At 46.9% G+C, this 57671-nt stretch carries 54 protein-coding genes and 1 tRNA gene (2 of these 55 cut by a window edge); 36 read left to right on the forward strand and 19 right to left on the reverse strand.

What is annotated here, in order from left to right; translation table 11 throughout:
• Positions 1–590, reverse strand: partial view of a PASTA domain-containing protein gene (locus tag BMZ56_RS20325; RefSeq protein ID WP_245893337.1) — the 5' portion only. The gene continues 175 nt to the left of window position 1, outside the view; 590 of the gene's 765 nt are visible here — the first part of the coding sequence; the start codon lies at positions 588–590; the stop codon falls past the left edge of the window.
• A gap of 387 nt (positions 591–977) precedes the next feature.
• Here BMZ56_RS20325 and BMZ56_RS20335 point away from each other — a divergent pair, with 387 nt between their 5' ends.
• On the forward strand, positions 978–2003 hold the full coding sequence (locus BMZ56_RS20335) for a D-alanine--D-alanine ligase (protein WP_090630071.1): 1026 nt from the start codon (positions 978–980) through the stop codon (positions 2001–2003).
• Here the strand turns inward: BMZ56_RS20335 and BMZ56_RS20340 are convergent.
• The 3 genes from BMZ56_RS20340 to BMZ56_RS20350 form a co-directional block, all read right to left on the reverse strand.
• A complete protein-coding gene (locus BMZ56_RS20340; protein ID WP_090630073.1) occupies positions 1969–7539 on the reverse strand; it encodes an alpha-2-macroglobulin family protein in 5571 nt (1856 codons plus the stop codon). The genes BMZ56_RS20335 and BMZ56_RS20340 overlap by 35 nt on opposite strands.
• Positions 7540–7622: 83 nt before the next feature.
• Positions 7623–8744 (reverse strand): MBL fold metallo-hydrolase, encoded by a 1122-nt coding sequence (locus BMZ56_RS20345; RefSeq protein ID WP_090630076.1) that lies wholly within the window; start codon positions 8742–8744, stop codon positions 7623–7625.
• A 106-nt stretch (positions 8745–8850) separates the two neighbouring features.
• Positions 8851–9678 carry an alpha/beta fold hydrolase gene (locus BMZ56_RS20350; protein ID WP_090630079.1) on the reverse strand — a complete coding sequence of 276 codons (828 nt, stop codon included), beginning with the start codon at positions 9676–9678 and terminating at the stop codon, positions 8851–8853.
• 156 nt (positions 9679–9834) lie between these two features.
• Between BMZ56_RS20350 and BMZ56_RS20355 the strand changes: the two genes are divergently transcribed.
• The 3 genes from BMZ56_RS20355 to obgE all read left to right on the forward strand — a co-directional run bounded on the left by BMZ56_RS20355 (position 9835) and on the right by obgE (position 11654).
• Positions 9835–9908 (forward strand) — tRNA-Arg (locus tag BMZ56_RS20355).
• A gap of 63 nt (positions 9909–9971) precedes the next feature.
• Positions 9972–10541: an adenylate kinase gene (locus BMZ56_RS20360; protein ID WP_090630082.1), complete on the forward strand. Its 570-nt coding sequence runs from the start codon at positions 9972–9974 to the stop codon at positions 10539–10541.
• 114 nt (positions 10542–10655) lie between these two features.
• The gene (gene obgE, locus BMZ56_RS20365) at positions 10656–11654 is read left to right on the forward strand and encodes a GTPase ObgE (protein WP_090630084.1); all 999 of its coding nucleotides are present in this window, start codon (positions 10656–10658) and stop codon (positions 11652–11654) included.
• A gap of 103 nt (positions 11655–11757) precedes the next feature.
• On the opposite strand, the gene panB is transcribed toward obgE, so the two are convergent.
• On the reverse strand, positions 11758–12573 hold the full coding sequence (gene panB, locus BMZ56_RS20370) for a 3-methyl-2-oxobutanoate hydroxymethyltransferase (protein ID WP_090630086.1): 816 nt from the start codon (positions 12571–12573) through the stop codon (positions 11758–11760).
• Positions 12574–12684: 111 nt separating this feature from the next.
• Between panB and BMZ56_RS20375 the strand changes: the two genes are divergently transcribed.
• The 7 genes from BMZ56_RS20375 (at position 12685) to BMZ56_RS20405 (ending at position 18837) form a co-directional block, all read left to right on the forward strand.
• Positions 12685–13509, forward strand: a complete 825-nt coding sequence (locus BMZ56_RS20375; protein WP_177195234.1) for a universal stress protein — start codon at positions 12685–12687, stop codon at positions 13507–13509.
• Positions 13510–13595: 86 nt separating this feature from the next.
• Entirely contained in the window at positions 13596–14480 is an 885-nt protein-coding gene (gene prpB / locus BMZ56_RS20380) for a methylisocitrate lyase (RefSeq protein WP_090630091.1), read from the forward strand.
• A gap of 86 nt (positions 14481–14566) precedes the next feature.
• Complete coding sequence (gene prpC, locus BMZ56_RS20385) at positions 14567–15724, forward strand: bifunctional 2-methylcitrate synthase/citrate synthase (protein ID WP_090630093.1); 1158 nt, start codon at positions 14567–14569, stop codon at positions 15722–15724.
• 88 nt (positions 15725–15812) lie between these two features.
• Positions 15813–17267 (forward strand): bifunctional 2-methylcitrate dehydratase/aconitate hydratase, encoded by a 1455-nt coding sequence (locus BMZ56_RS20390; protein ID WP_090630096.1) that lies wholly within the window; start codon positions 15813–15815, stop codon positions 17265–17267.
• A gap of 34 nt (positions 17268–17301) precedes the next feature.
• On the forward strand, positions 17302–17997 hold the full coding sequence (locus tag BMZ56_RS20395; RefSeq protein WP_090630099.1) for an RluA family pseudouridine synthase: 696 nt from the start codon (positions 17302–17304) through the stop codon (positions 17995–17997).
• A gap of 143 nt (positions 17998–18140) precedes the next feature.
• On the forward strand, positions 18141–18419 hold the full coding sequence (locus BMZ56_RS20400) for a hypothetical protein (protein ID WP_245893336.1): 279 nt from the start codon (positions 18141–18143) through the stop codon (positions 18417–18419).
• 10 nt (positions 18420–18429) lie between these two features.
• Positions 18430–18837 carry a DUF983 domain-containing protein gene (locus tag BMZ56_RS20405; RefSeq protein WP_090630101.1) on the forward strand — a complete coding sequence of 136 codons (408 nt, stop codon included), beginning with the start codon at positions 18430–18432 and terminating at the stop codon, positions 18835–18837.
• A gap of 10 nt (positions 18838–18847) precedes the next feature.
• On the opposite strand, the gene rfbC is transcribed toward BMZ56_RS20405, so the two are convergent.
• Both rfbC and BMZ56_RS20415 read right to left on the reverse strand, forming a co-directional pair.
• The gene (gene rfbC, locus BMZ56_RS20410; protein ID WP_090630105.1) at positions 18848–19396 is read right to left on the reverse strand and encodes a dTDP-4-dehydrorhamnose 3,5-epimerase; all 549 of its coding nucleotides are present in this window, start codon (positions 19394–19396) and stop codon (positions 18848–18850) included.
• 89 nt (positions 19397–19485) lie between these two features.
• Positions 19486–19785, reverse strand: coding sequence for a DUF4286 family protein (locus tag BMZ56_RS20415; protein WP_090630108.1), 300 nt, complete (start codon positions 19783–19785; stop codon positions 19486–19488).
• A gap of 186 nt (positions 19786–19971) precedes the next feature.
• Here BMZ56_RS20415 and BMZ56_RS20420 point away from each other — a divergent pair, with 186 nt between their 5' ends.
• From BMZ56_RS20420 to BMZ56_RS20460, 9 genes are all read left to right on the forward strand, one after another.
• The gene (locus BMZ56_RS20420) at positions 19972–21831 is read left to right on the forward strand and encodes a S9 family peptidase (protein ID WP_245893335.1); all 1860 of its coding nucleotides are present in this window, start codon (positions 19972–19974) and stop codon (positions 21829–21831) included.
• Positions 21828–23495 (forward strand): sensor histidine kinase, encoded by a 1668-nt coding sequence (locus BMZ56_RS20425; RefSeq protein ID WP_090630113.1) that lies wholly within the window; start codon positions 21828–21830, stop codon positions 23493–23495. Before BMZ56_RS20420 ends, BMZ56_RS20425 begins: the two co-directional genes overlap by 4 nt.
• Positions 23496–23534: 39 nt before the next feature.
• Positions 23535–24227, forward strand: coding sequence for a response regulator (locus BMZ56_RS20430; RefSeq protein ID WP_090630116.1), 693 nt, complete (start codon positions 23535–23537; stop codon positions 24225–24227).
• Between the two features lie 119 nt (positions 24228–24346).
• The gene (gene greA / locus BMZ56_RS20435) at positions 24347–24820 is read left to right on the forward strand and encodes a transcription elongation factor GreA (protein WP_090630118.1); all 474 of its coding nucleotides are present in this window, start codon (positions 24347–24349) and stop codon (positions 24818–24820) included.
• Between the two features lie 124 nt (positions 24821–24944).
• Entirely contained in the window at positions 24945–25358 is a 414-nt protein-coding gene (locus tag BMZ56_RS20440) for an HIT family protein (protein WP_090630447.1), read from the forward strand.
• A 53-nt stretch (positions 25359–25411) separates the two neighbouring features.
• On the forward strand, positions 25412–26068 hold the full coding sequence (locus BMZ56_RS20445; protein ID WP_090630120.1) for a DedA family protein: 657 nt from the start codon (positions 25412–25414) through the stop codon (positions 26066–26068).
• Between the two features lie 21 nt (positions 26069–26089).
• Positions 26090–26641, forward strand: a complete 552-nt coding sequence (locus BMZ56_RS20450) for an inorganic diphosphatase (protein WP_090630123.1) — start codon at positions 26090–26092, stop codon at positions 26639–26641.
• On the forward strand, positions 26641–27954 hold the full coding sequence (locus BMZ56_RS20455; protein ID WP_090630126.1) for a hemolysin family protein: 1314 nt from the start codon (positions 26641–26643) through the stop codon (positions 27952–27954). Before BMZ56_RS20450 ends, BMZ56_RS20455 begins: the two co-directional genes overlap by 1 nt.
• A 14-nt stretch (positions 27955–27968) precedes the next feature.
• Positions 27969–28682 carry a 16S rRNA (uracil(1498)-N(3))-methyltransferase gene (locus BMZ56_RS20460; RefSeq protein WP_090630128.1) on the forward strand — a complete coding sequence of 238 codons (714 nt, stop codon included), beginning with the start codon at positions 27969–27971 and terminating at the stop codon, positions 28680–28682.
• A 17-nt stretch (positions 28683–28699) separates the two neighbouring features.
• Here BMZ56_RS20460 and BMZ56_RS20465 read toward each other — a convergent pair whose 3' ends face one another.
• From BMZ56_RS20465 to BMZ56_RS20475, 3 genes are read right to left on the reverse strand one after another with little or no spacing between them, the layout of a single operon-like run.
• Entirely contained in the window at positions 28700–29179 is a 480-nt protein-coding gene (locus BMZ56_RS20465) for a hypothetical protein (protein WP_177195235.1), read from the reverse strand.
• Between the two features lie 8 nt (positions 29180–29187).
• On the reverse strand, positions 29188–30522 hold the full coding sequence (locus BMZ56_RS20470) for an ABC transporter permease (RefSeq protein ID WP_090630131.1): 1335 nt from the start codon (positions 30520–30522) through the stop codon (positions 29188–29190).
• On the reverse strand, positions 30519–31178 hold the full coding sequence (locus tag BMZ56_RS20475; RefSeq protein ID WP_245893332.1) for an ABC transporter ATP-binding protein: 660 nt from the start codon (positions 31176–31178) through the stop codon (positions 30519–30521). The genes BMZ56_RS20470 and BMZ56_RS20475 overlap by 4 nt, the downstream gene beginning before the upstream one ends.
• A 224-nt stretch (positions 31179–31402) precedes the next feature.
• Here BMZ56_RS20475 and BMZ56_RS20480 point away from each other — a divergent pair, with 224 nt between their 5' ends.
• Both BMZ56_RS20480 and BMZ56_RS20485 read left to right on the forward strand, forming a co-directional pair.
• Positions 31403–34147: a TonB-dependent receptor gene (locus BMZ56_RS20480; RefSeq protein WP_090630134.1), complete on the forward strand. Its 2745-nt coding sequence runs from the start codon at positions 31403–31405 to the stop codon at positions 34145–34147.
• A gap of 114 nt (positions 34148–34261) precedes the next feature.
• On the forward strand, positions 34262–35446 hold the full coding sequence (locus BMZ56_RS20485) for a beta-helix domain-containing protein (RefSeq protein ID WP_090630456.1): 1185 nt from the start codon (positions 34262–34264) through the stop codon (positions 35444–35446).
• 296 nt (positions 35447–35742) lie between these two features.
• Here the strand turns inward: BMZ56_RS20485 and BMZ56_RS20490 are convergent, their stop codons facing one another.
• Together BMZ56_RS20490 and BMZ56_RS20495 are read right to left on the reverse strand one after the other, a co-directional pair.
• Positions 35743–36573: a ferritin-like domain-containing protein gene (locus BMZ56_RS20490; RefSeq protein ID WP_090630137.1), complete on the reverse strand. Its 831-nt coding sequence runs from the start codon at positions 36571–36573 to the stop codon at positions 35743–35745.
• A gap of 11 nt (positions 36574–36584) precedes the next feature.
• Positions 36585–37298: a ferritin-like domain-containing protein gene (locus BMZ56_RS20495; protein ID WP_090630141.1), complete on the reverse strand. Its 714-nt coding sequence runs from the start codon at positions 37296–37298 to the stop codon at positions 36585–36587.
• Positions 37299–37547: 249 nt separating this feature from the next.
• On the opposite strand from BMZ56_RS20495, the gene BMZ56_RS20500 reads away from it, so the two are divergent.
• Both BMZ56_RS20500 and BMZ56_RS20505 read left to right on the forward strand, forming a co-directional pair.
• On the forward strand, positions 37548–38093 hold the full coding sequence (locus tag BMZ56_RS20500) for an RNA polymerase sigma factor (RefSeq protein WP_090630143.1): 546 nt from the start codon (positions 37548–37550) through the stop codon (positions 38091–38093).
• 2 nt (positions 38094–38095) lie between these two features.
• On the forward strand, positions 38096–38893 hold the full coding sequence (locus tag BMZ56_RS20505; protein WP_090630145.1) for an anti-sigma factor: 798 nt from the start codon (positions 38096–38098) through the stop codon (positions 38891–38893).
• Positions 38894–39084: 191 nt separating this feature from the next.
• Here the strand turns inward: BMZ56_RS20505 and BMZ56_RS20510 are convergent, their stop codons facing one another.
• On the reverse strand, positions 39085–39921 hold the full coding sequence (locus BMZ56_RS20510) for a sulfite exporter TauE/SafE family protein (RefSeq protein ID WP_090630147.1): 837 nt from the start codon (positions 39919–39921) through the stop codon (positions 39085–39087).
• A 261-nt stretch (positions 39922–40182) separates the two neighbouring features.
• Between BMZ56_RS20510 and BMZ56_RS20515 the strand changes: the two genes are divergently transcribed.
• The gene (locus BMZ56_RS20515) at positions 40183–40905 is read left to right on the forward strand and encodes an MIP family channel protein (RefSeq protein WP_090630151.1); all 723 of its coding nucleotides are present in this window, start codon (positions 40183–40185) and stop codon (positions 40903–40905) included.
• An 88-nt stretch (positions 40906–40993) separates the two neighbouring features.
• Here BMZ56_RS20515 and BMZ56_RS20520 read toward each other — a convergent pair whose 3' ends face one another.
• Positions 40994–42910, reverse strand: a complete 1917-nt coding sequence (locus BMZ56_RS20520) for a TonB-dependent receptor plug domain-containing protein (protein ID WP_090630154.1) — start codon at positions 42908–42910, stop codon at positions 40994–40996.
• 64 nt (positions 42911–42974) lie between these two features.
• On the opposite strand from BMZ56_RS20520, the gene BMZ56_RS20525 reads away from it, so the two are divergent.
• A complete protein-coding gene (locus BMZ56_RS20525) occupies positions 42975–44474 on the forward strand; it encodes an aminotransferase-like domain-containing protein (RefSeq protein WP_090630459.1) in 1500 nt (499 codons plus the stop codon).
• Here BMZ56_RS20525 and BMZ56_RS20530 read toward each other — a convergent pair.
• Positions 44471–45418: a zinc dependent phospholipase C family protein gene (locus BMZ56_RS20530; protein WP_177195236.1), complete on the reverse strand. Its 948-nt coding sequence runs from the start codon at positions 45416–45418 to the stop codon at positions 44471–44473. The genes BMZ56_RS20525 and BMZ56_RS20530 overlap by 4 nt on opposite strands.
• Positions 45419–45714: 296 nt before the next feature.
• On the opposite strand from BMZ56_RS20530, the gene BMZ56_RS20535 reads away from it, so the two are divergent.
• The 9 genes from BMZ56_RS20535 to BMZ56_RS20570 all read left to right on the forward strand — a co-directional run bounded on the left by BMZ56_RS20535 (position 45715) and on the right by BMZ56_RS20570 (position 53778).
• Positions 45715–46716, forward strand: coding sequence for a glycosyltransferase family protein (locus BMZ56_RS20535; RefSeq protein WP_090630156.1), 1002 nt, complete (start codon positions 45715–45717; stop codon positions 46714–46716).
• Between the two features lie 3 nt (positions 46717–46719).
• Complete coding sequence (locus BMZ56_RS20540) at positions 46720–48054, forward strand: GH1 family beta-glucosidase (RefSeq protein WP_090630159.1); 1335 nt, start codon at positions 46720–46722, stop codon at positions 48052–48054.
• Between the two features lie 121 nt (positions 48055–48175).
• The gene (locus BMZ56_RS20545; protein WP_143072981.1) at positions 48176–48652 is read left to right on the forward strand and encodes a lipocalin family protein; all 477 of its coding nucleotides are present in this window, start codon (positions 48176–48178) and stop codon (positions 48650–48652) included.
• Positions 48653–48859: 207 nt separating this feature from the next.
• The gene (locus BMZ56_RS20550) at positions 48860–49537 is read left to right on the forward strand and encodes a DedA family protein (protein WP_090630164.1); all 678 of its coding nucleotides are present in this window, start codon (positions 48860–48862) and stop codon (positions 49535–49537) included.
• 166 nt (positions 49538–49703) lie between these two features.
• Positions 49704–50918 carry an MFS transporter gene (locus BMZ56_RS20555; RefSeq protein WP_090630167.1) on the forward strand — a complete coding sequence of 405 codons (1215 nt, stop codon included), beginning with the start codon at positions 49704–49706 and terminating at the stop codon, positions 50916–50918.
• 166 nt (positions 50919–51084) lie between these two features.
• Positions 51085–51822 carry a BamJ family beta-barrel-assembly machinery protein gene (gene bamJ / locus BMZ56_RS20560; protein WP_090630463.1) on the forward strand — a complete coding sequence of 246 codons (738 nt, stop codon included), beginning with the start codon at positions 51085–51087 and terminating at the stop codon, positions 51820–51822.
• A 23-nt stretch (positions 51823–51845) separates the two neighbouring features.
• Entirely contained in the window at positions 51846–52742 is an 897-nt protein-coding gene (locus tag BMZ56_RS20565) for an aldo/keto reductase (protein WP_090630168.1), read from the forward strand.
• A gap of 26 nt (positions 52743–52768) precedes the next feature.
• The gene (locus tag BMZ56_RS25685) at positions 52769–52930 is read left to right on the forward strand and encodes a hypothetical protein (RefSeq protein ID WP_177195237.1); all 162 of its coding nucleotides are present in this window, start codon (positions 52769–52771) and stop codon (positions 52928–52930) included.
• Positions 52931–52932: 2 nt separating this feature from the next.
• Positions 52933–53778, forward strand: coding sequence for a sugar phosphate isomerase/epimerase family protein (locus BMZ56_RS20570; protein ID WP_245893330.1), 846 nt, complete (start codon positions 52933–52935; stop codon positions 53776–53778).
• A 40-nt stretch (positions 53779–53818) separates the two neighbouring features.
• On the opposite strand, the gene kdsB is transcribed toward BMZ56_RS20570, so the two are convergent.
• Genes kdsB through trpS form a run of 3 tightly spaced genes read right to left on the reverse strand, consistent with a single transcriptional unit; the run spans position 53819 to position 56205 of the window.
• Positions 53819–54571, reverse strand: a complete 753-nt coding sequence (kdsB, locus tag BMZ56_RS20575) for a 3-deoxy-manno-octulosonate cytidylyltransferase (RefSeq protein WP_090630173.1) — start codon at positions 54569–54571, stop codon at positions 53819–53821.
• 15 nt (positions 54572–54586) lie between these two features.
• A complete protein-coding gene (locus BMZ56_RS20580) occupies positions 54587–55201 on the reverse strand; it encodes a deoxynucleoside kinase (RefSeq protein ID WP_090630175.1) in 615 nt (204 codons plus the stop codon).
• A gap of 8 nt (positions 55202–55209) precedes the next feature.
• The gene (gene trpS / locus BMZ56_RS20585; protein ID WP_090630177.1) at positions 55210–56205 is read right to left on the reverse strand and encodes a tryptophan--tRNA ligase; all 996 of its coding nucleotides are present in this window, start codon (positions 56203–56205) and stop codon (positions 55210–55212) included.
• Positions 56206–56363: 158 nt separating this feature from the next.
• Here trpS and BMZ56_RS20590 point away from each other — a divergent pair, with 158 nt between their 5' ends.
• The gene (locus tag BMZ56_RS20590; RefSeq protein WP_090630180.1) at positions 56364–57464 is read left to right on the forward strand and encodes a fatty acid desaturase family protein; all 1101 of its coding nucleotides are present in this window, start codon (positions 56364–56366) and stop codon (positions 57462–57464) included.
• 9 nt (positions 57465–57473) lie between these two features.
• On the opposite strand, the gene mazG is transcribed toward BMZ56_RS20590, so the two are convergent.
• Positions 57474–57671, reverse strand: the 3' end of a protein-coding gene (gene mazG / locus BMZ56_RS20595; protein WP_090630185.1) for a nucleoside triphosphate pyrophosphohydrolase. Its footprint extends 606 nt past the window's final position; only the last 198 of its 804 coding nucleotides appear in the window; its start codon lies off the right edge, out of view; it ends in the stop codon at positions 57474–57476.

The raw sequence follows: 57671 nt of genomic DNA on the forward strand, positions 1-57671 counted from the left end.
GTCAGTCCAACTAAATCAGGCACCTGTACTTCACTAGCGCCTTTACCATTCCCCAATACCAGATCTATGGTTGACCCTTTGGGTATGGGGCGTCCTGCATTGAGCCGTTCGCCACCGAATTTAACATCCAGCACCACATCACGGGCTATATCCGGAATGTATGTAGTATCACCCAATTTGAGGCCATAGCTGTTTAAAACGGCGCGAGCCTCTACAAAAGTTTTCTCTACCAGCTCGGGAAATGCCACTTCAGGAGCCATACGTGTAATGATGGTGAGGTAAAGTGTTCGATTTTTCTTTACCTTGGTATTCGGATCAGGGTCCTGTTCGATTACCAAACCGGGTTTTTCATCTACCTGATAAACGGAATCCAAATCGTATTCGAAACCGGAGGCTTCCAATTTTTTGATGGCCTCATCTATCAAAATCCCCCTGAGTTCCGGTACTTGGACCGATTCATTATGGCGCGTATATTGACGAAGACCGAAAACTATGGCCAGGAAAAAAACGGTCAATCCAATCAATGCTCCGATAAGATTTTTTCGGAAAGTTTCAGTTCTCAGATATTGGAAAAATTTTACCATGTTCATCTTGTCGTATTGGCGGATACATGCAATTCAGCTGTTGTTTAGCAATATTAGCGCCATAGTTTTATACCTCCGTAACTTACCGGAAGTTAAGGCAACAAACTTAGATAAACTTGCTTTGATATGCAAGTCTGCGGATATGGAAACACAATGCCTTTGGGTTAGAAAAGGCAACTACCAAAACTAACTATCACACTGAAATAAAATGGTGTAAAATTTGATTTCACTTTTAGTTTATTCGGTTAACCACCGAGTAAACTCCGAATGAACTCCGAATAAAACCCAATGAATATCAAAGTTAAAAAGTGACTTGGGGTCAGTGAGGGGAGCGAAAGTATAAAGAGAAGGGGTATTGCATTTGTACCGTCGGTTGTCTATGTTTGCCGAATCATGAAAACAAAAATAGCCCTGATAATCGGCGGGTATACGGCAGAGTCCGAAGTTTCCTTTAAGAGTGCAGAATTCGTTTACGGACAATTGGATCAATCCAAATACGACATCTATAAAATCACCATTACTACCGATAGTTGGTTTCATGTCGGCGGGAATGGCATCAAGTACGTCATTGACCGCGATCATTTTACCTTACCTATGGATGAGCAGGTTATCCATTTCGATCTGGCCTTCATCATGGTGCACGGTTCACCGGGTGAGGACGGACGTCTTCAGGGGTATTTCGATATGGTGGGGTTGCCCTATACAACCTGTGATGCCCTTACCTCGGCATTGACCATGAACAAGGCGTATACCAAGGCTGTATTGGCAGGGATTCCTGAACTTTATCTAGCTAAGTCCGTACAATTGTTTGATGCCGAACGTGCGGAAGCGGTCGATAAAATACACCGAGAACTGTCACTTCCGTATTTTGTCAAACCCAATGCCGGAGGAAGCAGCATCGGCATGACTAAGGTAAATGCCGAGCACGAATTGGCCGACGCCATAGAAAAGGCATTTAATGCAGAAAATACAGGTAAACAGGTGATCGTCGAAGAATTTGTAAAGGGTCGCGAGTTTTCAGTGGGTGTGTATCACCGGGCAGATGGAATCTTTGTATTGCCAGCAACAGAGGTGATTACCGAGCGTGAATTTTTCGACTTCGAAGCCAAATATGTACCGGGGTTAACTCAGGAAATAACGCCCGCGGATCTGACGTCCGAGCAGCGGGCACGCGTAGAGCGATTGGTGAAAGCAATTTACATCCGATTGAACTGCAAGGGGATGGTACGCATCGATTTCTTCTTAGAAGAGGGGACAGACCGTTTCTATTTTATTGAAATAAATACGGTGCCCGGACAGACTGCCCAAAGTTTCATCCCCCAACAAGTACGTGCCGCCGGTATGACGGAAACGGCCTTTTATGGTGAACTCATTGAACAAGCGCTCACTCCACCACTTCCACCCATTGGCCTGCGGTAAGGGCTTGTATCCGGTTGTCGTACATCGCTTCCGCGCTGACTGCAGGTAAAAAGTAACGCCCGATATACGCTGCATTGAGTAATACACGGTAAGTCAGCGATTCATTTTGCCGGATATTGAAATGGGTGAGTACACGATCATCACGGATATCCTGATACGTAGCCGGTGATGAGCGAATGCCTGATTCACTGTCATTGAGTCGGGTATTGATGATTTCCCAACCCGAAGGGAATAGTTGGGCAAGTGCCATGTGCTCGTATGTACCCATGCTTCCGGTGTTCTTGAGTGTAACCTCCGCAACAAAATCAGTGCCCTGTGTCAACGTTTCCGGATTGATCTCTTCCCCTTCTCGATCCGTGTACCGCACATTCATGGTCAACAACTCAGGGTTATTCTTGAGGGGGGGATTTTCTCCTGCGGGTAATTGCCCTTCACGTACGATACGTACATACAACTTGTTGTTACCCGGGTTTTGCACACGTATCTGATTCTTTTTGTTATTGAAGTCAATCGGAATCCGATGTAAATACGTATTCGCGGAAATGGAGTTTGACTGACCATTGAGCGTATAGGTAAAGTTATTCTTGCCGGCACCCTGGCGACCGAACTTACCGATGGCCAATAATGCATACGCTGTAGTCTGGGTACTGTACCAACTGTTATTATCCAATCCTGCGGCCACGCCAAGCAACACCTTTTCTGCTTCCTGCCGGCGCCCCATTAAATCCAGCGTTTCCAGGATCATGGCTCGGTCGCGCAGTGCCGATCCAAAGGTATATCCAGCATGTTCATAGGGTTTGCTTTCTGTTGGTCGATTTTTAACCAGCTGATTGGCAACAATACCTTGTCCGGCAAGCTGGTAGGCAGCAGCGAGCCGCCATGCGGCTTCATCCGAAAGATAAGGAAATTCTTTGAGGCGATTCATTGCCCCCAATTCGGGTGCCTTCGCCAGTGCAAGCAGGTAAAGCCGATAGGCCTGTACGAGATCCCCGCCCCGCCAGTTATACTGGTCGGGTGCCCAATTTTGTGCGGTATTCCGTTGATAACGCAACCACGCCTCCAGGAAGCCGGTTGGTAACGTGTATCCTTTCGCTTGCGCTTCCAGCAGGAAGTGCCCCGCATAGTTGGTACTCCACTCATTGGCTTCGGTGGCACCCGGCCAATAGCCAAGCCCCCCGTTGGCCAATTGGTAATTACGAAGCCGGTTGATACCTGCTTTGATGTTTCTGTCCGTAGCCGCCTTTTCCTGCTCTTTCAGGTCAACCAGCCGATCGAGCATGAGCTGCGGAAACACGCTGGATGTCACCTGTTCCACACAGCCATATGGATAGCGAATCAGGTAGTTCAGCCGTTTACTCAGGTTAATGGGCGGCAAGGAAGATATTTCCACCAGGGCGGTGTTGGCATTTCCAGGGCCTAACGGTACAATTTGCCCTTGCCATTCCGAATTGGCATTGATTTCTTCTTTGTCAACCGAAGTAATGAATGGATTGGGGTTCCGGATGTCGATTTCAACTTCATATACCGCTGTTTCATTCCCGCTTTTGGCAACGGCACGCAGTTTGCCCACGCCGGTATTGCTGCCGGTTTTCACGGCGGCATAAGCCATTTGCTCGCCCTGTTGTGCGAAAGACAATGTCTGTTTGCCGTTTTGTATAGATAAGCCACCCGAAGCGGTCACTTCGAGACTTACCTGTTTGATGTTATTTTCCATGGCAAAGACCGTGAGGGGGAGCTTGAATGTTTCGCCGGGACCGATCACGCGGGGTAGGGTAGCCAACAGCATGAGTGGCTTTTTCACGGCAACCGCTTTCTCCGCAAAACCGTATGCACCATCCTGGCCGGCCACCACCATGGCACGCACCGACCCGATGTACTGAGGCAGGGTGAAGTCATGCTTGTTTTTACCACCTTTGCGGAGCGTGAAGGGACCAAGGAATTTGACTACAGGTTGAAAGCGATTAGCTTTGGCCGGGTTTACATTCCGGTCGATCTCCCCATCGCCACCAATGCTTAAAATACGCTCGAGGTCGCCTCCCCAGGCACCGAGTACCTGATCAAACAGGTCCCAGGATTTAACACCCAGTGCTTCGCGTGCATAGAAACTGGCGTGTGGATCGGGCGTTTTGAACCGTGTAAGATCAAGCAGCCCCTCGTCTACGATGGCGATGGTGTACGTCATCGCCTTGCCATTTGATTCGGATACGGTAATGCTCGATTTGGTCTCCGGACGCAAGGCTTCGGCCATAGTGATCTGAGGCGTTAAGATGGTTTTCGGATTTTCGACCAATAGTGGGATCACACCATACATCCGGATGGGAAGGTCATTGGCTGTCTGCTCGTGGGGTTGTAACAGGGTAACGTTTACGAATACGTTGGGTGCCATTTCTTCCGTCACCTTAAATTTGTAAACCGTTTGCCCCTGTTGGGTTTCGATCCACCAGCTTTGCAGCACCCGGCTGCCGTTTTCGATGCTGATGAGGCCGCGGCCATCCGCTGAAGAGGGGATGGTCAACGTCACTTCCTCTCCCGCCTGGTAGGTTTCTTTATCGGAAGTGAACGACAGCATGGATGCCTCCGTCGGATTGTTTTGCTGCTCGCGTTGGGCCCATCCGGGCCAGTCAATATATAATGTCTTTCCAGTGGAGTGACCGCTTTCGAGGTCAACCACCCGTATCAGGTAGCGCCCCCAATCGGGGTAGTTTACCCGGATATTCCATTTGCCGCTGCCGTTGTTGAGGTTGATTGTTTCCTTTTTGAGCAATTGATTGTATTGATCCTGTGTGAAATTTCCAAGGTATTCGTCCTCTTGGTTCCACCACCATTGCCAGCGGATTTTGTAGAATTCTACCTGTACGCGGCGGGTTCCAGCAATTTTTTTTCCATTTGCATCTACATCCACAATGTCAACCGTGTGGTCCTGATCGGTCAGCAACATGCCCGAAAGACGGTCGCCCTGCGGGGTACGCAGCCCCACATAACTCGTATACGGGCTATAGGGCATGCTGATGTTGTCGATGCTGAAATTACCGCCCGGTTCAAAGACACGGGTGGTAAAACTGGCACGGAGCATACCCGGAGCGCCGTTGGTGCCCGTAATGTCAGCCGGAAAAGCCGCATTGCCCTGCTCGTTGAGCGTGCCGTCAAAGAGTATCTGGCTTTCGGAAGCAAAGCTACGGGTCGGATCGTCAAACGTATACGATTTGTAATCGTTGAACGCTGTCTTTATCGGTGTGACGACGGCTTCTACACGTGCGTTGAGGTGCTGTACATCTGCACCGAAGAGCCATTTGGCCGAGAGTGCCACCGGTGTATTGCTATCTTTGGTGAGCACCTTTCGATTCCCGAAGTCCAACGTTATCTTGAGCCGGTTGGGCATCACGGTTTCTATTTTCAGGGTCTTCTGAAATACCGCTCCTCCTACACTCACTTTTACCAGCCAGTTGCCCGTTGGGGCGGTGGTTTCCGTTTTGGTCTTGAATGTATAAAAACCGTTGGTATGCTTGGACTCAACCATGCGTTTGGCCAACTGGCCTTTGGGATTGAACAGTTCGAAAGTAACGGGATGACCGGTAGGAAGATTGGCCGATTGGTTCTCCATGATGAAGCCGACGTAAACCGAGTCGCCGGGACGCCAAACACCGCGCTCTCCATAAATAAACCCTTTAATGCCTTTCTGTACCACATCTCCTCCCACATCGAATCGGCTTAGGGGTAGGGTAGAGCCATCATCCAATTTGAGGTATCCGCGTTCATCGTTTTTGGAGGCAATGAGCATAAATGGCTTACGCGGCGCTTCAATGCGGGCAAACCCTTCGTTATCGGTCGTGCCCGTTTGGATAACCTGCTGTTGATAGTCAAGCAATTTCACTTCCACACCTTGCATCGGCTCGGTAGTAAGAATATCGGTGGCAATAACGGTTACGCTGTTGTCGTTGCCACGCTTCGCGATAAGCCCGATATTGGAAGCCAGCATATCACGGCTGGCCCACCGATCGGTCGTATAGTAGGCACTGTGGCAGGGATTGTCCCGTTCGTTCCAATCGTAGTCATAGGGATAGTAGTTGTTATACCGGGACCAGAATTCGTCGTCTTCGTCGATGTCGTCTGAATAATAATAGTTGTTTTGTTCTGCTTCGGCATCGGCGATTTCTTCGGTATCTGCATCCCCGCAGGGATAGACGGAATAGCTGTGCCGGAAGCCTATCAACACGCGGTAAATCGCACCCGGTTCGGTTTTTAATAGGTTGTCTATATCCAGCGAGAATCGGTTTTTCTTACGCAAGTTCACGCTTTTATCCGCGTCGAGTGCGATGGTTTTCTGGACCACGGGCTTGGCAACACGGCGCAGTTCATACTTGCTGTCATACGTGTTTTGGAAATATTGGGGCACATTATTTTCGTAGATTTTCACGATGGTTACGTCTACGGCCCGAAGGTTTACCGCTTCAAACGGCATGGTGAGCCTCCCGGATCCCGGCAGGATGGTGCCCTTTCCGGGAATGCTGACCGACGGCAACCGGTTTTCAAAACTCACATTGGCTGAATAGATCGATGTGATTTTCTTGCCGCTGACATTTTCGATTCCCTCATTTACTGCAATTGCATAGTCGCCCTCGAGCCGGTCGGGTGCATATACCTTTATTTCGCTGCCATCGATAGTGTATCGTGCATCGGTCACGCCGCTGATTCCGATGAGACCGTTGAGTTGCTGGGCTACGAGGATAGGGTCGGAAAACTGGACCAGCACAAATTGTTCAGGTTCGTGTACGGCCCGGATGTCCAGCACCTTAAACACGTCTTTGGCCGGTACTTCAATGTTTTTTTGATCGCTTTTTTCTGATTTTATGGGGGCGCCGTCCCATTTTAGCAATACGTTATACGCCTCCTTGGTCTTTTCGAGTGAATCAATCGTAAAAGAGGAAACACGTGTTTGCGCATTGTGTTGCCATTTGATGTTCAATCGCGCATCACCGGCTGCCGTTGCCTCCAGGATTTTTTCAATGTGCTCCGATGCTTCACTGTCAGCAAAAGAAAGGCTTCCTGTCAATTTCATTAGATCGGGTGAGGAACTGGTTTGAGACTTCAGTCCTTCCAATTCAATGCTATAGGCCGGATCGATGATTTTAAAGTCGAAGATGAAATGGCTAAGATCGTCAGGCACATCAACGACTTTTCCAAGGTCAAACGTTACCCGGTATTCTCTTGAGGGATCGAATTGCTTTTCGGGAATAAACTCAACCGTGCGTGCATCTATCCAGCGTGTTTTGCCTTTAACCGCTGGGTGGATGGTGAAAAGTTTCCGCGCATCTTCCGCATTGGTTTCCTGAAAGGTGCTTACTTGCGATGCAAGACGCAGGCGTATGGTACTCTCACGCGATATTACGCCTGTCGTGTAGCCTTCTACATACTTCGCAAAGGCCGCATTGCCGGCGTTGGTAGCTGCGGGCCCACGGCACTGCCAGGTCAATGTTACAACGACTGCTAAAACAATCCAAGAGAAGTTCATGCGAGGCATCAAATTGGCGTTGTTCATCTTACGTAGGAGTTTGTGAAAGCGAAAGTAACGAATTTTCGAGCCAATTTCCCCATTCGCAGTTGCTGAAAAGAAAAAATAGCTCAACGCACGTCTTCCCACCAATGCGCGAATACGCGAGCGGAATCATTAAGGAATACGGGTTCTCCTATTTTCGGTGTCCAAAGCGGTAATCCCGGATCTTTGTTTGCTTCGGTAATTCGGACCAATGGATCGTCCCACGCATGCATCGCCAATGAAAATTTAGCGTTGTGCACCGGAAGAATCGACTGCGCGTTTAAATCCTGCGCTGCTTGCAGTACTTGTTCGGGAAGCATATGGATATATATCCATGCAGGATTATATTGTCCATCTTCGAGAATGGCCAGGTCGAAAGGTCCATATTGCTGGCCGATGTCGGCAAAATGCTTGCCATATCCACTGTCTCCACCGATGAAAATTCTCCGCGATGGCGTATTCAGAACGAACGACGTCCATAGCGTGCCATTTCGTTTGAAGCCACGTCCCGAAAAGTGTCTGGCGGGTGTAGCACGTATCGTAAATCCATCGGCCAAATTCGCCAGTTCGTGCCAGTCAAGCTCAATGATTTTTGAAGGTGGATAGCCCCAATATTCGAGATGGGCACCTACACCTAACGGACAGATGACCTGCTTCACCTGAGGCGCTATTTTCTTAACAGTGCGGTAGTCGAGGTGATCCCAATGGTCGTGGGTAATGAGGAGGAAATCGATGGCAGGTATATCTTCGACGTGGTAACCCGTCGTGCCCGGGAAGCTCTTGGTGGTAAACGACACGGGAGAAGCGTAGCCATTGAAGACGGGGTCGACCAGTAGGCGCTTGCCCGCTATCTGAATAAAATAGGACGAATGACCAAACCATATCAGCGCGTCCGTCTGAAGATCCAGGGCATGGATATCTGTTTGGACATGGGGAATGCTGTCAATGGGAACTTGTCTCGGCGTCTTGTCAAACAAAAAGCTCCATATGACAGAAAGCATGTTGACGCCTTCAGCCAAATCGGGTGTATTTTCCAGGTTTTGGAACCTTCCGTTTTTGTAGTTGGGAGAACTTTTGATCCGCTCCAACCTCGCACCGGTAGGTGCTTTGCCAAATTGTGGCTGTTGAAGGAAAATGATGGTGGCAACCGCCAAAACCGCACAGATAATAAGGACGTATAGAAGCATTCGCTTGATGATTTTCTTCATGCCATTCGAGCCGAAATCCAAACAAATTAATTACGCCGGATTTAATAATCCAATTTGTTAGTCAATTTTTACAATCGGCTGACCGCATGTTGACGGTCCGGTTAAACTAAATGCGGTTCAAAAAAGCATGCATCTCGCGGTTGAATAGTTCTGCGTTTTCCAGATTAGGGAGGTGGCCGCACTCGTTCATTTCCACATAAATTGAATCCGGTATCTGGGATGTCAGGATTTCAGCTTGTTCTTTGGTGGTGATACGGTCTTCGGCGCCCCGGATAACCAATGCAGGAACCGAAATATCTTTTAGGCTATCCGTTGTGTCCGTCCGGGAGGCCAATGCGAGTAAGGTCGCACATATGCTACTTTCGGTATTCCTGCGGATGCTACTCTTAATCAGATCTATTGCAGCCTGATTCTCTAATAAACTCTTTTTAGACAATACGTTATTCACAAAGCCGATGGAGAAGGGCCTTTTACCGTTTTTCAGTACAGATTGGATGCTATCAAACCTTTTTATTTTTGCAGCGTTGTCATCTGCAAGGGAGTGGGTGTCGCTTAAGATCAGCCCTGAGAAGGATTCCGGCTGTATTTGGTAGGCTCGCAGCGCAATGTATCCACCCATCGATACACCGCAAAGGACGGATTTTTCTATAGCTAATCTTTTAAGGAATGCCAGTAAATCTTTAGCAAATACATCCACACTGAAGAAACCATGACCTACTGTGGTGTTGCCATGACCCCGTATATCTGCCGCAATGCCCGTTACCTGAGGTGGCAACGCGTCCAACTGGGGAATCCACATATTTTTATTGAATGGAAATCCATGTATGAATATAAGGGTGTGTTCAGGAGCGGGAGATTCCTTTAATAAATAGCTTATGCTGATATCGCCAAGTCGAATTCTTTTCCGTTTGATCAGGCTTTTTTTGTATTCCATATGCGAGTCTAACAACTAAGAAGAAAGATATGTTTCGCTTTTAAAAGTAATAAAATCAGGGAACTAATCCAACTCCAGCCAATATGCGTTTATTTTTTCTAAAAATATTTCGTTGATGTCATTGAGATTTCTATCTTTGCAAACCGATTCGGGAATGCGCTTGTAGCTTAACTGGATAGAGCACCTGACTACGGATCAGGAGGTTAGGGGTTCGACTCCCTTCAAGCGCACATGTTTCACTTACATAGCCTAATCATAACGTTGGTTAGGCTATTATTTTTCACGCGTATATTATGCTAAACCTTGTTTTATTTGGCCCTCCGGGAGCAGGGAAGGGTACCCAATCGCAGAAGCTAATCGAGCACTATCAATTGGTACACATCTCAACGGGCGATCTTTTCCGGGCGCATATCAGCGACCAAACGGAACTGGGGCAGCGGGTGAGTAGGTTGATTGCCGACGGTGAATTGGTACCCGACTCCATTACTATTGCGATGCTGGAAGAAGAAATTGTTAAAAATCCCGAGGCAAAAGGGTTTATTTTTGACGGATTTCCGCGTACAGTCGCCCAAGCCGAGGCGTTGGATCGTTTTCTGGAATCTAAGGAAACGGCTATCGCCGGTGTGGTTGCGCTGGATGTAACCGAAGAGGAACTGACCGCACGGATTGCCAAACGTAAGGCAGTGAGCAACCGAGCAGACGATGATAGCGAGAAGCTGAAAAAGCGCATCGAGGAGTATTTCAATAAAACCATTCACGTGCTTCCTTATTACGAACAACAGGGCAAGCTAACGAAGGTCAACGGCATCGGTGATATTGAAGCCATTTTTGATGAAATCAAAAGCATCGTCGATACGTATTGATGCGTTGTCTGTTCAAATGGTATTGTATTAATGAGCCCTTCGGGGTTTGAAGAGTTGAAGTATGCTAATAGCGGACGGCCGATAGCCGAAAGCGGATAGCCGAAAGCTGAATAAGTGGCCCAAGGATCAAATTTCGTCGATTACGTAAAGGTTTGCTGCCGTTCCGGACGCGGGGGGGCGGGTTCTGCACATTTACATCGTGATAAATTTACTGCAAAAGGTGGTCCTGATGGTGGCGATGGCGGCCGGGGTGGGCATATTTTATTGAAAGGGAATGCCCAGCTCTGGACCTTGCTGCACCTAAAATACCGGAAGCATATCCTTGCAGAAGATGGTCAGCCGGGCGGCAGTGCACTGAAACACGGAGCCAATGGAAAAGATGAAGTGCTGGAAGTTCCTTTAGGTACCGTAGCGCGCCACGCGGATACCGACGAATTGCTTTTTGATATCACCGAAGATGGCGAAACCAAGGTGCTGACCGCCGGGGGGCGAGGCGGACTTGGTAATTGGCATTTTAAAAGCCCGACGCAACAAACTCCACGGTTTGCACAGCCGGGTGAATCCGGAAAAGAAGAGTGGATGATACTTGAGCTGAAGGTATTGGCGGATGTGGGATTGGTTGGGTTTCCGAATGCGGGAAAATCGACCTTACTCTCTGTCGTATCCGCGGCAAAGCCTGAAATTGCCGATTACCCTTTTACGACCCTGGTGCCAAATCTGGGTATCGTCTCATACCGTGATAACCGATCGTTTATCATGGCTGATATCCCTGGTATCATCGAAGGAGCTTCGGAGGGGAAAGGGTTGGGGCATCGTTTTCTCCGCCACATTGAACGCAATTCCGTCTTGTTGTTTATGATTCCGGCCGACACAAACCGAACGATCGCTGAGGAATATCAGATCCTGTTGAACGAATTGATCGCTTTCAACCCTGAGTTGAAAGATAAACCGCGTATTCTGGCTATTACTAAATCCGATTTACTCGACGATGAGCTCCAACAGGAAATGACAAAGGAACTCCCCGATGGCATTCCGCATCTTTTTATTTCCTCTGTTTCAAATAAAAACATCCAACAGTTAAAGGATAAGATCTGGCAGACAATCACTGGTTAGCCTGAAATCTCGTCGGATAGAAAAGTGTGATCCCTTTGCGACGTGTAACCAGCCCGGTTTGGGATTGTTAGCGAAAAGTCGAATCAATGCATATTATGCCGGTTCAATAGTGTTCATTTTCGTTCGGAAAATCGGATGCCTTTACGTCGCGGATATAGCGGCCAACCGCCTCATTGATCTCCTCGTATAAATTGAGGTATTGCCTAAGGAATTTGGGTTTAAACCCTTTATTCAATCCCAGCATATCGTGTACGACTAGCACCTGTCCATCGCATTCCACTCCTGCGCCGATGCCGATTGTGGGGATGTGCAGACTGGCGGTCACTTCTGCTGCCAGCGTTGAAGGAATTTTTTCCAGTACTACAGCGAAGCATCCAGCATCTTCCAGGCATTTTACATCCGTTCTCAGCTTATTGGCTTCCGCTTCGTCTTTCGCCCTGACCGTATACGTTCCGAATTTGTAGATCGATTGAGGAGTAAGCCCGAGGTGGCCCATCACTGGAATGCCGGCATTAACGATGCGTTTCACCGTTTCCTGAATTTCGATACCTCCCTCTACTTTGAGGCCGTGTGCACCGGTTTCCTTCATGACACGAACGGCAGCTTTTAGCGCGTCGCTACTATCGCCTTGATAGGTGCCAAAAGGTAAATCAACAATAACTAATGCGCGTTGGGCAGCCCGTACTACCGCTGAAGCATGTATCATCATTTCCTCCAACGTAATCGGTACTGTGGTTTCGTAGCCAGCCATTACGTTGGCAGCAGAATCGCCAACCAATATGATATCAATCCCCGCATCATCCAATACCTTCGCCATGGAATAATCATAGCCGGTCAATACAGCTATTTTTTCGCCATTGTCCTTCATCGTTCGGATGGTGTGCGTAGTAATGCGCTTGATTTCTTTGTTTACAGACATAAGGCAAACGTAAGAAAAATCCGGGAAAACTTTATGACCACTCTTTATCGTAATTTCCTAGGGATATTAAGCAGGATTTTGTACCTTACACACCATAATTCGTATAGCGCAATGAAAACCATATTAGTTCCTACCGATTTTTCTGAAAATGCATATGTTGCAGCGGAATATGCTTGTGCATTGGCAAATATTTCCCAACAGAAAGTTCAATTATTGCATGTATATATCGCGTTGTATTCGGGATATGGTGAGGAAGGGAATAGTGTGAAGCAGATCCGTTGGGCGGAGACCGAATCGGCCGAAGCCATGAAGAACCTGGTTGAAAACCTGAACCGGCAGTTCCCAAAAGTAGCTATCGAAGGCGAATGTGTCAAAGGATTTATGATTGACGTGGTAACGGATAAACTGAAAAGAGGTGAAAATTCGCTGGTCATCATGGGTACGAAAGGGGCAACCAATATCACGGAAAGCATCCTGGGAAGCACAACCTACGAAGTGATTAAGAAGTCGCCCGTGCCCGTACTAGTGGTGCCTATTGATACACCTGATTTCGCTTTTAAGCGTGTGGGTTTCTTTACTGCGTATGATGATCACGAGCTAGATGCATTGTTTGCTTTTCAGCAAGCGATTAATCTCCACCCTCATTTGGACATGGTGCATTTTTTCAGGAGCGATGAAAAAGCTCCGGAAAAAGACTTAGAACGTTGGCAACGCAAAGTAACGGAGGCCTATCCGGACTTGGAAGTTTCTTACAAGATGGTGCCTGTAGAAAAGGCAGATATCAATGCGGTGACGCAGACAGCGAAATCCGAGCATCTGGATTTGCTGATGTTTGTCAGGCCACATAAATCATTTTTCCAAAAAATATTTGCACCGAGCCTTACAAAAGCCATTGCGAATTACCCTACGATACCATCTCTGTTTATCAAGACCTAGTACGGGGTTAATTCGCTTGTCCACGCGGTTTGCCCAGGTCGATTGTATCCCGTATATTTACCTGATTCGTAAAAAAATAGCATAAGATGGATGATACATTACGGTCTCCCGGAGCGCGATGGCGTGCTGCAATGAACATTGAACAGCCGCTACAAATTGTAGGCACACTAAATGGCAATCATGCATTGCTTGCAACGCAGGCGGGGTTCCGGTCAATCTACCTTTCCGGTGGCGGGGTGGCGGCGGGATCACTGGGAGTCCCCGATTTGGGAATTACGACCTTACAAGACGTACTCACTGATGTCGAACGTATTACCAATGTCTGTGATACTCCGCTGTTGGTAGACGTGGATACAGGGTTTGGCCCATCGGCATTCAACGTGGCACGTACTGTCAAAAGCCTGGTTAAGGCAGGCGCCGCAGCATTGCACTTGGAAGATCAGGCCGCAGCAAAACGATGTGGGCATCGACCCAACAAAGAACTTGTTAGCAAAACCGAAATGGTAGACCGGCTGAAAGCGGCTGTGGATGCGCGTATGGATGAGCAGTTTTTGATTGGGGCGCGAACCGATGCGCTGGCTAGTGAAGGTTTGGAAGCGACACTCGAAAGGGCGACAGCCTATGCGGAAGCTGGCGCTGATTTCATTTTTGCCGAGGCTGTGACTGAATTGGCTCAATACCGGGCGTTTGCAGACGTCACAGGTCTTCCGATATTGGCTAATATTACCGAATTTGGAATGACCCCCTTATGGACCGTGAGCGAATTGTCGGCCGCGGGAGTTGCGATGGCATTATATCCCTTATCTGCTTTCCGTGCGGCAAATAAGGCGGCGTTGAACGTTTACACGCACATTCGTACCGATGGTACGCAAAAGAGAGTGCTGGACACCATGCAGACCCGATCCGAATTGTATGAAAGCATCGGCTACCACGCGTTCGAACGGAAATTGGATGAATTGTATGGGAAGTAGTCGGAAGTCAGCTATTAGCAGTCAGAACTCGGATAGCCGAGCGCTGATAGTTGAGTGCTAATAGCCGATAAACAAATAAAAACACCATGAGCGATAGCAATCAACAAACAGTAAGTAAGCCAAAAAAATCGGTAGCATTGTCCGGTATTGCAGCAGGAAACACTGCATTGTGCTCTGTAGGAAGAAGTGGTAATGACCTGCATTACAGAGGATATGATATTTTGGATTTGGCTGAGGGTGCTTCTTTTGAGGAAGTGGCATACTTGCTCATCCATGAGCGCCTGCCCAACAAAATTCAGCTACAGGCCTATCAGCAAAAACTGAAGGCGCTGCGTGGACTGCCTCAAATTGCTAAAAATGTGCTGGAGCAGATCCGTGCGGCGGCGCACCCGATGGATGTTCTTCGCACCTATACATCGGTATTGGGGACGATCTATCCCGAAAAAGATGATCACAATCCGGTGGGCGCACGCGACATCGCTGATAAGTTGCTGGCATCTTACGCTTCTGCTTTACTGTATTGGTATCATTTTGCGCATCATGGAAGGCGTATTGACGTAGAAACCGATGACGAAACGGTGGGGGGGCATTTCCTTCACCTTTTGCATGGCCGGGAGCCCTCCGCGTCGTGGATTACATCGATGGCGGTATCGCTTAACCTTTATGCCGAGCACGAGTTTAACGCTTCAACCTTTACCGGAAGGGTTATCGCCGGTACTGGGTCGGATATCTACTCGTGCATTACGGGAAGTATCGGTGCACTCAGAGGTCCAAAGCACGGCGGTGCAAACGAAGTGGCGTATGAAATCCAGAGCCGTTATGGGAATGTAGCCGAAGCCGTAGCCGACATCAAGCAACGGTTGGAACGTCGAGAGGTGATTATTGGCTTTGGGCATCCGGTATACACCATTTCTGACCCAAGAAATGTCATCATCAAACGGGTGGCCAAGCAATTATCCGAGGAAACGGGCGATATGGGTCTGTTCTCCATTGCTGAACGATTGGAAACCCTGCTATGGGAAGAGAAAAAGATGTTCCCGAATCTCGACTGGTTTTCGGCGGTTTCTTATCACCTCATGGGCATACCTACTGCTTTTTTTACACCGCTTTTTGTCATTGCCCGGGTAACAGGCTGGAGCGCCCATGTCATTGAACAGCGTCAGGATGGTAAAATTATACGACCAAGTGCGAACTACACCGGCCCGGAACCGAGGGAATTTGTGCCCCTTGATAATCGAAGGTGAAAAAATTGAGCGTTGTTTTTCACTTTGTTTTTATTTTCCATTTTAAATTAAGTTTTCCATTTTTCACTAGTAAGAAGTCTAAAAAAACATGTCATCGGATATTTCAAATGTACGACCCGAAACTGATCAAGTTATTACCGATATTGTCGACTATGTGCTCAACTATCAGATCACCGGCGACGAAGCTTTCCGAACCGCTCATTACTGTTTGCTGGATACGCTCGGCTGCGGATTTGAAGCGCTGACCTATCCCGCATGTACGAAAATGCTCGGGCCCATCGTGAGCGGGACGGTGGTACCCCACGGTGCCAAAGTACCGGGAACTGCCTACCAACTAGATCCGATACAGGCAGCATTTAACATCGGGGCAATGATTCGATGGCTGGATTTTAACGATACATGGCTTGCGGCGGAGTGGGGACATCCTTCGGATAACCTGGGGGGGATATTGGCTGTTGCCGATTGGCTATCACGTACTGCGGTCGCAAATGGGCAACAACCCCTTATCATGAAGGACGTATTGGATGCCATGATCCGTGCGCATGAAATACAAGGCGTAATGGCGCTGGAAAATTCCTTCAACAAAGTGGGCCTTGATCATGTACTGCTCGTAAAGTTGGCCTCCACGGCAACGGTTGGTAAGCTCATTGGGCTTACCCGTGAGGAATTGATCAATGCCGTATCACATGCGTTTGTCGATGGTCACGCACTCCGCACCTATCGGCATGCACCTAATACAGGAAGCCGGAAATCGTGGGCGGCCGGTGATGCCACTTCCCGGGCTGTAAGGCTGGCGCTGATCGCGAAAACCGGAGAAATGGGTTATCCGTCGGTGCTTACTGCCAATACATGGGGCTTTTACGACGTACTCTTCAAGGGCCATCCTTTCCGATTTCAACGGGAATATGGCTCATATGTCATGGAAAATGTGCTCTTCAAAATTTCATTTCCGGCCGAGTTCCATGCGCAGACGGCCGTAGAAGCTGCGATGATCTTGCACGGCAAACTGACGGACCTGGGCCGTACGGCCGCTGACATCCAACATATCCGGATCCGAACCCATGAGGCTGCCATCCGCATCATCGACAAAAAAGGGCCGTTGTATAATCCGGCGGACCGTGATCACTGCCTTCAATACATGGTGGCTGTGCCTTTGTTGTATGGCCGGTTAACGGCGTCTGACTATGAAGACAGCATAGCGGTCGATTCTCGGATCGATTCATTACGTGAGAAAATGGAGGCCGAGGAAGATAAACAGTTTACACAGGATTACCATGATCCGGAAAAGCGCTCCATCGCTAACGCCCTCACGGTAACGTTGAACGACGGAACGGTATTGGCAGAAGAAATAGTTGAATATCCGATTGGCCACAAACGTAGACGCACCGAGGGGATTCCCTTACTGATCGGGAAATATAAAACGAACTTGGCTCGCATATTTCCCACCAAGCGGCAGCAACAGATTTTAGCTGCATCGCTGAATCTGGAAACGTTATCCCGGATGCCGGTCAATGCATTTGTGGACTTGATGGTGATTCCGTAATTTCATATCTTTGCTCCATAAGTCAAGATACATTATGCCTATTACCGACAATGATGTCATCTACGAAGATAACCATTTGCTTGCCGTGAATAAGCGTGCAGGGTACTTAGTGCAAGCAGACCCCGGAGGCGATGAACCTTTGGAGGACATGGTAAACAAGTATTTAGCCAAAAAATACGATAAGCCCAACGGAGCCTTCGTAGGAGTGGTGCACCGCCTGGACCGTCCCGTTAGCGGATTGATCCTTTTTGCCAAGACGAGTAAGGGATTAGAGCGGATGCAGCAGTTGTTTAAAGATCGGGAGATTCGCAAAACGTATTGGGCCGTCGTGCGGCAGCCGCCCGAGAATTCCGAAGGCAAGTTAGTTCATTGGCTCTCTCGCGACCGTACACAGAATATTACTAAAGTACATAAGGGAGCCGCTGAAGGGCGGGTGTACGCCGAGCTTGAGTATAAGTTGCTGGGCAAATTGGACGGCTATTATTTGCTCGAAGTATATCCACTAACCGGTCGCACCCACCAGATCCGTGCGCAGCTCGCTTCCATGGGATGCCCTATCGTTGGGGACCATAAGTACGGTTATCCCCGGGGAAGTTTGAGACGATCCATTTGTTTGCACGCTAGGAAATTATCCTTTGTTCACCCGGTGAGGAAAGAATCCGTTGAATTATTTGCCAAGACACCACGGGATGGATTCTGGGATCGTTTCGACGTATTTAATGGTGTATAATCGTCTTCAGCAGCCGTCCAGTGGTCGGTATTACTTTTATATACGGCGCAGTTATATTGCATATGAAAGTAAATTTAGTGGAACGATCTCATTGAAACCAAAAAAGACAATTAAAAGATTAATAATTTACCTAAGTTTGTATCATGGATAGGATAAAACGTGTTCTTGCAGTGGGCGTATTCGCAGTGATCTTGGCAGCGTCTATGCCTCATCGTGTACATGCTCAATGTGCCATGTGTACGCTCACGGCCGAAAATGCGACCGAGAATGGAAATACTCAGGGAAAAGGATTGAACAAGGGCATCTTGTTTTTGTTGGCAATACCGTACCTTGCGGCAGTAGGGGTGGGGGTATTGTGGTACAAAAAATACCGCGGAAAAAAGACGGTGAATATCGATAACGATCCGATTGTCTTAAACTGATACCTTACTGATGGCCATTACCCATACCCCAAAAGTAAAGGCAATGATGGCTTCCAAATGTCCCAAATGCCGTGTGGGGAAGATGTTTGTGGGCAGTACATACGGTTTCCGGCGACAACGAATGAATGATATTTGCCCGTATTGTGGGTTTCGTTTTGAAATTGAACCGGGGTATTTTTACGCGGCAATGTATGTAAGTTATGGCCTGTCCGTTGTTCAGGTGGTTGCTGCAGGGTTACTTACCTATGAACTGACAAAAAGTGAATCACCTTGGGTATATCTTGCGGTATTGATGGGGATTATCTTGATTTTCGCTCCCTTCAATTTTCGGTATTCACGGCTTATCCTCCTATATTATCTGACCCCTAAGGTAAAATACAATCCCAAATATGAAGATCACCCTTACGATGAAGCATAAGGGTTTTTTGTCAAAATGGGCTGACAATATCACTAAGAAACGGCAATTGCTGGTCTTTTTCGGATACGATGAGTTCATCACGGTCCATTGGCCAATCAATGGCTAGATCCGGATCATCCCACCGAACGCCTAATTCGCCTGTTTTATCGTAAAATCCCGTTACCTTATACGCAAACAAGGTGTTGTCTTCAAGAGATAAAAACCCATGCAAGAATCCAGGCGGTATCCACAAAGACTTCGCTCCATTTCCATCCAGGATAAGGGAAAAGCTTTGACCAAACGTCTCCGAGTGCTTCCGGATATCGACCGCTACATCCAATACACGGCCGTGTAATACTCGTACGAGTTTACCCTGGGCGTTGTCTCCTGCCTGCGCATGCATACCCCGTAAGACGCCCCGATGAGAACAGGAAAGGTTATCTTGTACAAACGTTGCGGCAATCCCCTGTGTCTTGAAAGGATTTTGATTATAAGTCTCCATGAAGAAACCCCGCTCATCCTTCCACACTTGCGATTCGATGATCAGCAGATCCGGTATAGGAGTGGTTACAAATTTCATCCGTAAGTAGTTTTGTTCTTAAATGGTTTGATGGACCCTGCGTTTTCATCGCCTTTTTAGTTAGGTGATGACACGGCAGGTTCATTTGTTTATGAATTGAGATATTTCATGATACTGTCAAAAAACAATATTTTTCCTGCGTACGCTGTTTCCAATTGGGTCCGGATCGCGGCCAAATGAGTTTCCTGAAACAATGTGATTGCATCCCGGTTTTCGGCACGTAACTGAATGCAGTAGGTGACGCCGTCGTGAGGAGAATCCAGCATTTCTAAGAAGAACAGGTCCGTACCTCCGCCTTCTGCTTCGTAAACCAGTCGCTCCGTGAGATACGTGCGGACAGTTTCTCCAATATCACTTTCGGCAATAAGGGTAGCGTTGTATAAATACATGGCGCGAAGATAAACAATCTCACCAAAATTTTGCTTCTTTGATCCGTTCGACGAAAAGACTCAAGGCGGGAAGGACACTTGTAAAATTAAGGTTGCATAAACCGGTTTTAATATAAAATTTTCCACCTTTGGAAGAAAGGAGTGGGATTGTTTTCTAATATGGTACGTTGTGTTCTATTTTTGCTAGTGACTGTAAGCGTCATTGGCCATCTGGTTAGCTGCGATGGCGGAAAGGACCGTATTATACCGGCGGCTGACTTCTTTTCCGAACCTGAAAAAACCAATTTCCGGATTTCACCCAATGGTAAGTATCTCGCTTATTTAGGCGGGTATGCCGGTCAGAAAAATATCTTTATTATCCATCTGGACGAAGGAAGCCGCCATCAGCGGATCACGTCAGAAACAGAACTGGGTATCCAGTCCTGTTTTTGGGCAAACGACGATGAATTGATTTTTACCAAAGACAAGCGGAACGACAGTTTGCAGGTATTCGCCGTTAACCGTTCTACGCTGGGGGTTAGGCACCTGATGCTTCCTTCAACCGTCAAGTTGCGTTGGATATCGCCCTCCAAAGTAATAAATAATGGGTTTTTGATTTCACTCAACGAACGGGATTCCTCTGTATTTGACGTATATCGCCTCCGTACCGACGCTTGTCAGAAGGAATTGGTTGCAAGAAACCCAGGAAATATCATCAGGTGGTATGCGGATCTCGACGGGGAATTACGACTGGCACTTGCCAGTGACAGCCTCAAGGAAACGATGTTATATCGCGACAGCGAAAAGAAACCTTTCAGGGCGGTGGTGAGCAACAGTTTTCGGAACTCGATTATGCCGCTGGGATTTTCGGCTGAAAACCGAAACCATATATTTGCACTGTCAAACATCAACCGCGATAAATTAGCACTCGTAGAGATCGATATGAACACGGGGAGGGAAGTGCGACTGATTTACAGCCATCCCGATGTCGATGTTAGCCATGGGGGGTATTCGACTGATCGGGGTGAAATGTCCTATGCAAGTTATTTCACTTGGAAAAAACAACGTCATTTTTTAAACGAAGAGACCAAAAATGTTTATCATAAAATCGAGCAAAAGTTACAAGGGTATGAATTGATGGTATTGGACCGAGATACCGCTCGTCGCCGGTTTATCGTGCGTTCGTATACTGACAAGGATCCGGGTGCCGTTTACTATTATGATATGGCCAAGGATGAGCTAACCAAATTGGTGGCTAATAATCCTGCTTTAAATGACTGTGAGTTGGCGGAGATGAAACCTGTTACCTATTACGCACGTGATGGACGCCAAATACATGGGTACTTAACCATGCCTCCTAAAATACGAGGCAGAAAACCACCCGTGATTGTATACCCCCATAGTGGCCCGAGTAATCGTGATCGATGGGGCTTCGATCCGGAAGTGCAGTTTTTTGCCAATCGAGGCTATGCGGTATTTCAGGTTAACTACCGGGGATCTACCGGATATGGAAAAGAGTTTTGGTCTGCAGGTTCCAAAGAATGGGGCGGAAAAATACAAGACGACATCACCGATGGAGTGCGTTGGTTGATTCAGGAAAGGAAGGTCGATTCAGCACGTATTGGTATTTACGGAGCTGGCTTCGGCGGATATTCTGCATTACACGGCGCTTGTTTCCACTCGGATCTATATGCGTGTGCGGCATCCTATTCAGGGTTCATTAATTTGTTTACGTATTTAAAAGAGGTGCCGCCTTATTTCAAACCGTATTTACAGATGTATTACGAGACCGTCGGGAATCCGGAAACAGAGCCTGAGTTAATCAAATCGATGTCTCCTGTTTTTCATTCCGATCAAATCAATATACCGGTTTTTATTGCACAAGGGGGCAGGGATAGCTGGAGCACGGTTAATGAGACTAACCAGTTTGTGCAGAAGCTGAAAAAACGTAAAGTTCCCATTACCTACCTATTGCGAGAAGAAGAAGGACGATATTTCCGTAACGAAGAGAACCGCATTCTCTTTTATAACGAACTGGGTGAATTTTTCGATAAATATCTGAAATGACACACCGGCGCAATACATACCGCGTAAACTACTTGTTGGTTAGCGCCTTTATTGTTGTGGTAGTTGCCTCCTTCGTATTAGCCGCTTTTCTGGCCCGCGACCTTACAGTTACTTACGTCGAAAACGAATTTGCCTCCAGAAAAGTGGAGGTATTGGAACACAACATCGGGCCATTCAACGATTTTTTTCATAACCGCATTCCGGAGATATCCTTTTACCAAGGATATTTAGATTCAGCAGGGGTAGCCGTATATGCAGATAGCGTGTTTCATGCCTATCCGTTTGTAGAGCGTATTGTCTTTTACGATGTGTCATTGAGTAATGACGAATACATAAAATATGGCTTTTCGGCCGATAATTTGGTCGTTTACCCTAAAGGCGTGTATCAATTTAGTCCGGAAGGGATGGCAGAAGACGTATTGCCGGTCGTTTCGAGAAACGGACATTTGCCGCTTTCGTTGTCTGATGATTTTAACAACATGGCAGTGAAGTTTGCTGCGTTTATTGAGCGGGTAGACACCACGAAAGCGCTCCAGGACGATGACATATTCAAGGTGTTTTATACAGTTACTCCGGGGAAAATATGCTATATGAACATTCCACGGAGAGACGATCTGAAGACCTATAAAGAGTTGATGTACGGTAAGATTGAGCACGATGTGGTTTACGAGCAGGATATCCTTACCTTTTTTATAGATCCGAATAGGCTTTCGCTGACCAATATCATTCCTGAACTGTATCAACGCGTCCAGATCCAGCCGCTGGTTTATGAATCGATCGATACCGATCCGGACTTGCTTACTACGGAAACCCCGTTGCCGGGAGCTTTGGCAGACTATAAAATCTATTTCAGTTCCAGCCGCACATTCCTGCGGTCTGAAATCAATCGGAGGTTTCTCCCCGTAATGGCCGGTGTGATCGCCATTTATCTCCTGCTAGCTGTCATTGCTTACCTTATCTACCGGAATCTCTATGTGAACGAGCGGATGTTTAAGTTGCAGTATGATTTCATCAATAATTTGACGCATGAATTCAAAACGCCGGTGAGCGTAATCAAAATAGCCGGCAATAACATCCAGAGTGCCAAACAATTGTCGGATCCGGAGCGCAAGCATTATGGCAAGATATTAGATGAAGAAGCCGATAAACTTAATAATCTGATGAACACCTTGCTTTCTTTTACACAAATTGAAAATAAATCAATAAAAATAAAGCAGGAAGAGGTCGATTTGCACGAATTTTGTGATAAAGTGTTGGCAGCGTCTCAATTTAAATACGGAGATTTAGCGCTTCATTGTGAAGTAAATGTAAAAAAGACCCTGTATATTGATCCGGTTTTATTGGGTAGTATTTTTCAAAACCTGATTGATAATGCATATAAATATTCCAAACGGGATAATAAGGTACTGGATATAACCATTAAACAAGCCAAAAAACAGGTAATTATGCGGTTTGCCGATAAGGGCATCGGTATTGCGAGGAGGGAATTAATACACATTTTTAAAAAGTTTTATCGCGTGCAAAATCAATATAACCAACAAGGCAGCGTAGGCCTTGGATTGGCTTTTTGTAAGGAACTGGTTAATTTTATGGGAGGACACATCTCGGTAGAAAGTGAGTTGGGTAAGGGAACGACCTTTACCATCGTGTTTCCATTAGATTAGTGTTTTTTTTACTTTTCACTTTAGAAATCGTATCAACATATGTATAAAAATGTTAAAATAGCGGTCATTGAAGACGACGAAAATTTGCGTTTTTTGGTGGCGCATCGCCTTGAATCCGAAAATTACCAGGTGATTCAAACCGGTGACGGTGACGAAGCGGAGAAATTGATACTGGAGCAAAAGCCAGATATCGTTTTGCTCGATTGGATGCTTCCGGGAAAACAGGGGTCCGAAATATGCGCCGATTTGCGTAAGGCCGGCTTCGTTAATCTAATTATCATGATGACGGCCAAGTCACAGGATGTGGACAAAATCGACGCGTATAGCTTTGGGGTTTCGGACTATATAACGAAGCCTTTCAGTATGGATGTCCTCGTTGCAATGATTGAAAACAAGATAAAATATTTTGTCAGCAACCAGGGGGCGGATTTGTATACATTTGGAGATACTGAACACCATCCCAACATCCATTCCTTGGTTCGTGATGGCAAAAAAATCGAACTGACTATTCTTGAGAATCGTATTTTGCTATATTTTCTGCAAAATATCGGGCGTGTAATCGGCCGGGATGAATTGATGCAGGTGGTGTGGGGCTACAGCTCCAATGTCAACACGCGGACGTTGGACATGCATATTGTACGTCTGCGTAAAAAGATTGAGCTCAATGCTGACAAACCTACTTATTTGCAGACCGTCAGGGGAATGGGATATAAGTTTGTGGATAACCCTTAATCTTTTTTGTTTTTTTAAAAAACATTTCCTATCTTCGTCCTAATGAGCAAGGCCATACCACTAGGACGGTATGGTCTTGCTTCTTTTTTTGACTTTATTTTTTTAATTCATAACAGATTATGGCAGAAGTAACGTATTACAGTAAAGAGGGATTGGAAAAACTCAAAGAGGAGTTGCAGTATCTCAAAACGGAGGGTCGGGCAAAGATTGCAAAAGCCATTGCCGAAGCGCGAGACAAAGGTGATTTGTCGGAAAACGCGGAATACGACGCGGCTAAGGAGGCACAAGGGTTGCATGAGGCTAAAATCGCAAAGCTAGAGGATAGCCTGGCGAATGCCCGTGTAATCGACGAGTCAACATTGGACACGTCCAAGGTATTGGCGCTGTCTATCGTTAAGTTAAAGAACATAAAAAATGGCACTGTGATGACGTATCAGTTGGTGTCGGAGACGGAAGCAGATCTGAAAGCAGGGAAAATTTCGGTGAAGTCTCCGATCGCTCAGGGCTTACTCGGTAAGTCGATAGGTGATAAAGCGCAAATACAGGTGCCTGCGGGTCAAGTCGAATTGGAAATTTTGGATATTTCCAGATAAGAGCAAGTGACGGTTATGTGCGGGTCTGCCATAACCGCACATAGCAAAACAATATTATTCGGCGGCTGTTTCACAAGACAGCCGTTTTTTTATCTTTGTATCATTGATGACTAATGAAAACGATATGCCTACCATATTCTCTCAAATCGTTGACGGTGAAATTCCGGCTTATAAGGTGGCCGAAAGCAATGATTACCTAGCTTTTTTAGACATTAACCCCTTAACCAAGGGCCATGTATTGGTTATCCCTAAGCGGGAAACTGATTACCTGTTTGACATGGAAGACGACGATTACATGGGGCTTTGGGTTTTTGCGAAAATTGTGGCCCAAGGGATTAAACAGGTTTATCCCTGTGAACGGATTGGAGTGGCTGTGGTTGGTCTTGAAGTAGCCCATGCCCATATCCATTTGACACCGATCAATGAAGTAGGGGATTTAAATTTCAATCGTCCAAAACTGGAACTTAGCCACGAAGAGCTCGCTGAAAGTGCTGAAGCCATCCGGAACGCCATCTCGGCACTCACGCGGAAATCATGAGCCACACACCTTTGTCCATCCGACCAATTTGTGTAAGTTTGTAGGTGATAGTTATGCAAGAGTTCTGGGAGTCATTTTCACAGTTGTTGGATGCCGAAACGTTATTAAGGTCAGGTGGCTTCTATCTTGTTGTGTTTATCGTGTTTGCCGAGACCGGTTTGTTCTTTGGATTTTTCCTGCCGGGAGATTACCTGTTGTTTTTAGCCGGTCTTTTCTGTGCATCGGGCTTATTGGATGTAGATATTACAACCTTATGTTTGGGATTGTTTGCCGCCGGGGTATTGGGTAATTTTACCGGTTATTGGTTTGGTTGGCGAACGGGGCCGATGCTATTTAAACGAAAGGATACCTGGCTGTTTAAACGCCGGTATGTGGTGATGGCCGAAGAATTTTATCATAAATACGGTGGACCGGCGTTGATTATCGGACGTTTCGTGCCAATTATCCGTACCTTTGCACCGATATTGGCCGGAATTGTACAGTTGAATTTTCGGAAATTCGTGTTATACAACGTGGGAGGAGCGGCCATTTGGGTATCGTTGCTTACTTTATCCGGTTTTTTTTTGGGGCGCAAATTTCCACAAATCAGTCACTATATTGAATATATTATTGTCGGCTTCATAGCCATTTCTTTCACACCGATATTGATTGCATTGATTCGAAGAAAGCTTCGCCTGAATAAAGATAAGAAGGCGGAAATAAACAAGTGACAACCATAGATTCTTACCCCGATGAGTAAATCACACCCCTGGCATGACGTATCCCCTGGCGACGACCTTCCGTCTTCGGTGAACGCTATTATTGAAATTCCCAAAGGTTCTAAAGCTAAGTACGAAATCGACAAAGAAAGCGGCCTGATCAAATTGGACCGCGTATTGTTTTCTTCGGTAATGTATCCTGCTAATTACGGATTTATCCCCAAAACGTATTGCGACGATAAAGATCCACTGGATATTCTGGTGCTTTGTTCGGTAGATGTATATCCCATGAGCATTATTGAAGCCAAAGTTATCGGAGTGATGCACATGATCGATAACGGAGAGCAGGACGATAAAATCATTGCCGTTGCCAAAAATGACATGTCTGTCAACTACATCAATGACCTGTCAGAATTGCCACCGCATACCATGAAAGAAATCGTCCGTTTTTTTCAGGATTATAAAGCGCTTGAGCGTAAGAACGTCACAATAGAACGTCTTTTTGGCCGCTCATATGCCTATCAAGTTATACAGGAAAGTATCGATTTATACCAAAAAGAATTTGCTAACCTAAGAACAACCTGATGGGCTGGGAGATTTTCTGGACGTTTTTTTTGGTTGCTGCCAATGGCTTTTTTGTGGCTGCTGAGTTTGCCATTGTCAAGGTCAGAGCATCGCAGATTGAAATTAAGATCAAGACGGGCAGCCAGGTGGCTCAGGTAGCCAAGCACATTACCAGTCACCTCGATGGGTACCTGGCGGCGACTCAACTGGGTATCACCTTATCTTCTCTTGCATTGGGATGGGTAGGCGAGGCGGTGATGACCGATATCGTAACGGTAATTTTCGGGTGGTTCAACGTGGAATTAACCGGAACGCTAGCCAAGAATCTGGGGCATGTACTTGCTTTCGGAATCATTACGGTGTTGCACATCGTGTTTGGTGAATTGGCCCCAAAGTCCATTGCTATCCAGCGCCCTATTGGTACAACCATGAGTATTGCCGTTCCTCTGCGCTTCTTTTATCTCATTTTCCGGCCCGTTATCTGGGTGTTGAACGGTTTTGCAAACCTCATTCTCCGAGTAATGGGGTTTGAGGTCAATGTGGGAGAGGCTCACCATTCTTCCGAAGAATTACAGTACCTGCTTGATCAGGGGAGGGAAAGCGGTGCACTGGACACCACCGAACATGAGCTGATCAAAAATGTATTTGACTTCAATGAGCGGATGGTGAAGAGTATTATGGTGCCGCGTACGAAAATCTATGCCGTGGAAATGAATTGCCCCGGTGTTGAATTCATTGAACGGATTACCCGGGAGGGATATTCACGGATTCCCATCTACGATGATAATATCGACCAGATTATCGGGATTGTACATACGAAGGATATCCTGCCAATCATCGCAAAAGGAAAAGAGCTGGTACTCAGGAATATTATCCGAAAGCCCTATTTCATTCCCGAAACAAAAAAGATCAATGACCTGATGGCTGAATTTCAGCAGAAACGCCTTCAGATTGCCGTTGTACTGGATGAATTTGGCGGAACAGCTGGAATGGTAACGCTGGAAGACATCGTGGAGGAACTGGTGGGCGAAATTCAGGATGAATACGATGAAGAGACTCCGGTTGTGGAGCGCATCTCAGACACCGAATACATGGTGGATGCCAGTGCTAATGTGCACGACGTGAATGAATTTTTACCGAAGGAGTTACCGGAAAGCAATGACTACGACACCATATCGGGCTTGGTAAGTGATCTGTTTGATAAAATACCCGACGTAGGGGAACATAAAGAGTTCCATGGTTATAACTTCATAATCATAAAGAAAACCCAGCAGAACATTGAGTTTGTAAAACTGGAGCTCGTACAGACGGATCTGGATCAGGATATGGAATAGGAATATAGTTTGGCGTGACGTTACAGCTATTTTATACACCGGATATTTCGCCCCACGACAAAGTCTATGTGCTGAATGAGGAGGAAAGTAAACATGCAATCCGTGTACTGCGGCTCGCTGAGGGGCACGCTGTATATTTGGTGGATGGTAAGGGAGGGCAATACAGGGGAATCATTACCCATGCACATCCCAAACGTACGGCGATAACAATCGAAGATTTTAAACCCGATTATGAAAAGCGGAACTATTATCTGCATATTGCCGTTGCACCGACTAAGAATATCGACCGAATCGAGTGGTTCCTGGAAAAGGCGACCGAGGTAGGAATCGATGAAATCACGCCGATTATCTGCGAACATTCCGAACGGAAAGAGGTGAAGCCAGAGCGTTTGAATAAAGTAATGGTAGCCGCCATGAAGCAGTCGCTGAAAGCCTATTTGCCTAAGCTTAATGAAACAGTGAAACTCACAGACTTTCTAAAAAAGGATGGAGAACCGCAGAAATTTATTGCCCATTGCGCCAATGGCGAAAAACGGTATTTAACGGATGGGATTAAGGTGGCTGGCCGCTATGTCATATTGATCGGGCCGGAAGGCGATTTCAGTGTGCCGGAAATCCGTTTAGCAGTCGAAGCCGGTTACATGCCCATAACATTGGGCTCTTCGCGACTTCGCACGGAAACAGCCGCATTGGTGGCTTGTTTGGAAGCGGCAATCGGAAACCGATAACGTTTCCCAGCTTTAGGCTATTCCATCAATTCTGCGTTAAGTACCTGAATCTCTGAATTGCCTTCCTGGGTATTCGGATTCAGGTGTATAGTGCCGGTTATTTTAATGGGTTCTTCGGTAAAACGTACTTTTTTGCCTTTTTTCATAAATATTTCGACCATGGGTGGGATATCACCCTGACCGCAGAACATGCACTGCATAACCGGTAACACAGAGAGCATGAATGTCTCATGGTCCCGCCCCCCATTGATAGGAACCAGGTAACCGGGAAGGGTAACGTTTTTTTTGTCAATGGCTTTTAATTCATCCGGAAAATGCGGGGTGTATACAGTTTTGCTGTCTTTATACGTTACTTTATACATCAATTTATTGATGGTCTCCCAGGTACCGTTCATCATCGGTGTATGGTCCGGAACTTCACCAAATGGAACGTCCTGTGCGTTTGTTAGTTGTGTGCCAAAGGCAATGAATGCAATAATTACGAAATACGTTCTCATGTCCTGTACTAATTTCCCGATAATGTTTGCGATATGGAAGTTTTATATGCTTTTACAGCGGGGATCACCGCAGCTAAAAAGCCGATGGTTACGCCGATAACTAACAACCAAGCCTCCTGGGGTAGTAAAACCAACGCCTCCAAAAGCGATGCCGTACTGCCTGTACGGGTGCCGATCAGGTAAACGGCTATGTGACCAATCCCGATTCCCACAATCGCTCCCACAAAGGTAAGTAATATTCCTTCGGCAATCACTATGCCGAATAGCTTTCCCTGCGACGCCCCAAGTGTACGCATAATGGCCAGGTCATATTTGCGGCTTTTCAACGCATTGTATAAGCTGATAAACACGCTGAGGGCAGCCATTAACATGATGACATAAGCCAGTATTTGCAGCGAATCGATCCCGATGCCCAGCAGCGAAAACAGTCGTGCACTTTCGATGGCCGGAGAGGCCGCTTGCATGGCTGTGTTTTGGTTTACGAGTCGGGGAAACATGCCGATGGCGGCGGGATTCCGGTATTGGATCAACATGCTGGTGATCTCGCGCTCGCGCGAGCCGACGTTGCCCATAATGTTTTTTACCAATTGGGGCTCTTTAGGGGCTACTGGGTCATGATCCTCGCCGTGGTGGTGTTCGTGTTCGTCCACGCCGGCCAAGTCGTGGCTATGGCTGTGTTCGCTTTCTGCATGCTCATGCTCGTCTTCGGAATGAGCCTCGTCTTCATGCGTTCCATGCATGCGCCACACGCTAGCCAAATTGGTTACTATGAGCCGGTCTGCAATGTGGTGAGCCGGCTTAAATATTCCGGTAATGGTATAGGCATTTTCGTCGTGTGTATGGCCTTCGCTGCTAAGGCCATGGGCGCCATATATCTTATCGCCGACTTTCAGCTGGTTCTTCCGTGCGACATCCGCCCCGATGGCCGCTTCGAAGTCTCCTTTCCAAATCCGGCCTTCAGCTAGTTCCAGCCCATATAACTGTAGGAATGTACTGTCGGTGCCGACAATTCGGTGGCCTTTGTAATTGTCGCCCAACGAAAGCGGTACCGCCAATTTGACCATGGGATTGGCGGCCAGTTTTTGGGCTTCCCTCAAGCTGATGTTGCCTGTCGGATTGTCCATGTGATAGATGCTGCTGAGGATGAGCTGAATGGGGCTTCCTTTTGCGCCGACGACTAAATCGATGCCTCGGCTATTGTTGCCGAGCTGTTCTTCGATTTGATGAGAAGTAAGCAGCAGCACGCACAATATACCCGTGCCGAAGGCGGTGAGTAAAATCCCCAGCAGCGATGTTGCTGTATTTTGGCGAATGTTTTTCCATGCGATCTGAATACTATTCATACCACACCTCCCACCTGATATGCATGGTTTATCCGGCTTTTGACCCGTTTATCGTGTGTTGCAACCACCAACGTTGCACCTTGTTGTTCGGCTTGAGTGAGCAGCAAACTTAATACGCTTTCCGTGTTCCGGTCATCTAACGATGCGGTGGGTTCGTCGGCCACCAAAATTGCGGGTCGGTTTATCACGGCGCGCGCAATCGCTGCGCGTTGCATCTGTCCGCGACTCAATTTTCCGGGGTAGCTATTGGCTTTGTGCGCCAGGTTCAGCAACGCTAACACTTCATCAATGCGGTCATGGTTTATCTTCGCACCGGCAAATCCCTGTGCAATCTGTAGGTTTTCTCTTACCGTAAGGCTTTTTACCAAGTGAGCTTCCTGAAAAATGAGCCCGATGCGTTGTCCGCGGAATTCGTCCAATTTCCGGGCAGGCAGTTCGTAAAGCTGCTGCCCGTCAACCTGTACCGTTCCGGTTTCCGGTTTCAGCAATCCACTTAGGATGTGTAGCAAGGTGGTTTTTCCGCTACCCGAATCACCGAGTATCAAGGTGTGTTGGCCGTTGGTTACTTCAAGATCTGCAAACTGTAACGATTCACCTCGTGGATATCGATAGGCGATATCATTCAAACGGATCACTGTCTGTTTATTATCCTGCATGTCTGTCGTACTTCTGTTCCGTTTGGCAAGTTTAAGGTATTCTGAGCAAATATGCATTCTATTAATGCAACTTTATTGATATTGTTAATCCGCGCAAAGCACCTAGCTTATCTTCCCATTCTTATGGTAACATTTAATTAACATAAAGCTAAGCATTCCTTCATGTAATACTAATGTTTAGGTAATGTTAAATTAGGATTATTGCAGGGAATTTTTATCAGACCATGCAAAATAGAAAAGTTAAAAGTTGTTTACTGTTTATCAGTTTTCTCCTAACCGTATTTGGCTCAAATGCGCAAGCCCAGCAAGGCATTATTAAGGGGACAGTTAAAGATGCAGCGACCGGCGAGGAAATTGTTGGTGCTTCGCTTGGCATCGTTGGGACCACACATGGCACGATTTCCGATGACAAGGGCGCTTTCCTGCTCACGGGAATTCCTGCGGGTCAGTATGTTTTTCAAGTAAGCTATGTAGGCTACTCGACGATACGTATTGAAGATGTTGTGGTAAAAGAAGGAGCGGAAACGAATCTGGATATCAATCTCGAAGAGGCCGGAGAAATGATGGATGAGGTGGTCGTGACCACCACACGACGGCGCGGCGCCGATATTGCCTTACTGGCCGAACAAAAGAAAGCCAGCTTGGTGATTCAGCGGATCGGTGCTCAGGAGTTGTCACGAATCGGTGCAAGCGACGCGGCAAATGCGGTCGCGAAGATGTCGGGAATATCTAAGGAAGAAGGAGGTACACAAGTGTATATCCGTGGCATGGGTGATCGCTATAACACCACTTCTTTCAATGGTTTGCCGTTGCCTTCCAATGATCCCCGATTAAAGAACATTGCATTGGATCTATTTTCGACGGATGTCATCGAGTTTGTTGCCGTAGATAAACTTTACAATAGCAAAATGTCTGGCGATTTCGGTGGGGGAAATATTGATATCTACTCGAAAGAGTACTCTGGCGATGGTATGTTTGAGGTTTCTGTGTCGTCTACGTTGAATACCAACGCGATATCCCATGCAGGTGCCTTCGCGCAGCTTCCAAATGGCGATAAGTGGGGCTTCTCGCAATATACTATACCGGAGAATCCGCTGGGCGGATTTAACTTCACCAATAGTGCAAATCCGGTATCCCGCAATCCCTACCCGGCTAATGTGCGTGTATTGGGCGGAAAGTCATTTAACGTTGGTGGTACGGGTAGACTCAATTTGTTTGGCACAGCCAGTTTTGGGAATGGATTTGAATATCGTGAAGGCGTCAACAATGACGTCAGTGCACAGGGGGCAAGGATACGATGGTCCGATCAAACTCGCTTCGGGTATAAAACCAACACTACCGGCCTATTCAATGCAAAATACCTGATTAATCCAACGCATAAGTTGTCGTATAACTTTTTGTTTGTTAACAGCAGTGATCAATGGAACGATAACTATAATGGCTATTTCCGTGATATCACGGAAGGGACGACCGGCTTACGGCGCTTGGGTTCGTATGCACAAAATCGAGTTTTTGTAAACCAATTGTTGGGTACCCATCAATTGAGTAGTCGCATCGATGTAGATTGGGGAGTGTCGGCGAACCGGGTGTCCTATATTATGCCCGATCGGATTGAAAATATACTTCGATATGTGGACGGCGAAGGGTATAGGATCGCAGAATTTGCGGATTCGGATAACAACCGATTCAATCAACGGTTGGACGAAAATGAATATGCAGTCAATTTGAACGGAAGCTACAAAATCGGCAATACAGAAGCGCCGAGCGGAGTCATTCGTTTAGGTTATCAAGGGCGGCTCAAAGATCGTGAATTTGAGTCTATTCAATTTAATTTTGAACATACATCACAAGGAAGGGCTGTGGTTGTTGACCCCAATAACTTGGATGCATTATATAATCAGAATAGCTTTGCGAATGGCTATTTTAATATTACTGGATTTGCAGGCGAATCTCCGCAGTTGTATAGCGGCGACCAACAGATACATGCCGGTTATGTCAGCTTGGAGTATGATTTGACTGATCGGTTGACTTCTGTTGTCGGTGTTCGTTATGAAAATATCCGACAGTATGTTGATTGGGTAACGCAATTCTTTCCCGATGGTGGTAAAAATACGTTAACCAAGAATCCGGTTTTGCCGAGTCTGAACCTGAAATACGAATTAAACGAAAGGCAGAACCTGCGTTTAGGAGCCGGCAAAACCTATACACTGCCTCAATTCAAAGAACGAGCTCCTTTTGTATTTGACGACGGTACCGTATCTGAACAAGGAAATCCATTTTTATATCCTTCTGATAACTATAATTTGGATCTCAAGTGGGAGATGTTCCCGTCGTCGTCCGAATTGATTTCCATAGCAGCGTTTGGAAAATACATCCAAAATCCTATCAATGAAATCAGCATTTCGGCTACAGCGAATGATGTTTCATGGGTAAACATCGGGGATGTCGGAACCGTAATCGGTGTTGAATTGGAGGCAAAGAAAGATCTGATTAAATGGAATAGTGATCGGAATCTGTTCTCAGCTGGTTTGAATGTAGCTTACATGAAGACCGATCAGGATATCAATACGGATAAAGTAAGGCAGGAAACCAGATTCGACATTCGGCCTACGCATGATCGATCCAACTTTACCGGCGCATCTGATTTATTGGTCAATACTGATCTTACCTATACCAAGCGCTGGCGGAATGACGGCAATATTATGGCAACAGTCGCGTACTCCTATTTTTCAGACAAAATTTACTCGCTTGGCATCGAACAGAAAGGGAATTTGGTTGATCGAGGGGTAGGAACGCTCGACTTCATCATTCGGAGCAAGATTAATCGGCATATCGGCGTGGATTTGTTGCTAAGGAATATGCTGGATCCAGAATACCGCAGGGTCCAAGAAAATGCAAGCGGACATGTGCCGGTATTGACGTATAAGAAAGGACGATTCTTTTCGCTTGGTGTTAATTACCAGCTTTAATTCAGGTTATTGTGTTAGTTAACAATTTGATTATGCGAAGTTAATAATCAGGTTACTATTAATATACACTTTTGTTGCGGAATACAGAATTATATAAAAAAACTGAACATGGAAATGAAAAAGACTTTTAGATGGATGATGGGAGCTACTGCGCTGGCTGTTGCAGTAGCAGTAACTTCTTGTAGCGACGATGATGATCCACAACCGGACCCCGATAATGGTTTCGTTGTCAATCGTGATGACCTGAAGGGCGAAATCACTAGCGGAGAAGTTGTGCTAGAGGAGGGCACGTATAAGTTGACAGGCGCCTTGGTCGTGAAGGAAAATGCGAAATTAGTTATTAAGCCGGGTGTAATCGTTGAGGCGACGGCGCTACCGGCAAATCAATTTGCTGCTGTTCGCTATATTGGAATATCCCGCGGAGCGCAGATTGATGTGCAGGGAACTGCAGCCAACCCGGTGGTATTTACTGCCGCTGAAAAGAAGCCTGGTGCTTGGGGTGGTTTGGTGCTTTGCGGTGCGGCTCCTATCAATAAAGGAGAAACTGCGCAATCCGAAGTGGGTGACCTGGCTTATGGTGGCACCAATGCAAGTGACAATTCGGGTTCCATTAAATACCTTCGGATTGAATATTCAGGCTATTCTTACAATGATGAAAAAGAATTCAACGGTGTTTCATTCTTTGGCGTCGGTAGTGCTACTGTGATTGAAAATATTCAGGTCCACGAAGGCTCGGACGACGGCTTTGAATGGTTTGGTGGAACCGTAAATGCGAAAAACTTAGTAGTTACAAACTATTCAACCGAATTCGTCGGCGATGATTTGTTTGACTGGACAGAAGGTTGGACGGGTTCGGGTGAAAACTGGTACGGCATACGCACCAATGACGGTAACCGGGGTATTGAGGCGGATAATAATAGCAACAATCATTTGGCTACTCCCGTTTCCAATCCAACAATCAAAAATTTGACGCTGATTGGCAATGGTGCCGGTGGCGAAAATCATGCGATCAAATTGCGTGTTGGAACGAAAGGGATGTTCGATAATGTGGTGTTGAGCAATTGGGGGACTGGATTTGATGTCGAGCATGATGAAGGTATTTTATTTGTAGGCGACGGATCGTTGAAAGCCACCGGGGTGAAATTTGACAACGTAACAAAGCTATCTACGGGTAAAAACACCGCTGGTACCTCCGTTGACATAAGCGCATTATTCACCGAGAACACAAATGCTACCGGTGCCGGAGCTGGTACGGCTAAGCCAGAATGGGCTGGTGGCTGGACCGTAGGACTGGATTAATCTCGATAGAAAACATCGATCTATGTAGACAGGCCCGTCTTTTGGAAAATCCTCGAACCAGAACCTGTGAGGTTATGTTCGGGGATTTTCCTATTTGTAGTTTTTTTGTTTTGTATGTGCTTTTCATCGCTATGTGTTAACACGGTCATTGTGATAAGAGGAATCTGGCAACGGCATGATAATATGCAGGCAAAGAAAATTCCGTTCCGTAATGTATATAATAAAAGGTCCTGCCGTTTTGGGCAGGACCTTTTGTCTACAGAGCCCTATGAGATTGCTAAATCCTGCAGAATCGCCTACTTAATAAACAGCCCCGCAATAGCTAGCACCGCTTCTGCGGTTAAGGGCTCATCGAAGGACTCCGTAGCCGCATTGTTGGAGAGCTTCCCGTCAATCCCGTTTAGTGAGGGGATATTAACACCGGCCTGTGAGACATTGTCTTCACCCGCATACACGGGGTCCACCGCCGCGCCGATTCCGCTATCATTAGCACCCGTGATCCAAGGCTTCTGGGCTGCGGCAGCTCCACCGCGCGCACGTCTCATCTGTCGGATATGCGAAGCGTGGCGGGCTTCCGCAGCATGAATCTGCAAAGCCGCGGTAAGTACTACTTGATTGCCTTTTAGTAGTCCGGCTTGTCCCTTATAAGCCCTTACCCCAGTATCCTCGAATGCCTGTGCGAGCGCCAGAAACGTGTCATAGTCGGTAAAGACATTGCCAAATGTTCCCCCCGCGGTAAAGTCGAATTCCGGTTGAGCTACCGCATCCGATCCCAGCACCTGCTTCAGAAAGGCAACGTGTGCGATCTCATGGTCGCGTATTGTGGCTATCGCTCCCCGGCCCGGCCCAGCGGGAATCAAGCCGGATGCGGCTGTTCCCTTCGTATAGTATGCAGCCTCCAGGTACTCCAGGGTAAGCGCATAGTTAAGCACACCCGTTACGTCAGTGGGTGCCTGCTGGCCATAAGCCTTTTTAAATAGTGAACCCAACATAAGGGGTAGGCCCGCGGCTGCTACTTTGGTGCTCATGGAAGCTAAGTTTCTAATGGCCGCACGGCGTGGGCTTATACGCTCGGGAAATTCCGAATCTACTTGCGTTATTTCGTCGAATATATTGAATAAGTTCATGACAGTGGTGATTAATAAGTAGGCAAATCTGTTACATCGATCTTCGATTTTATAAAGGGCCCGGCTGCCTCCAGCACTACCGTGGGGCTGTTGGAGAGGTCCAAACCATTCGCATCAACTACTTCATCGTTGGCGAACGATCCGTTGTCGATCAGGTCACGTACCAAAGCGGCATGCCTGGCTTCCACCGACACGATCTTTCCGGCAAGCGCCAGGTAATTCACATCTTGTATCAGCCAGCCTGCGCCGTTGTAAGCGGAGACACCCAGGTCCTCAAATGTCCTCGCTGTTGCCAGCACACTTCCCCGGCTTGAAAAATCGACCGCGGAGAAATCGAATGCCAACGAATCGATCGCATGCTGGCCGAGCGCTGCTTTGAAGAATTCCCGGTGCGCAATTTCATGGTCGCGGATATCCATCATCAGGGCACGTTCCCAATCGGAAATACTGCCATATGGATTCGAGATAACCTCGGTGTAAAAAGCAGCTTCCAATTGCTCCAATGCATAGGCATAATTAAGTATGGCAATGTCACCGCTTCCAAAATAAAACCCTTTGCCACCCATATCGGGGCCGGGATTGTCTTTCTTGCATCCCCATGCTACTAATGCGGCCGCCGCTCCGGCTCCCGCATACTGAAGAAATTGCCGGCGCCTTACCGGAGTTTCAGTCAGCCTATCGCTGAGAAGAGGCTGGCCGTCTGTTTTTTTAATCGAACTTTCCATTGGTATTATATTTTATAAATAAGTGTGGTCGTATTCGACGCAGCAATATATACGAGGTCTGCCGGGGTACGGATTTCACGTTGAGCAAAAAAAATTAAACCCGATAAATCCATAACAGCAAGCTTTGCGTATATAATGCCCGCTAACGAGCTTGAATGAGTTGAATTCGGAGTTTACAAATCAGCTTGGAATTATTTTCAGGAACAAGAAAAAATTACTATCATTACCACAATTACGATCCAAAGCAATTTGCACGCGAAGCCATCATACACGGAAGCTCAATTGATCGAGCTGCTGAAGCTCAAGAACCAGCGGGCATATAACTACCTGTATGACAACTATTCCGCTGCCATCTACGGAGTGATCTGTAAAGTGGTCGGCGATGAGGATGAAGCAGCTGATGTAATGCAAGAAGCGTTTATAAGGATATGGAGGAATATTGAGCAGTACAATGCCGACAAAGGCCGGCTATTCACCTGGATGTTAAATGTTGCCAGGAATCTGGCCATCGACTACATCCGGTCTGCGCAATCCAGAAAAAGCAGTAAGACCGAGTCGTTGACGGAATCGACGCCGCTGGGTGCTCCGGGTTATACGGACGCTATCAAAATCGACCATGTTGGCTTAAATGCCGTACTTGATAAGCTTACCGTGGAACAAAAGAAAATTATCGATATGGCTTATTTTCAGGGGTATACGCAAGAGGAGATTGCTGAGGAATTGGACATGCCCCTGGGAACCGTCAAGACACGTGCAAGGGCGGCATTAATGAAATTAAAGCATTTGTTTGTTTAACATTGGACATACAGGATTACATATCGTCAGGAATCATTGAAAACCATGTACTTGGTCTCACTTCGCCTGCGGAAGATGCTGAGCTTACCCGCATGTCCGAACAGTATCCGGAGATAAGGCAAGCCCTGCGGGAAGCGGAAGAAGCATTGGTAAGTTATGGCGTGTTGCATAGTAAAACACCGCCCGCTTCTGTAAAGGGAAAAATTTTGCAAGCACTGGCCGATGACGGTCAAATCCATCCCGAAGATGAAAACCAAACCTCCTCACGGCCTTCAAAGAATGTATTCATGCGTGCCGTTGCCATTGCCGCATCGGTGCTTTTTCTTGCCACCGTTGGCTTTCATCTGATCAGGACGGCTGACTTCCGAAGGCAGATAAGCCAGTTGAAGCAGGAAAAAGCAGACCTGATTGCGCAAAATGAAATCTTCATGGCACAAATCCAAGAGACCCGCCAGGAACTGAAGGTAATCGGAGACCCTGCATTCACGACGGTGGTGCTCAATGGGGTTGCCGGGTATGACAACAGCCGTGCGTTGGTCTATTGGAATGCGGCTTCCCATGCGGTTTACCTTAAACCGATAGATTTGCCGGCATTGCCCCAAAACAAGCAATACCAACTTTGGGGTATAGTTGGCGGGCAGCCTGTCAATGCCGGAATCTATGATCCGCCCGTTGGGGACCAGGCTCTCCTGCAAATGGTGTCCATTGAAAATGCCGAAATGTTCGCCATCACCGTAGAACCGACGGGAGGTAGTGACCAGCCTACATTGGACCAGATGGTGGTGGCTGGCAAACTGTGATCTTTTTTGATAAATTTAAATCCAAAGCTGCACTTATTTCGTATATAATATATAATGAGATTTTACTATGAAAAAAGTGTAGCAGTTGTAGCGGATGATAAAGACATCCGCGAAAGGGTCGAGTTCCTATTACGGCCTAACCATCCCTCGTTTCCCGCGTGCAAGCACGGATTGCCTAAACCGGTAATGCTTTATTGATAAAAATTTGCAAACATCACCAAGGCCGCTAGAATCAACCCCAACCCAATCAGCTTTTCCAACACTTCATCACCGATGGTAGGGGTTAGCCGGTTGCCAGCGATGGCACCCCCCGCAAAGCCGATCATTACCGGCCAGGCATGGGAAAGCAAGATGTGGCCCTGAATGTAATGACTCAGAGATCCTGTAATACTCGTAATCAAAATCATAAATAGGGCGGTTGCTGTGGCTACTTTGACAGGCATCTTAAAAACTCTTAGCATAATAGGTGTTTTCAGAAAACCTCCGCCGATCCCAAAAAGTCCCGCTAGTGTGCCAGCGGAAAGACCGAAGAATAGAATCAATCCTACACTGGCTCGATACGTCAAATTCATCTCCTTATGGTGAATGACAAGTCCGGGTTTCCATTGATTCATCCGGGAGAAAAGATCAGGTTTAGCGGAGGCATTACCTGTTTTTGCCTTTTTCAGCCAGAACGATAGACCCAGTATGAATACCAAAATAGAAAATAGGATCTCCAGTCCGGCGGTCGATATATAAGAGAGCAGGAGACTCCCAAGTATAACGCCACCCATGGTAGGAACTTCGAGGAGTATTCCCATTTTGAAATCGACATGGCCTTTCCTTCGAAGTCGGTAGGTAGCCATCAGTGACGAAAAAATAAGGGAAAACATGACGCTGCCAACCGCGATGGCAAGTGGATAATGGAAAATCGTAACCAGTATGGGAACCATAAAGATCCCGCCGCCAAATCCGATAAGGTTTCCGAATGAACTGACCGTAAAGCCGATCAGCACGATCAGTAGCGGGGTGATAATGTAAGGATCCATGGCGCTTTGAAATCAAAGGTATATTTTTTCCTTGTTTTATCCTGAAATGGCTGAACTTTTAGAGGCACATTTGATGATATGTTAATCAGTGCTTAATCCAGACATAATAACCCCCATTTACTTTTGTCGTAACAAAAAGCAGCATTCATTTTGTTAGGTTTGGTTAAATGGAAAAACCTCGTTGTGAAACGGGGTTTTTTACTGTCATGTATTTGGTTATAAGAAAAAATATTATTTTTGGGTACACCAATATTGTAAATCATGGAAATAAAAACATCAACTAAGTTCGTAGCCGAATTGATTGGTACCTTTGGTCTGGTACTTTTCGGCTGCGGAGCCGCTGCAGTAGCCGGAGCGGACACAATTGCGGGTCTCTCTGGCATAGGTCTTTTAGGTATCGCGTTTGCCTTTGGCTTGTCTGTCGTTGTCTTTGCTTATGCCATCGGGGGCATCAGCGGTTGTCACATTAATCCAGCAATTACCATTGCAATGCTGATCGATCGTAAGATTTCAGTAGGCGATGCAATTGCCTACATCATTGCGCAATTCATCGGTGCATTGCTGGGGGCTCTTGTATTGCAACAGATACTTAACGGACAGGTGGCAGGGTTCACAGCCGGTGAATGGGCTTATGGTTCGAACGGATGGGGAACAGGGTATCAAAGCGAGTATGGTATGACGTCCGCATTTATTGCGGAAACTGTGCTTACTTTCCTGTTTTTATTCGTAATATTCGGCACAACCTCAAAATGGGGTAATAGCACCATGGCTGGCCTGGCCATCGGATTTACACTCGTGCTCATCCATTTAGTAGCTATTCCCATTACGGGAACTTCTGTAAACCCGGCACGTAGCTTCGGGCCGGCAATTTTGGCGGGAGGTGCGGCGCTAGATCAGCTGTGGCTGTTTATTGTGGCCCCGATCGTCGGCGCAGCGTTGGCTGCCATTGTGTGGCGGTTGCTAGAGAAAAAAACTGAACATTAATAATGAAATATCGGCTACGAAGTATGCTATCTTCGGTACTTCGTAGCCTTTATTTTTGTAAAATACATTACTTCCTGTAGCTTGTCCGCTAACGACGATACTTCACACCCAGACTAAACCACCTTCCCGGCATGGGTACGGCCGCCGCTTCGATATACGTGACATCAAAAATGTTTTGAGCGTCTAGGTAGATAGCTATCGGTCTGAATTGGTAAGCTAACCGCATGTCGCTTACAAAATAGCTTTTGTAACTAATGCGTTCGTTGAAGCGGGTCGCCGCTGTTGCTGACAAGCGGCCAGTGGTCAGTGTGAGGTTGGCGACCAGTTGATGTCGCAAGCTTTCGATGGCATATTTGGAGGTAAGGGGCTGTTCGGCACTTGTCACTGTTGAAGGCGAGAGCCAGGTATAGGAAAGACCGGCCATCCAGGCCACAACGGATGCGGGAGCGGACAAGCGGTAGTTTGCGGAAGCAGATACGCCGTGTACGCGGTTTTCTGAAAAATTTGTGGGCTGATAAGGCATATCTGGGTTCTCCCGTATCCAGTCGATAAAATCATCGATATTCCGGTAGAAGTAATTTGCGTGGGCAATCAATCGTTGATCTGCATATTTTATTCCCCCTTCGGCATGCCAAGCCTTTTCAGGCATAACTTCCGCGTTGCCGATGTTGCCAGGTCGCTGATCCAAATAGAGGTCGGTAAACGATGGAATACGCTGCCCAGTACCGGTATGGGCCACCAATTTCCAATGTTCATTAAGTTGATAACCCAGGTCTATACCTGGAAAAATCTGCCAGCCGTAATCGGTGTTGTAATTGATATAAGCACCAGCATTAAGCAGAAAACGTTTGATTTTTTCCGTTTTGAACTCAGCGTACATTCCAAAGTTATCGCGTTTATGATTTCCGATGTTTGTGCTCCGGATCGTTTCATTCCGCATTTCCAGTCCAACGCCCACATCGCCCGCTGCGGTTTGCAGCGTGCCGTTAATTTCGGTATTGAGGGCATGACTGCGATGCTGGCTCCGTGCGCGGCTGAGGTCGTGCCCAAAGTACCGGTAATCGTCGTATGCATGCCGGTAGCTGATACGCGGGGATAATGTGAAACGTTCGGATACCTGCCCTTGATAACCTACAGCGGCCAATGCAGTTTGAACGATTTCTCTTGACTCCTTGTCGCCGGGGGCCGCATAAAAGCCGTTGGCACCAAAATCACTGGATACATATCCCCCCATCAACGAAAAGGCACTCGCGGCACCTGAAGTGATTTCTCCCTGGTAGAACACTTTGTGGTTGCGAAATGCCGTATTATAGCGGTAACCATTGCCGGATTCATGGCTGCCATACAAGGAGTGGCTGCCGAGTGCCCCGACAAGGGTACCTCCCAATTGGATGCCCCTACCATTAAAAAGGGCGTCATGGTTGGCCGTATCTTGCTTGAACCCTGATCCCGCGTAGGCGTGAGCGGATACACCCGAAACATCGGGTTTCCGGGTTACAATATTGATTGCCCCGGTAAGACTGTTGATGCCATAAATTCGTGCGGCCGGACCCCGGATGATTTCGATCCGTTCGATGGCGTCGGTAGGGATCGGAAGGTTGAGGCCGTTGTGTGCTGTCTGCGCATCTAGCACCTTCACGCCGTTAACAAGCAGGAGGGTTTGCTCAAAACTCCCCCCATCGATGCTTATATCTGCCTGCGATCCAAAGGGACCGCGCTGGCGGAGATCTACGCCGGCTACGTAACTCAACAGCTCGTTGAGTGAACGCGCGGGCAATGCTTCGATCTGCTGCCGGTCGATCACCTGGATATTGCGGTTTTGCTTGGTAAAGGGCAGTTGCAGACGATTTTCGGTAATAATGACTTCGTTCAACGAAATCATGTTTGTGTCTGTTTGCGATGTATGACTGCGCGACTCGAACGTCGGTTGACCGATGGCGGCCGCTATGCTGATAAGTGTTGTGAAAAAGATTGTGATGTGAACTTGTAGAAGAAATTGCTTCATTTTGTTGATTTTTTTGCAAAAATCGTATCTTGCCGGCATATCATCATGTGCCGGTTTTTATTTTATGGCTAGTCCGGTTTTAGTGCCTTATGGAAGTTTCGTTCAGGTGGACCGCCAATCGGAAACGCCAGTTTATTTACAGGTGGCCCACCAGTTGATCGTTGCTATCCAGCGGGGTTATCTGCCGGATGGACACAAGCTACCCGGTACACGGCGATTGGGTAACTTATTAGGGTTACACCGGAATACGGTTGTAGCTAGCTACGCTGAATTGGAGGCTCAGGGGTGCATTGAAATCCATCCCAATCAGGGTACATTCGTACGGAATGGTTACATTCCACGTCCTGAAAAGCCAAAAAGTCGGAGTAATCAGCTACTGACCGGTTATCCGCAGGATACTGGCTTTTTCTTCAAAAAATGGAATGTGCTGGACAGTCCCTTTGTGCATTCCCCGGCACGACTCCATCTGGATGATGGCCTTCCGGATCCCCGGCTGTCCCATGTGGATTACCTCACACGGTTGTTGCGTACCAACATGAAACGCAGGGGGAATCAATCGAAGTTGGGATATGGTAACCTGCACGGTAATGAGTATTATAAGGAAAACCTGGCGAATTTTCTGAACGTGACCCGGGGATTGCGTGTTTCCAAAGGCAATATCCTCGTAACACGCAGTCTGGAACTGGGAATCTATCTGGTAGCCGAAACGTTAATTTCACCGGGGGACCGGGTGGTTGTGGGCGAACTGGGTTACTTTGCCACCAATATGATTCTGCAAAAGGCCGGGGCAGTGATCGAAACGGTGCCCGTAGATGCAGAAGGGCTGGATGTGCCAGCAATCCGCACATTGTGTGAACGCCGTCCCTTCCGGATGCTTTACCTGACTCCTCACCATCATTATCCCACGACGGTGACGCTGAGCATTCAACGTAGATCCGAATTGCTGGAATTGTCGGCCGAATACGGTTTTATTATTTTGGAGGACGACTATGATTACGATTTCCATTACGATGACAGTCCTCAGCTTCCCCTGGTCAGTGCAGACGCCCAGGGTAATGTGGTTTACGTGGGGACTTTCGGACGCTCGTTGGCTCCCGGTTTTCGCTCCGGATTTGTTGTTGCCCCCAAAACGCTGATCGATGAAATGGGAAAATTGCTCGGTATTATCGACCGATACGGTGATGTACTAACCGAATTGGCACTGGGCGAGCTGATTGCAGATGGAGAAATTCACCGCTACTTAAAAAAGGCCACCAAACAATATAAAGAGCGTCGCGACCATTTGGCTTGTCTGCTTGTGGAGCAGTTGGGTAACTACATAGACTTTGTGGTGCCCAACGGTGGGCTAGCGTTCTGGACGACGTGGCCTTCCGACCTGAATCTCATGCAGATAGCCCGGGATTGTGCGAAGCGTGAACTGGATTTGCCTCAATATTTGCTGTATCAGTCGAAAAAACTAGCGGGTATTCGCTTGGGTTTCGGAAGCCTTACTCCCGATGAACTCACTGAGATGGTAGGCATCCTGGCAAGCGCATTACGACACTGCGAGCGAAGCGTGCGCTAATGCCATTCTTCTCGGCCGATAACTTTTTGTCCACTGACAGGATTCGGGATGGAGTCTGAAGTGGGCGGATCTGCGAGCAGATGGCGGATATCCGGTTGTCCGGCATCCACCCATGCCGAATACCAGAAACTACCTATTGAGTATATCGCACCCCGCATTCGCCGTTCGACCATCCCTGCTAACGCTCCGTGGTATGCCCTGGCATATGCATCCGAATAGGTGCGGATCAGGATGTGGTTCCGTTCGATGTAACCGAATTTTCGGTCGGGCGAAAATGCATTGTTCAACTTCGCTTCGATATCCAATACGGAATCTACCAACGCATGGCTTTCCCGTACGATACGCCACGCTTCGTTCACCGGCGACTCCACATAATGCGCACTTCCCACCAGGAAGTCATATTGGTCGGCGAACAGTTCCGGCAGACGGCTTTCCCAAAACGCATGGATGCCTATCTGGTTAGTTTTTTGTCCGTTGTAATTGCTGGTTGTATGCAGCGGTACATGCGCATCGGCAAGATAATGCCCAATATCGGACGAATGACGCAGGATTCGACCGAGGTTTCGTTCACTGAAAGCTTTTACCAGTGCATAATAACTTCTGTTTATCTGCCAGGGAAGGATACCCGATAAGAGCAATCGCCGCTCGGTGAATTTTTCCACAGCAGCGGTCCAGTGTACGGGAATTGTGTCGAAGGGATGCGGACCGTATTCATCGGCATCGATAAAGTGTCGGGGTGATTCGGCGGTGTCTATGTAGCAGCGTTTGTCCGGGTCAATCGCATGTTCGGTCATGTAATCGACATGGATCTTGTAGAAACCAGCCATGTTTGTAGGCAATGTAAATACGGCCATCCGATTGATGAGCTTATGCGCATGGAATCCCCACGAGCAAAGCAACACGACGGCAAAAACGGCGATTGGTAATAGGTAAATACGGTTCATAGTAGATTCGGTTCATAGTTAGATTCGGTTCATGAGTTAAAGTTAGCGTAAAAATGGAAAGATCACAAATTGTTTATTCGTTTTTAACGATGAGATAACTTTAATTAACGTTATTGGACTGAAATTAACATTCGGTATAATGAAGAGACTGATTCATTGGTTCGCTAGTTTGAAAAGCCGTATTTTTTTGCGTTTTTTGGCATCGGCATTTAGACACTGACAATTGAAAGTTAATAATTGAAAATTGAAAGTCGGCAATTATTGAGTTTCAATTTATTAAGTTTCAACTTTCAACTATGAAGATACTTTACGCAGTACAGGGTACCGGAAATGGTCATCTCAGTCGGGCAATGGATGTTGTTCCCTGCCTGCAGAAGCGAGCAGACGTCGATGTGTTGGTGAGCGGAATCCAGGCCGATCTAGCGTTACCGTTTGCCGTTAAATACCGGATGCATGGGCTGAGTTTCATTTTTGGAAGAAAGGGAGGGGTGGATCTTTGGAAGACCTTTATGAGCTCCACCGTTAGACGATTGGTTCAGGAAGTGAATACATTGCCGATTGAACAATATGATTTGATTATTAACGACTTCGAGCCGATATCTGCTTGGGCATGTAATACCCGAGAAAAGATATGCATCGGTCTCAGCCACCAAGCTGCCGCCATGGATCCCCAAGCACCCAAACCCAAAGAACAGGACATGCTGGGAAGATTCATTATGCGTAATTATGCGCCGGCGACGATTAATTATGGTTTCCATTTCAAACGGTATAGCGATCGAATATTCACTCCGGTTGTTCGTCAGCAGGTACGGCAATTGGAGGTATACGACAAGGGCCACTACACGGTTTACCTCCCTGCGTATGACGATGCACGGCTGCTCAAGCAGTTGATGCGTTTTCCCGACATCAAGTGGGAGGTGTTTTCCAAGCATAACAAAACGCCTTTTGTCTTGCGCAATGTAAGTGTTCAACCCATCGCCAACGAAAAATTTATCCAAAGCATGGCGTCTTCGGCGGGGGTGTTGTGCGGTGCGGGCTTCGAGACACCTGCGGAAGCCCTTTTCCTCCGCAAAAAACTATTGGTTGTCCCCATGAAAAACCAATACGAACAACACCTGAATGCGGCTGCATTGGATGAATTGGGAGTACCTGTGATTAAAAGTCTGAAGCCAAAAAATGATGTGGCGATTGAAACTTGGCTCAATAGCAAACATGCTGTAGCTGTCGATTATCCCGATTGTACGCAAGCAATCGTCGATAATTTATTGGAAGTACACCAGCCGAAAACTTTGGTATAGCACATGGTAAAAGGAGATTTCGGACCGCATTTCGAATGGGGTGTTTCCAGTGCCGCCTTCCAAACGGAGGGAGCTTGGGATGCCGAAGGGAAGGGGCAATCCATTTGGGATGTATTCACAACTCAGAAGGGTAAAATTAAGGATGCACACCACGCACGAACGGCTTGTAACTTCTACCAGGGTTATCAGGAGGATATTGCACTGATACGGACACTGAACATTCCTAATTTCCGGTTTTCCATCGCATGGCCACGTATTTTTCCAGCGGGAGTGGGACGACCTAATCCGAAAGGGCTGGATTTTTACAGCCGGGTGGTAGACCGTTGCTTGGAGCAGGGAATTACTCCGTGGATTACGCTCTACCATTGGGATTTGCCGCAATCACTTCAAGAAAAAGGGGGATGGGCCAATCGTGATATACTTTCTTGGATGGAAGATTATACAGCGTATGTCATTCGAAATCTTGGCGATCGCGTGAAACATTGGATGGTGCTTAATGAGCCCACCGTGTTTACCGGGGCTGGCTACTTCTTTGGAGTACACGCGCCCGGATTGACCGGTTTGCGCAATTTCTTTCCGGCGGCCCATCACGCGGCAATGGCTATGGGCCGGATCGGTCGATTGATGCGATCGGAAGTGATTGATGCAAGGGTTGGCACCACTTTTTCCTGTTCGAGCATTCACCCAGCAAGTAATCGCTATCGTGATGAGAAAGCCGCCGTTCGGGCCGATGCGTTGATCAATCGGTTGTTTATTGAACCGATCTTAGGGCTCGGATATCCTGTTAGCGACTTGAAGGCGTTGGCCGGTATCGAGAAATACATGCAGGCAGGCGATGAAAAGGCGTTACCATTTGATTTTGATTTTATTGGAATCCAAAATTACACGCGTGAAGTAGTGGCGAACTCGATCTTCGTACCATACCTGCGCGCGCGATTGGTTCCGCCGGCAAGACGTAATGTATCCAACATCACGGCAATGGGATGGGAAGTATATCCCGCAGCGATTTACGAGATGATTAAGAAGTTTAATTCATACCCGAATATGCCTAAGCTGATCGTCACCGAAAACGGGGCGGCGTTTGCCGATACCGTGACGGGCGGTCAAGTGAAAGACCACGACCGAACGCAATACCTAAAGGATCATCTTGCACAGGTGCTTCAGGCTAAACGGGACGGATTCAATGTCCAAGGTTATTTCGTGTGGACGCTCACCGACAACTTCGAATGGGCCGAAGGATATCATGCAAGGTTCGGCTTGGTACATGTGGATTTTGATACTCAACAGCGGATTGTGAAAGACTCTGGAAAATGGTATGGCAGGTTTCTCTCCGACTAACTTTTTCCTGATCTAGATAGCTCAGAAAAATACCTACTAATAGGTATTTGATTAAATTTGAAATTTGTGTTTCTTTGCTTTAGGAGAAAAATCAAATTCAATTAATCTAAAAACAAAAGCGATGAAACATCTTATAACTTTTGTTGTTTTTGGAGCGCTGTTGATATTCCTTGGTTCGTGTTCAAAGAAGGAAAGACCTGCGGTAGACGATGACAATCTGTTGATAGGTACTTGGGAAGCGGTGAGAGCCGTTGAGCGCGGATACATCGGTGATCAAGTAACGTATGAAATTGATACGGAAAATCCCGATGATCATTTTACGTTGGATATAAAGATCCAATTTATTGATAAAAGTAGCGTTCGTATTACAGGGGACGATATAGACGGTACGATCGAAACAACCTATTCCTTGTCAAACGGAGGTAAAACGCTATCGGTTAAGGATCCCGAAGGCGCATCTACGATCATTCAAATAAAAAAGTTGACTGCCACGGATATGGAGTGGGTTATCGAAGGGGAGGACTTCCTAGAAGGAGATGAAGTTAGCTCTCAAGCTGAACGATACGAGACGGAAATCCACTTAAAGAAAGTCAATTAGTCGTAAAGAAAATCCATCAGCCAAATTACACGCTTACCGGCAGCAAGACGTAAAAGTTTGCTGCCGATCTTGTTTTGAGCTTTTGTCACTTCAATGACATTTCCGTTCGCCGACACTGAAAATTAGGCTAACTTCTACAACATGGCATGATTTTATACAGGATCTTTTCAGCATTCGTTCATTTCTTTGCGTTTATTTAGATAGTTTGTGGCTGAGTTTCTTGATTTTTTGAATAACCTAACCAATCCAGATTGGATTGTTGCACATGGCGGACTTTATTTATTGTTGTTTATTGTTTTTGCGGAAACAGGTATCCTCATTGGGTTTTTCCTTCCGGGAGACCCTATCTTGTTTATCGCCGGTATCATTATTGCCAATTTGACACTCGGGCCGGTAGATTCGGTGTTGACATTGCTGTATTGGATTGCGCTGATTTCGGTGGCAGGTATAGCGGGTAATTTTCTCGGATATTGGTGCGGTAAATATTTCGGACATCGGCTACTGAAGATGAAGGATAACTGGCTCTTCAAAAAAGAATACATTTTCCGTGCACAGGAGTTTTACGAAAAAAGGGGCGGGGTAGCCATTATCCTTGCGCGTTTTCTCCCCGTAGTGCGCACATTTGCCCCTATCGTAGCCGGTATCGTAGAAATGGATTTCAAGAAGTTTGCATTTTATAACGTGGTGGGCGGTATTCTTTGGGTAGGTAGTCTGGTCACACTGGGTTACCTGCTTGGTGAAAATGATTGGGTGCAGCGCAACCTGGAATATGTGATTATGGGAATTGTTATCGCTGCAACCGCACCGGTGCTGGTTAAGATGCTTACCGGGAGAAAGAAAAAGCTAACGCCGGTAAACGAAGAGGTGCTGGAAGAGGAGTATTGATATTGATTTCCTCCGTCTCTTAAACCGGCTATATAAGGGATATATACCGGCGATATATGGAAGGAAAATCGAATAAGGGATACGTATTGAAAATAGCCGGAATAAATGAAAGCATCAAGTAAAATGATTTCTTAGCTTTGCACAAATTTTTATTTCATTTGTGCTCATGGACACCGACGCATCCGCAACTGCCAAACAGGTTTCGGCAACCATTTATCCCGTATTATTTGCACTGAGTTTTTCGCACCTGCTCAACGATACCATTCAGTCGCTCATCCCGGCGATTTATCCGATTGTAAAGGATTCCTTTCATTTGAGTTTTTCGCAAATTGGTGTGATCACCCTGGTCTTCCAGTTGTCATCGTCACTATTGCAGCCGTTGGTGGGTGTACTTACAGACAGTAGGCCTTATCCCTATGCGTTGCCAGTGGGGATGGGCTTTAGCCTCATAGGACTTATTATGTTGGCAATGGCAACTTCCTACCTCTGGATGCTTGTAGCGGTGGCATTTGTAGGGGCAGGGTCGTCAGTGTTTCATCCAGAAGCATCGCGCATGGCCTATGTGGCGTCGGGCGGCCGCAGAGGATTTGCGCAATCGCTTTTTCAAGTGGGGGGCAATGCGGGTAGTGCCATAGGGCCGTTGCTGGCGGCTATGCTGATTGCACCTTTTGGACAATTCAATGTCATCTGGTTCTCATTTGCAGCACTTACAGCGATTGTTATTCTTTACCGCATAGGCAAGTGGTATAAACCGAAATCTATTCGGAACTACATTCTTCGAAAGTATAAAGTTAAGGAAGTGGTCCATCAATCTTTGCCTCGTAAAACGGTTGTTGTATCCATCATCGTATTGTTGGTGCTCATTTTCTCCAAGTATTTTTACCTGACCAGCCTAACCAGTTATTATACGTTTTATCTGATTGATAAATTTGGGGTTTCTGTCCAGCATTCCCAATTGTATCTGTTTGTTTTTCTTTTCGCCGTGGCTGCAGGTACGATGATCGGAGGGCCAGTGGGTGATCGGATTGGGCGTAAATACGTTATCTGGCTATCTATTCTCGGCGCTTCGCCGTTCACGTTGGCGCTTCCCTATGCCAACCTTTTATGGACAGTCATTTTGTCCTTTGTCATCGGAGTGATCATTGCCTCGGCATTTTCAGCCATTCTGGTATATGCGCAGGAACTACTACCCGGTAATGTGGGAATGGTGTCGGGGCTGTTTTTCGGCTTTGCGTTTGGTATGGGAGGAATTGGTTCGGCGGTGCTCGGAAAATTGGCCGATAGCCAGGGCATCGACTATGTCTATCATGTATGTGCGTTTTTGCCGCTCATCGGTATCGTAGCCGCCTTTTTGCCGAACTTGAGGAAAAGGTCAGCATAATTTTACCTCATTTACTAGTGAGACATCAACAAGCTTGTATATATTTGTAAGCTTGTCATTGTAATAAATGAATTGAATCCATATGAAACCTGCCCTGTCGGCGCCTGATGCAAAAGGCGATGAAAGTGCAGGTTCCATGAGTTCTTTACGAGTAAACTATTTTCGAATGAAATTTTTAAGTATTGCCGCCGCCGGATGCCTGGCTGTAAGTACCGGTTCTCTATATGCCCAGCAGCCCAATGCCGTAAATCTGCTAAAAAGCCGCAGCGATTCCGTGGCTTACGCATTTGGCGCTTCAATTGCCCGAGACCTGAAACGTACGGGGATGGAAGAAATAAATGCTACTGTGCTGGCCCAAGCGGTAACTGATGTATTTGCGGGAAAGGAGACCACTTTCAACGAGACAGCGGAACGTGAACTGATTATGGAGGCTATTACGGCCGCCCGTGAAAAAATGGACGCGCAATTGAAGCAGGAAGCGGTTGCGTTTATGGAAAGTAACAAAGCAAAGCCGGGTATAACGACCACCGAGTCGGGCCTCCAATACGAAATCATCCGTGATGGAACAGGCGAGAAACCGACGTTAACGGACACGGTAACGGTACATTACAAAGGGCAGTTAAGCGATGGCAACGTGTTTGACAGTTCCTACGACCGGGGCGAACCTGCCACATTTACACTGGACCGCGTCATAAAAGGCTGGCAAGAAGGGATACAGCTGATGCCACAAGGTGCGCAGTATCGTATTTATATACCGTATGACCTTGGGTATGGAGAGCGCGGAGCCGGACAGGATATTCCGCCTTACAGCTCCCTAATTTTTGACGTTGAACTGATTTCGGTAAAAAAGCGCGCAGAAGAAGCGCCTAGCATAACCGATCCGGTCGAAGCGCAAGCTAAATAAATTGTACAGGTCAAGGCGCGTCAATGAACCCGTTAGGTAAATCGGATTTACAAGTAAGCCCCGTGAGCTTCGGCTGCATGTCGCTGGGGGAAAATGCCGCCCAGTACAAAGATCTATTACGAAAGGCAGCAGAGGCCGGGATCAATTATTTCGATACGGCTGATTTATATCAAAAAGGGCTGAACGAGCTTTATGTAGGGGAAACGCTTAAACCCATACGTAAAGATGTGATCATTGCCACCAAAGCAGGTAACCAATGGCGCCCCGATGGTACCGGGTGGGACTGGAATCCCAGTAAGGAATACATCCTGAAATGTGCCGAACAAAGTCTCAGACGGCTCAAAACCGATTACATTGACCTTTACCAACTGCACGGCGGCACAATTGATGACCCAATCGATGAAACGATAGAAGCCTTTGAACTGCTTAAGCAGCAGGGGAAAATCCGTTGGTATGGCATATCGTCCATCCGCCCGAATGTAATCCGGGAATATGTGAAGCGCTCAAATATTGTCAGCGTCATGATGCAGTACAGTGTGCTGGATCATCGCCCCGAAGAGGAGGTGCTGGACCTGTTGCATCAGCACGGTATCAGTGTGGTTTGCCGGGGTGCCGTTGCACAAGGTCTGTTGTTAGGCAAATCTGCCGCTAATTATCTGCAGTTTACGGACGGCGAAGTAACAAGGGCAGCTAAAACACTGGCAAAGATAGCGGATGAATCGGGGCTGAGTAAATTGGAGGCCGCATTGGGATATGTGTGGGCACATCCGGCGGTGGCTACTGCCGCACTGGGCATACGGACATCGGCGCAATTGGATGATGCGATTCTTGCGTTGCGAAACGCGACGCCGCTATCCGATATACAACGGACCGTCCTGCGCAAAGCGGTACGCTCATTTCACTACGAAGCACATCGATGACGCAACTTTAGAGCGAACAGAGAATAATGAATACCGCCGAAGGCAGCATGAATGCGGTTGAAAATAGACAAGTAATGAATACCGCCGAAGGCAGCATGAATGCGGTTGAAAATAGACAAGTAATGAATACCGCCGAAGGCAGCATGAATGCCTTTGAAAATAGACAAGTAATGAATAAACAATTATGAATATGAAAAAGCAGTTAAGATTAGTGACCATGATGGGGCTTGTTGTGCTCGCGGCGGGCATAACCGCATCATACGCACAGCAGCCGGAAAAGAAGTTGGACTGGCATCTTTCCGCCCAGACCTACACGTTCAATCGATTTAGTTTTTTTGAAGCCGTAGACAAGACGTTGGAAGCTGGTTTGAATAGTGTTGAGGCCTATCCTGGACAAAAATTAGGTGGAGGAATGGAAGGGACGATGGATTATAAAATGGACGCCGCTCAACGGAAGGCTATTTTGCACGCATTGAAGAAGAAAAAGGTAAAACTATGTGCATTTGGCGTGGTAAACGGTAACACCGAAGAGGAGTGGAAGCAGATATTCGAGTTTGCCAAAGCAATGGGCGTTAAGGTAATCAATTCGGAACCCGATGAAAAGTTTATGCCGTTGATTGGCCAGCTGGCTAACCAATATAAAATCAAGTTGGGTATCCACAATCACCCCCAACCTTCCCACTACTGGGATCCAAAGGTGGTATTGGCTGCGGTAGCGAAGGCAAATAGCCCATACGTGGGTGGATGTGCCGATGTGGGACACTGGGTACGATCGGGGCTTGATCCGTTGGAATGCCTCAAACAGTACGAAGGCCACCTGGTGAGTCTCCATTTTAAGGATTTATCCGAAAAATCACGTGAAGGACACGATGTGCATTGGGGAACAGGTGTCTGCAATGTAGAAGGGCTGATCGCTGAATTAAAAAGACAGGGATTCAAAGGCAATATATCTGCCGAATATGAGCACAACTGGGAAAATAATGTGGGTGATGTTGCGGAAAGTGTGAAAAACTTCCGTGCGATTCTCACACAATAGAAATCCCGAAACCCATTTTAATTATAAAAAGCCACAAAACTCATTGTGGCTTTTTTTGTGTCAATAGTTTTTCGAGATCTTCGGGCGTGTCAACGGCAAGTGTTTCGAACGTGGTTTCAGCGGTTTGGATGTGATAGCCGTTTTCCAGCCAGCGCAGTTGTTCTAACGATTCGGCGCGTTCCAACGAGGAGATGGGCAATGCCGTCAGCTCTGCTAACACTTGCGTACGGTATCCATAGATGCCGATGTGTTTGTAATAAGTGTGCGAGTAAGGCCAGTCCTGAGAAGGTGCGTTACGGAAATAAGGAATGGTCTGCCGACTGAAATAGATAGCCTTTCCTGTACGATCGATCACAACCTTGGGGATGTTGGGATTAAATAGCACATCCAATGTTGTAATCCGTTTAATGAGTGTTGCAATCTGCACCTCTTGTTTCTGAAAACAGTCGACCAGTAAATCGATTTGCTCGGGATCAATATACGGCTCATCGCCCTGTATATTGATGGCAATGTCAAACCCGGGGGTGGCGGCGATAACCTCCGCACAGCGGTCGGTTCCACTTTGATGGGTTTCGGCCGTCAATACTACCGGCGCACCGAAAGCGCCTACATGAGCCTGTATGCGCTCGTCGTCGGTTGCGACGATGACAGCATCCAATCGCTTACTTTTGGTTGCTTGTTCGTATACACGTCGGATCATGCTCTTCCCTGCAATGTCAATAAGCGGCTTCCCGGGGAAACGGGTGGAGGCGTAGCGCGCAGGGATGATGCCGATGGATTTTAGCTGGGACATGAGCTATAAGATGACTTAAAATAACCCAAACAATTCGGTTTCTATTTTCTGGATCACAAATCCCAGGTCATCCCGATTGTTCGCGAAATCCAATTTATCTTTATCCAAAATGAGCAGTTTTCCATCCTTGTAATTTTTAATCCACTTCTCATATTTGGTATTGAGCTTTGACAAATAGTCCAGCCGTATGTTTGCTTCATATTCCCTGCCCCGGGTTTGTATGTTTTCCACGAGTGTAGGAACGGAAGCCCTCAGGTAAATGAGTAAATCAGGGGCTTTGATATAGGAAATGATACTTTCGAAAATATTGCTGTAGTTCTCAAAATCACGGGCGCTCATTAAGCCCATGTCATATAGGTTTTCGGCAAAGATGTACGCGTCTTCGTAGATCGTTCGATCTTGGATGATATTGGTTTCCTTTTGCTGTAATTGCACAATATGCCTGAACCTACTGTTCAGAAAATAAATCTGCAGGTTGAATGCCCAGCGTTTCATGTCGCTGTAAAAATCTTCCAAATAGGGATTGTCGTCAACTGCTTCAAATTGAGGCTCCCATTTGAGGTGGTTGGCCAGTAACCGGGTAAGTGTCGTTTTTCCCGCTCCAATATTTCCTACGATGGCAATGTGCATGTGTTAAGTCAAAACTTCTTAAAGCCAATGATTTCGCGTACTTCGGCCACGGTTTTACGGGCACTTTCACGTGCCTTTTCGTTTCCGTGTCTAATTACTTTGCTAATATAGTCGTTATCATTGGAAATATCATGGATGCGCTCGCGCACAGGCGCCGTTGCTGCAATCATGTCTTCGGCCAACTGTTTTTTAAGGTCTCCATAACGGATTTGGCAGGTGTTATATAATTCGTTGAAATGGGCTACCGTGTCGGGCGTGGATACTGCTTCCATCAGCGTGAAAAGGTTTTGAATTGCTTCCGGTTTTGGCTGGTTGGGAGTGGTCGGCCCACTGTCTGTCACGGCCCGCATGACCTTTTTTCGGATGATCTCCGGCGAATCAGACAGATATACGGCGTTACCTTCGCCTTCGGATTTCCCCATTTTTCCTTTACCGTCTAAGCCCGGTATCTTGACGAGCTGTTTGCCGAAAGAAAATGCATGGGGTTCGGTAAAATAATCCGTTTTGTATAGGCGATTGAACCGGTTGGCAAAGGTACGCGTCATTTCAAGGTGTTGTTCCTGATCTTTGCCAACGGGAACTTTGACGGCGTGATGCAGCAGAATATCGGCGGCCATCAGGACGGGGTAGGTGAGTAGCCCGGCATTTACGTTATCCGGATTTGCACGCACCTTGTCTTTGAAAGATGCCGCCCGCTCGAGCTCACCCATATAGGCGTTCATGTTGAGGTAGAGATAAAGCTCCACAACTTCAGGTACATCGGATTGAATATAAATTGTGGCCACTTCGGGATCGATTCCGGCGGCAAGATATTCCACCATGACTTGCCGGACATTGGCATATAGATCTTCCGGAGTGGGGTGGGTTGTCAGTGAATGCAGGTCGGCAATGAAAAAATAGCAGTTGTATTCATGCTGCATTTTTACAAAGCTTCTGACTGCGCCGTAGTAGTTTCCTAAATGAAGTTTTCCGGTACTGCGGATACCGCTTACAACTGTTTCCATATTGGCGGCGAAATTAAGGAATTATTAGCTAATTTGGATGTGCAGAAGCCGGCTGTTGGTCATTGTATTGTCAATGTGGAGAATCAAATCTTCGTTTATCACATGTTTGTGGGCTATTATCTTTATTTTTGTCATCGAATAGAAATAATCGGTGGGATATGGACACACTTGTAAAACCGACATACAAAAAGCCGGGACCAGATGACTTTTTTAAGAAACTTCAAAAGGAAGTACAGGAAAAGGTGCTGGGTGACAAACGCATCCAACGCCGGAATGTGGTAAAGACGTATTTCCTGCTTTTTCTGTATGCAGGTTTTTATACAAGCATCCTGGTGTTTGGAAACTATACACCGCTACTATTTTTGTTTTATATTTTGCTGGGCTTTTCGATGATCATGCTGTTCATCAATGCCTTTCATGATGCGGCGCACGGCGCTGTGTTTAAGAAGCGGAAACACAACCAGCGCTTTATGTATGTACTGGAGTTTTTCGGTAGCAACAGTTGGCTTTGGGGGAAGCGTCATAATGTACTGCATCACCCGTATCCGAATATCCAGCATTGGGATACCGATATCAAACAGAGTGACCTGGTCCGTATATTTCCGGATAGTGAGTACCTGAACCAGCATCGGTACCAGCATATCTATATGTTTCTGCTCTATCCACTATATACGCTCAATTGGTTATTTATCCGGGATTTCAAGGATTTTTTTGGTACCAAAGACAATTATGTGAAGCGGATCATGAAGATTCCGCGTGTCGAGTATTACAAATTGTTTGCTGCCAAAATCTTTAATTTGTTTTACCTGGTAGGAATTCCCCTATTGATATTGAATCAACCTTGGTATATCGTGGTTCTTGGGTGGTTGTGTATGCATATTTTTGGAAGCTTGCTGGGGGTTATCGCGCTTATATCCACGCACGTAGATGAAACGGCTGTTTTCCCTTTACCGCCCGCAGATGGGAAGATGGATGTAACTTGGGCCGAACATCAAATGATGGTGACTAAAGATTTCAGCGCAGATAATGGGCTGGCTAATTTCCTGTTTGGAGGCTTTACGCACCATGTGGCGCACCACCTATTTCCTCATGTGGCGCACACATATTATCCCTATATTACACCTATTATCAAGCGGTATGCAAAGGAATATAACCTGCCTTACACCTGCTATCCGGCTATTAAAGCGGTGCGATCACACTTTGTGCTGTTAAAGAAACAAGGGAGAGGTGAGAATTTATTTCAGCACGGAGAGTTATAGCTTGGAAAGTTAGCGTTTTTTGGCTTCTTCCCAATACACATCCATTTCCGCCAGTGTCATTTCTTTCAGGTTCTTGCCCGTTTCTTTCGCACGGGTTTCAAGATGTGTGAAGCGTTTGATGAATTTTTTGTTCGTCCTTTCCAGTGCATTCTCGGGGTTAATCCCCACAAACCTCGCATAGTTAACTAGTGAAAACAGGAGATCTCC

Origin of the sequence: Parapedobacter indicus, assembly GCF_900113765.1 — a bacterium.
Lineage (GTDB): Bacteria > Bacteroidota > Bacteroidia > Sphingobacteriales > Sphingobacteriaceae > Parapedobacter > Parapedobacter indicus.

Coding starts and splice junctions, on each gene's coding strand:
- BMZ56_RS20350 (WP_090630079.1), bottom strand. CDS start 9,678: ATGGAATACAAAAAAAGCCTGATCAAACGGAAAAGAATTCGACTTGGC.
- BMZ56_RS20445 (WP_090630120.1), top strand. CDS start 25,412: ATGCAAGAGTTCTGGGAGTCATTTTCACAGTTGTTGGATGCCGAAACG.
- BMZ56_RS20530 (WP_177195236.1), bottom strand. CDS start 45,418: ATGAACCGTATTTACCTATTACCAATCGCCGTTTTTGCCGTCGTGTTG.
- kdsB (WP_090630173.1), bottom strand. CDS start 54,571: ATGTCCCAGCTAAAATCCATCGGCATCATCCCTGCGCGCTACGCCTCC.
- BMZ56_RS20470 (WP_090630131.1), bottom strand. CDS start 30,522: ATGAATAGTATTCAGATCGCATGGAAAAACATTCGCCAAAATACAGCA.
- panB (WP_090630086.1), bottom strand. CDS start 12,573: ATGTCTGTAAACAAAGAAATCAAGCGCATTACTACGCACACCATCCGA.
- BMZ56_RS20400 (WP_245893336.1), top strand. CDS start 18,141: ATGGATAGGATAAAACGTGTTCTTGCAGTGGGCGTATTCGCAGTGATC.
- BMZ56_RS20340 (WP_090630073.1), bottom strand. CDS start 7,539: ATGAACAACGCCAATTTGATGCCTCGCATGAACTTCTCTTGGATTGTT.
- BMZ56_RS20590 (WP_090630180.1), top strand. CDS start 56,364: ATGGACACACTTGTAAAACCGACATACAAAAAGCCGGGACCAGATGAC.
- prpB (WP_090630091.1), top strand. CDS start 13,596: ATGGATGATACATTACGGTCTCCCGGAGCGCGATGGCGTGCTGCAATG.
- BMZ56_RS20395 (WP_090630099.1), top strand. CDS start 17,302: ATGCCTATTACCGACAATGATGTCATCTACGAAGATAACCATTTGCTT.
- BMZ56_RS20510 (WP_090630147.1), bottom strand. CDS start 39,921: ATGGATCCTTACATTATCACCCCGCTACTGATCGTGCTGATCGGCTTT.
- BMZ56_RS20405 (WP_090630101.1), top strand. CDS start 18,430: ATGGCCATTACCCATACCCCAAAAGTAAAGGCAATGATGGCTTCCAAA.
- BMZ56_RS20475 (WP_245893332.1), bottom strand. CDS start 31,178: ATGCAGGATAATAAACAGACAGTGATCCGTTTGAATGATATCGCCTAT.
- BMZ56_RS20580 (WP_090630175.1), bottom strand. CDS start 55,201: ATGCACATTGCCATCGTAGGAAATATTGGAGCGGGAAAAACGACACTT.
- BMZ56_RS20545 (WP_143072981.1), top strand. CDS start 48,176: ATGAAACATCTTATAACTTTTGTTGTTTTTGGAGCGCTGTTGATATTC.
- BMZ56_RS20450 (WP_090630123.1), top strand. CDS start 26,090: ATGAGTAAATCACACCCCTGGCATGACGTATCCCCTGGCGACGACCTT.
- BMZ56_RS20535 (WP_090630156.1), top strand. CDS start 45,715: ATGAAGATACTTTACGCAGTACAGGGTACCGGAAATGGTCATCTCAGT.
- greA (WP_090630118.1), top strand. CDS start 24,347: ATGGCAGAAGTAACGTATTACAGTAAAGAGGGATTGGAAAAACTCAAA.
- BMZ56_RS20375 (WP_177195234.1), top strand. CDS start 12,685: ATGAAAACCATATTAGTTCCTACCGATTTTTCTGAAAATGCATATGTT.
- BMZ56_RS20490 (WP_090630137.1), bottom strand. CDS start 36,573: ATGAACTTATTCAATATATTCGACGAAATAACGCAAGTAGATTCGGAA.
- trpS (WP_090630177.1), bottom strand. CDS start 56,205: ATGGAAACAGTTGTAAGCGGTATCCGCAGTACCGGAAAACTTCATTTA.
- BMZ56_RS20515 (WP_090630151.1), top strand. CDS start 40,183: ATGGAAATAAAAACATCAACTAAGTTCGTAGCCGAATTGATTGGTACC.
- BMZ56_RS20360 (WP_090630082.1), top strand. CDS start 9,972: ATGCTAAACCTTGTTTTATTTGGCCCTCCGGGAGCAGGGAAGGGTACC.
- BMZ56_RS20335 (WP_090630071.1), top strand. CDS start 978: ATGAAAACAAAAATAGCCCTGATAATCGGCGGGTATACGGCAGAGTCC.
- BMZ56_RS20430 (WP_090630116.1), top strand. CDS start 23,535: ATGTATAAAAATGTTAAAATAGCGGTCATTGAAGACGACGAAAATTTG.
- BMZ56_RS20540 (WP_090630159.1), top strand. CDS start 46,720: ATGGTAAAAGGAGATTTCGGACCGCATTTCGAATGGGGTGTTTCCAGT.
- BMZ56_RS20565 (WP_090630168.1), top strand. CDS start 51,846: ATGAACCCGTTAGGTAAATCGGATTTACAAGTAAGCCCCGTGAGCTTC.
- prpC (WP_090630093.1), top strand. CDS start 14,567: ATGAGCGATAGCAATCAACAAACAGTAAGTAAGCCAAAAAAATCGGTA.
- BMZ56_RS20485 (WP_090630456.1), top strand. CDS start 34,262: ATGAAAAAGACTTTTAGATGGATGATGGGAGCTACTGCGCTGGCTGTT.
- BMZ56_RS20525 (WP_090630459.1), top strand. CDS start 42,975: ATGGCTAGTCCGGTTTTAGTGCCTTATGGAAGTTTCGTTCAGGTGGAC.
- BMZ56_RS20455 (WP_090630126.1), top strand. CDS start 26,641: ATGGGCTGGGAGATTTTCTGGACGTTTTTTTTGGTTGCTGCCAATGGC.
- BMZ56_RS20465 (WP_177195235.1), bottom strand. CDS start 29,179: ATGAGAACGTATTTCGTAATTATTGCATTCATTGCCTTTGGCACACAA.
- BMZ56_RS20345 (WP_090630076.1), bottom strand. CDS start 8,744: ATGAAGAAAATCATCAAGCGAATGCTTCTATACGTCCTTATTATCTGT.
- BMZ56_RS20570 (WP_245893330.1), top strand. CDS start 52,933: ATGAAAAAGCAGTTAAGATTAGTGACCATGATGGGGCTTGTTGTGCTC.
- BMZ56_RS20390 (WP_090630096.1), top strand. CDS start 15,813: ATGTCATCGGATATTTCAAATGTACGACCCGAAACTGATCAAGTTATT.
- BMZ56_RS20425 (WP_090630113.1), top strand. CDS start 21,828: ATGACACACCGGCGCAATACATACCGCGTAAACTACTTGTTGGTTAGC.
- BMZ56_RS20440 (WP_090630447.1), top strand. CDS start 24,945: ATGCCTACCATATTCTCTCAAATCGTTGACGGTGAAATTCCGGCTTAT.
- bamJ (WP_090630463.1), top strand. CDS start 51,085: ATGAAATTTTTAAGTATTGCCGCCGCCGGATGCCTGGCTGTAAGTACC.
- rfbC (WP_090630105.1), bottom strand. CDS start 19,396: ATGAAATTTGTAACCACTCCTATACCGGATCTGCTGATCATCGAATCG.
- BMZ56_RS20415 (WP_090630108.1), bottom strand. CDS start 19,785: ATGTATTTATACAACGCTACCCTTATTGCCGAAAGTGATATTGGAGAA.
- BMZ56_RS25685 (WP_177195237.1), top strand. CDS start 52,769: ATGAATACCGCCGAAGGCAGCATGAATGCGGTTGAAAATAGACAAGTA.
- BMZ56_RS20520 (WP_090630154.1), bottom strand. CDS start 42,910: ATGAAGCAATTTCTTCTACAAGTTCACATCACAATCTTTTTCACAACA.
- BMZ56_RS20495 (WP_090630141.1), bottom strand. CDS start 37,298: ATGGAAAGTTCGATTAAAAAAACAGACGGCCAGCCTCTTCTCAGCGAT.
- BMZ56_RS20480 (WP_090630134.1), top strand. CDS start 31,403: ATGCAAAATAGAAAAGTTAAAAGTTGTTTACTGTTTATCAGTTTTCTC.
- BMZ56_RS20555 (WP_090630167.1), top strand. CDS start 49,704: ATGGACACCGACGCATCCGCAACTGCCAAACAGGTTTCGGCAACCATT.